This is a genomic window from Pseudomonas sp. Irchel s3h17 (assembly GCF_900187505.1).
In the GTDB taxonomy this organism is placed as follows: domain Bacteria; phylum Pseudomonadota; class Gammaproteobacteria; order Pseudomonadales; family Pseudomonadaceae; genus Aquipseudomonas.
On the sequence record NZ_FYDL01000001.1, the window covers coordinates 287,575 to 345,245 of the forward strand.

General features: G+C 59.5%; 44 protein-coding genes and 5 pseudogenes. 32 read left to right on the forward strand and 17 right to left on the reverse strand.

Annotated features, from left to right (window positions below; translation table 11 throughout):
- Nucleotides 1-29: 29 nt before the first annotated feature.
- The 3 genes from CKW25_RS01275 (at nucleotide 30) to CKW25_RS01285 (ending at nucleotide 3,318) form a co-directional block, all read left to right on the forward strand.
- Nucleotides 30-902, forward strand: coding sequence for a TauD/TfdA family dioxygenase (locus tag CKW25_RS01275; RefSeq protein ID WP_218192545.1), 873 nt, complete (start codon nucleotides 30-32; stop codon nucleotides 900-902).
- Between the two features lie 105 nt (nucleotides 903-1,007).
- Nucleotides 1,008-1,487, forward strand: coding sequence for a 2,4'-dihydroxyacetophenone dioxygenase family protein (locus CKW25_RS01280; protein WP_095077213.1), 480 nt, complete (start codon nucleotides 1,008-1,010; stop codon nucleotides 1,485-1,487).
- Between the two features lie 181 nt (nucleotides 1,488-1,668).
- Entirely contained in the window at nucleotides 1,669-3,318 is a 1,650-nt protein-coding gene (locus CKW25_RS01285; protein WP_095077214.1) for a 3-(methylthio)propionyl-CoA ligase, read from the forward strand.
- 96 nt (nucleotides 3,319-3,414) lie between these two features.
- Here CKW25_RS01285 and CKW25_RS01290 read toward each other — a convergent pair whose 3' ends face one another.
- Nucleotides 3,415-4,512, reverse strand: coding sequence for an alpha/beta fold hydrolase (locus tag CKW25_RS01290; protein WP_256577897.1), 1,098 nt, complete (start codon nucleotides 4,510-4,512; stop codon nucleotides 3,415-3,417).
- 110 nt (nucleotides 4,513-4,622) lie between these two features.
- Here CKW25_RS01290 and CKW25_RS01295 point away from each other — a divergent pair, with 110 nt between their 5' ends.
- Both CKW25_RS01295 and CKW25_RS01300 read left to right on the forward strand, forming a co-directional pair.
- Nucleotides 4,623-5,660, forward strand: a complete 1,038-nt coding sequence (locus CKW25_RS01295) for an AraC family transcriptional regulator (RefSeq protein ID WP_095077215.1) — start codon at nucleotides 4,623-4,625, stop codon at nucleotides 5,658-5,660.
- A gap of 464 nt (nucleotides 5,661-6,124) precedes the next feature.
- Nucleotides 6,125-7,231 carry an AraC family transcriptional regulator gene (locus tag CKW25_RS01300; RefSeq protein ID WP_095077216.1) on the forward strand — a complete coding sequence of 369 codons (1,107 nt, stop codon included), beginning with the start codon at nucleotides 6,125-6,127 and terminating at the stop codon, nucleotides 7,229-7,231.
- 76 nt (nucleotides 7,232-7,307) lie between these two features.
- On the opposite strand, the gene CKW25_RS01305 is transcribed toward CKW25_RS01300, so the two are convergent.
- From CKW25_RS01305 to CKW25_RS01325, 5 genes and pseudogenes are all read right to left on the reverse strand, one after another.
- On the reverse strand, nucleotides 7,308-8,318 hold the full coding sequence (locus CKW25_RS01305) for a YeiH family protein (protein ID WP_095077217.1): 1,011 nt from the start codon (nucleotides 8,316-8,318) through the stop codon (nucleotides 7,308-7,310).
- A pseudogene (locus tag CKW25_RS01310) lies at nucleotides 8,315-8,422 on the reverse strand ((2Fe-2S)-binding protein); the annotation flags it as partial. The pseudogene CKW25_RS01310 and the gene CKW25_RS01305, both read right to left, overlap by 4 nt.
- Nucleotides 8,409-8,669: pseudogene (locus tag CKW25_RS26915) on the reverse strand (DsbA family oxidoreductase); the annotation flags it as partial. The pseudogenes CKW25_RS01310 and CKW25_RS26915, both read right to left, overlap by 14 nt.
- A gap of 8 nt (nucleotides 8,670-8,677) precedes the next feature.
- A complete protein-coding gene (locus CKW25_RS01320; protein ID WP_095077218.1) occupies nucleotides 8,678-10,009 on the reverse strand; it encodes an MFS transporter in 1,332 nt (443 codons plus the stop codon).
- 96 nt (nucleotides 10,010-10,105) lie between these two features.
- A pseudogene (locus CKW25_RS01325) lies at nucleotides 10,106-10,240 on the reverse strand (3-keto-5-aminohexanoate cleavage protein); the annotation flags it as partial.
- A gap of 752 nt (nucleotides 10,241-10,992) precedes the next feature.
- On the opposite strand from CKW25_RS01325, the gene CKW25_RS01335 reads away from it, so the two are divergent.
- Nucleotides 10,993-11,850, forward strand: a complete 858-nt coding sequence (locus tag CKW25_RS01335; protein ID WP_095077219.1) for a TauD/TfdA family dioxygenase — start codon at nucleotides 10,993-10,995, stop codon at nucleotides 11,848-11,850.
- Between the two features lie 58 nt (nucleotides 11,851-11,908).
- On the opposite strand, the gene rimI is transcribed toward CKW25_RS01335, so the two are convergent.
- Nucleotides 11,909-13,033, reverse strand: coding sequence for a ribosomal protein S18-alanine N-acetyltransferase (rimI, locus tag CKW25_RS01340; protein ID WP_095077220.1), 1,125 nt, complete (start codon nucleotides 13,031-13,033; stop codon nucleotides 11,909-11,911).
- A gap of 92 nt (nucleotides 13,034-13,125) precedes the next feature.
- Here rimI and CKW25_RS01345 point away from each other — a divergent pair, with 92 nt between their 5' ends.
- A complete protein-coding gene (locus tag CKW25_RS01345; RefSeq protein WP_095077221.1) occupies nucleotides 13,126-14,712 on the forward strand; it encodes a RimK family protein in 1,587 nt (528 codons plus the stop codon).
- A 7-nt stretch (nucleotides 14,713-14,719) separates the two neighbouring features.
- Here CKW25_RS01345 and CKW25_RS01350 read toward each other — a convergent pair whose 3' ends face one another.
- Nucleotides 14,720-16,621, reverse strand: a complete 1,902-nt coding sequence (locus tag CKW25_RS01350) for a potassium transporter Kup (RefSeq protein ID WP_095077368.1) — start codon at nucleotides 16,619-16,621, stop codon at nucleotides 14,720-14,722.
- Between the two features lie 643 nt (nucleotides 16,622-17,264).
- Here CKW25_RS01350 and CKW25_RS01355 point away from each other — a divergent pair.
- The 8 genes from CKW25_RS01355 to CKW25_RS01390 all read left to right on the forward strand — a co-directional run bounded on the left by CKW25_RS01355 (nucleotide 17,265) and on the right by CKW25_RS01390 (nucleotide 28,748).
- Nucleotides 17,265-18,602 carry an efflux RND transporter periplasmic adaptor subunit gene (locus CKW25_RS01355; protein WP_095077222.1) on the forward strand — a complete coding sequence of 446 codons (1,338 nt, stop codon included), beginning with the start codon at nucleotides 17,265-17,267 and terminating at the stop codon, nucleotides 18,600-18,602.
- Nucleotides 18,599-21,808 carry an efflux RND transporter permease subunit gene (locus CKW25_RS01360; RefSeq protein ID WP_095077223.1) on the forward strand — a complete coding sequence of 1,070 codons (3,210 nt, stop codon included), beginning with the start codon at nucleotides 18,599-18,601 and terminating at the stop codon, nucleotides 21,806-21,808. The genes CKW25_RS01355 and CKW25_RS01360 overlap by 4 nt, the downstream gene beginning before the upstream one ends.
- Before the next feature lies 1 nt (nucleotide 21,809).
- Nucleotides 21,810-23,243, forward strand: coding sequence for an efflux transporter outer membrane subunit (locus tag CKW25_RS01365; RefSeq protein WP_095077224.1), 1,434 nt, complete (start codon nucleotides 21,810-21,812; stop codon nucleotides 23,241-23,243).
- Between the two features lie 93 nt (nucleotides 23,244-23,336).
- The gene (gene ppk2, locus CKW25_RS01370) at nucleotides 23,337-24,182 is read left to right on the forward strand and encodes a polyphosphate kinase 2 (RefSeq protein WP_095077225.1); all 846 of its coding nucleotides are present in this window, start codon (nucleotides 23,337-23,339) and stop codon (nucleotides 24,180-24,182) included.
- 276 nt (nucleotides 24,183-24,458) lie between these two features.
- Nucleotides 24,459-25,793 (forward strand): sulfatase-like hydrolase/transferase, encoded by a 1,335-nt coding sequence (locus CKW25_RS01375; protein WP_095077226.1) that lies wholly within the window; start codon nucleotides 24,459-24,461, stop codon nucleotides 25,791-25,793.
- A gap of 71 nt (nucleotides 25,794-25,864) precedes the next feature.
- On the forward strand, nucleotides 25,865-27,142 hold the full coding sequence (locus CKW25_RS01380; protein ID WP_095077227.1) for an OmpP1/FadL family transporter: 1,278 nt from the start codon (nucleotides 25,865-25,867) through the stop codon (nucleotides 27,140-27,142).
- Between the two features lie 47 nt (nucleotides 27,143-27,189).
- A complete protein-coding gene (locus tag CKW25_RS01385) occupies nucleotides 27,190-27,864 on the forward strand; it encodes a DUF3313 domain-containing protein (RefSeq protein WP_095077228.1) in 675 nt (224 codons plus the stop codon).
- A gap of 122 nt (nucleotides 27,865-27,986) precedes the next feature.
- Nucleotides 27,987-28,748 (forward strand): DUF4239 domain-containing protein, encoded by a 762-nt coding sequence (locus CKW25_RS01390; protein WP_095077229.1) that lies wholly within the window; start codon nucleotides 27,987-27,989, stop codon nucleotides 28,746-28,748.
- Between the two features lie 45 nt (nucleotides 28,749-28,793).
- Here the strand turns inward: CKW25_RS01390 and CKW25_RS01395 are convergent, their stop codons facing one another.
- Complete coding sequence (locus CKW25_RS01395) at nucleotides 28,794-29,213, reverse strand: DUF1801 domain-containing protein (protein ID WP_095077230.1); 420 nt, start codon at nucleotides 29,211-29,213, stop codon at nucleotides 28,794-28,796.
- A 221-nt stretch (nucleotides 29,214-29,434) separates the two neighbouring features.
- Between CKW25_RS01395 and CKW25_RS01400 the strand changes: the two genes are divergently transcribed.
- The 4 genes from CKW25_RS01400 (at nucleotide 29,435) to CKW25_RS01415 (ending at nucleotide 31,315) form a co-directional block, all read left to right on the forward strand.
- Nucleotides 29,435-29,770 carry a hypothetical protein gene (locus CKW25_RS01400; protein WP_095077231.1) on the forward strand — a complete coding sequence of 112 codons (336 nt, stop codon included), beginning with the start codon at nucleotides 29,435-29,437 and terminating at the stop codon, nucleotides 29,768-29,770.
- Nucleotides 29,771-29,818: 48 nt separating this feature from the next.
- Nucleotides 29,819-30,436, forward strand: a complete 618-nt coding sequence (locus CKW25_RS01405) for a dihydrofolate reductase family protein (protein ID WP_095077232.1) — start codon at nucleotides 29,819-29,821, stop codon at nucleotides 30,434-30,436.
- A 190-nt stretch (nucleotides 30,437-30,626) separates the two neighbouring features.
- Nucleotides 30,627-30,842, forward strand: coding sequence for a hypothetical protein (locus tag CKW25_RS01410; protein WP_095077233.1), 216 nt, complete (start codon nucleotides 30,627-30,629; stop codon nucleotides 30,840-30,842).
- A 311-nt stretch (nucleotides 30,843-31,153) separates the two neighbouring features.
- On the forward strand, nucleotides 31,154-31,315 hold the full coding sequence (locus CKW25_RS01415; protein ID WP_095077234.1) for a DUF2986 domain-containing protein: 162 nt from the start codon (nucleotides 31,154-31,156) through the stop codon (nucleotides 31,313-31,315).
- A gap of 117 nt (nucleotides 31,316-31,432) precedes the next feature.
- Here CKW25_RS01415 and CKW25_RS01420 read toward each other — a convergent pair.
- A pseudogene (locus tag CKW25_RS01420) lies at nucleotides 31,433-32,066 on the reverse strand (tetratricopeptide repeat protein).
- 237 nt (nucleotides 32,067-32,303) lie between these two features.
- Here CKW25_RS01420 and CKW25_RS01425 point away from each other — a divergent pair.
- The gene (locus CKW25_RS01425) at nucleotides 32,304-32,975 is read left to right on the forward strand and encodes a DUF4157 domain-containing protein (RefSeq protein ID WP_256577898.1); all 672 of its coding nucleotides are present in this window, start codon (nucleotides 32,304-32,306) and stop codon (nucleotides 32,973-32,975) included.
- A gap of 109 nt (nucleotides 32,976-33,084) precedes the next feature.
- Here the strand turns inward: CKW25_RS01425 and CKW25_RS01430 are convergent, their stop codons facing one another.
- Nucleotides 33,085-35,922 (reverse strand): AMP-binding protein, encoded by a 2,838-nt coding sequence (locus CKW25_RS01430; protein WP_172736379.1) that lies wholly within the window; start codon nucleotides 35,920-35,922, stop codon nucleotides 33,085-33,087.
- A 626-nt stretch (nucleotides 35,923-36,548) separates the two neighbouring features.
- On the opposite strand from CKW25_RS01430, the gene CKW25_RS01435 reads away from it, so the two are divergent.
- The gene (locus CKW25_RS01435; protein ID WP_095077235.1) at nucleotides 36,549-37,853 is read left to right on the forward strand and encodes an MFS transporter; all 1,305 of its coding nucleotides are present in this window, start codon (nucleotides 36,549-36,551) and stop codon (nucleotides 37,851-37,853) included.
- Nucleotides 37,854-37,996: 143 nt separating this feature from the next.
- Here the strand turns inward: CKW25_RS01435 and CKW25_RS01440 are convergent, their stop codons facing one another.
- Complete coding sequence (locus CKW25_RS01440; RefSeq protein WP_095077236.1) at nucleotides 37,997-38,899, reverse strand: LysR substrate-binding domain-containing protein; 903 nt, start codon at nucleotides 38,897-38,899, stop codon at nucleotides 37,997-37,999.
- Between the two features lie 124 nt (nucleotides 38,900-39,023).
- Here CKW25_RS01440 and CKW25_RS01445 point away from each other — a divergent pair, with 124 nt between their 5' ends.
- The 6 genes from CKW25_RS01445 to CKW25_RS01470 all read left to right on the forward strand — a co-directional run bounded on the left by CKW25_RS01445 (nucleotide 39,024) and on the right by CKW25_RS01470 (nucleotide 45,535).
- Nucleotides 39,024-40,313 carry a polyamine ABC transporter substrate-binding protein gene (locus tag CKW25_RS01445; protein WP_256577899.1) on the forward strand — a complete coding sequence of 430 codons (1,290 nt, stop codon included), beginning with the start codon at nucleotides 39,024-39,026 and terminating at the stop codon, nucleotides 40,311-40,313.
- A gap of 118 nt (nucleotides 40,314-40,431) precedes the next feature.
- A complete protein-coding gene (locus CKW25_RS01450; RefSeq protein ID WP_095077237.1) occupies nucleotides 40,432-42,141 on the forward strand; it encodes an amidase in 1,710 nt (569 codons plus the stop codon).
- A gap of 146 nt (nucleotides 42,142-42,287) precedes the next feature.
- A complete protein-coding gene (gene speB / locus CKW25_RS01455) occupies nucleotides 42,288-43,244 on the forward strand; it encodes an agmatinase (RefSeq protein ID WP_095077238.1) in 957 nt (318 codons plus the stop codon).
- A 307-nt stretch (nucleotides 43,245-43,551) separates the two neighbouring features.
- Nucleotides 43,552-43,851 carry a hypothetical protein gene (locus tag CKW25_RS26920; RefSeq protein WP_095077239.1) on the forward strand — a complete coding sequence of 100 codons (300 nt, stop codon included), beginning with the start codon at nucleotides 43,552-43,554 and terminating at the stop codon, nucleotides 43,849-43,851.
- 161 nt (nucleotides 43,852-44,012) lie between these two features.
- A complete protein-coding gene (locus CKW25_RS01465; RefSeq protein ID WP_095077240.1) occupies nucleotides 44,013-44,684 on the forward strand; it encodes a bifunctional 2-polyprenyl-6-hydroxyphenol methylase/3-demethylubiquinol 3-O-methyltransferase UbiG in 672 nt (223 codons plus the stop codon).
- A 149-nt stretch (nucleotides 44,685-44,833) separates the two neighbouring features.
- Nucleotides 44,834-45,535: a DUF3053 domain-containing protein gene (locus CKW25_RS01470; RefSeq protein WP_095077241.1), complete on the forward strand. Its 702-nt coding sequence runs from the start codon at nucleotides 44,834-44,836 to the stop codon at nucleotides 45,533-45,535.
- 34 nt (nucleotides 45,536-45,569) lie between these two features.
- Here CKW25_RS01470 and CKW25_RS01475 read toward each other — a convergent pair whose 3' ends face one another.
- The gene (locus CKW25_RS01475) at nucleotides 45,570-46,424 is read right to left on the reverse strand and encodes a LysR substrate-binding domain-containing protein (protein ID WP_095077242.1); all 855 of its coding nucleotides are present in this window, start codon (nucleotides 46,422-46,424) and stop codon (nucleotides 45,570-45,572) included.
- Nucleotides 46,425-46,530: 106 nt separating this feature from the next.
- Between CKW25_RS01475 and CKW25_RS01480 the strand changes: the two genes are divergently transcribed.
- Together CKW25_RS01480 and CKW25_RS01485 are read left to right on the forward strand one after the other, a co-directional pair.
- Nucleotides 46,531-47,172 carry an FMN-dependent NADH-azoreductase gene (locus tag CKW25_RS01480; RefSeq protein WP_095077243.1) on the forward strand — a complete coding sequence of 214 codons (642 nt, stop codon included), beginning with the start codon at nucleotides 46,531-46,533 and terminating at the stop codon, nucleotides 47,170-47,172.
- Between the two features lie 243 nt (nucleotides 47,173-47,415).
- Complete coding sequence (locus tag CKW25_RS01485; protein WP_095077244.1) at nucleotides 47,416-48,693, forward strand: flavohemoglobin expression-modulating QEGLA motif protein; 1,278 nt, start codon at nucleotides 47,416-47,418, stop codon at nucleotides 48,691-48,693.
- Nucleotides 48,694-48,848: 155 nt separating this feature from the next.
- On the opposite strand, the gene CKW25_RS01490 is transcribed toward CKW25_RS01485, so the two are convergent.
- The 4 genes and pseudogenes from CKW25_RS01490 to CKW25_RS01510 all read right to left on the reverse strand — a co-directional run bounded on the left by CKW25_RS01490 (nucleotide 48,849) and on the right by CKW25_RS01510 (nucleotide 52,936).
- Nucleotides 48,849-49,505, reverse strand: coding sequence for a DUF2459 domain-containing protein (locus CKW25_RS01490; RefSeq protein WP_172736381.1), 657 nt, complete (start codon nucleotides 49,503-49,505; stop codon nucleotides 48,849-48,851).
- A gap of 300 nt (nucleotides 49,506-49,805) precedes the next feature.
- Nucleotides 49,806-51,236: an IS1182 family transposase gene (locus CKW25_RS01495; RefSeq protein ID WP_095077246.1), complete on the reverse strand. Its 1,431-nt coding sequence runs from the start codon at nucleotides 51,234-51,236 to the stop codon at nucleotides 49,806-49,808.
- 194 nt (nucleotides 51,237-51,430) lie between these two features.
- Nucleotides 51,431-51,811 (reverse strand): annotated as a pseudogene (gene istB / locus CKW25_RS01505) (IS21-like element ISPre4 family helper ATPase IstB); the annotation flags it as partial.
- Nucleotides 51,812-51,904: 93 nt separating this feature from the next.
- On the reverse strand, nucleotides 51,905-52,936 hold the full coding sequence (locus tag CKW25_RS01510; protein WP_095077247.1) for a LacI family DNA-binding transcriptional regulator: 1,032 nt from the start codon (nucleotides 52,934-52,936) through the stop codon (nucleotides 51,905-51,907).
- Between the two features lie 304 nt (nucleotides 52,937-53,240).
- On the opposite strand from CKW25_RS01510, the gene CKW25_RS01515 reads away from it, so the two are divergent.
- The 3 genes from CKW25_RS01515 (at nucleotide 53,241) to CKW25_RS01525 (ending at nucleotide 56,827) form a co-directional block, all read left to right on the forward strand.
- Nucleotides 53,241-54,128 carry a nitrilase family protein gene (locus CKW25_RS01515; protein ID WP_095077248.1) on the forward strand — a complete coding sequence of 296 codons (888 nt, stop codon included), beginning with the start codon at nucleotides 53,241-53,243 and terminating at the stop codon, nucleotides 54,126-54,128.
- 12 nt (nucleotides 54,129-54,140) lie between these two features.
- Nucleotides 54,141-55,355 (forward strand): hypothetical protein, encoded by a 1,215-nt coding sequence (locus CKW25_RS01520; RefSeq protein ID WP_095077249.1) that lies wholly within the window; start codon nucleotides 54,141-54,143, stop codon nucleotides 55,353-55,355.
- A 110-nt stretch (nucleotides 55,356-55,465) separates the two neighbouring features.
- Nucleotides 55,466-56,827 carry an amidase gene (locus CKW25_RS01525; protein ID WP_095077250.1) on the forward strand — a complete coding sequence of 454 codons (1,362 nt, stop codon included), beginning with the start codon at nucleotides 55,466-55,468 and terminating at the stop codon, nucleotides 56,825-56,827.
- Nucleotides 56,828-57,671 lie beyond the last annotated feature (844 nt).

The window sequence follows — 57,671 nt, forward strand, 5'->3', positions numbered from 1 at the left end:
CTATCCGGTCGTCGGTACGCCAGCATTCAATCAAGGTGGAGCTTTGCTCCCCCGCCATCGGTGCCGAACTCAGCAACATCAACCTGGCAGATGCTGCCCAGGACCCCGAACTGATTGCTGAAATCAGGGCGCTGTGGTTGAAGCACAAAGTGCTGTTCTTTCGCGACCAGGACATCACCCCCATGGAGCAACAGCACTTCGCCGCGCAATTCGCTGAACTGGAAGCACATCCCCTGGCGCCGAGCCATCCGGAGGCGGACAAGCTGCTGATGCTGTACCGCAATCTCGATCCGAGCAAGCCCAAGAGCTATGTTGAAAAGGCCAGCCGCGAAAACCTCTGGCATGCCGATGTCACCTACAAGAAGGCGCCGCCCCGCGGAGCGGTATTGCGCTGCGAAATGGGTCCGGAGACCGGCGGCGACACCCTGTTTTCCAACATGGTGTTGGCTTACGAGAACCTGCCCGACACCATCAAGCAACGGATCGACGGCCTGTACGCAAAACACGGTGCCGAGCAGACCTTTGGTGCCCAGTTGCCACGCGAAGAGCGTCATGCGATGGCCGCGAAGAACCCTGCCGCTGAACACCCGGTGGTGCTTACCCATCCAGAGACTGGCGAAAAGGTCTTGTTCGTCAACTCGGCATTCACCACCCACTTCTCGAATTTCTTCAACTTCGAGGATATCCGCTACGGCCAGGACTTCATGCCGGAGGCTCATCACCTGATGAACTATCTGATGTCTCAGGCTGCGATTCCGGAGTACCAGGTACGTCTGAAATGGCGAACCAACACGGTTGCCATGTGGGACAACCTGCAGGTTCAGCACTACGCGGTGGCTGACTACGGCAATGCGCCAAGAAAGATGCTGCGCGCCACCCTGGCGGGCACCCCGCTCACCTGATCCTGACAGTCCCCAGAGAATCCAGGACATCCGACCATCAGAGATGGGCGGGCGGCCTTGGTTGCCAGCAAATACTCGATCTGAACCGCATCAATGGAGAAAGACATGTTCTACGAACACATCGACACCGCAGTCATCGATGGCGAATCGCTGCCATGGATTCCGTTTACGCCCTATGCGGAAAACGTCTTGCTGAAGTACTTCAAGCTTGATCCGATCCGCGGTGAATGGATCGTCATGATGAAGGCGCCGCTCGACATGCAACTGCCCAAGCACCACCACACGGGGACGGTCATGGTCTACACGATCGAAGGCCAGTGGAAATACAAGGAGCATGACTGGATCGCCGGCCCTGGCAGCATTGTGTACGAGACGGCTGCATCGACTCACACACCTGAAGTCGTCAGCACGGGAAGCGCAGACGGGTATTCGCTCATGCTGGTTCAAGTGACTGGCGATCTCGCGTTCCTGGACGAGAACGACAACATCGTCGCGCTCGAAAACTGGAAGTCCGGGTTGCAGCGCTATCTTGCCTATTGCGAGCAGCATGACATCGCACCGAAAGACCTGACGGCATTCAACTGATCTGGATTTCATGAGGAAACCCGGCTTCCCCGGTTTCAAGGGGTAGCCGGGCAGTTGCCAGATCGCAAAGATCCAGGGGAGCGAAACAGGCTGTCTCGGTTCGCGGTGTTGACGCGGAATCTGACAAGGGCCTGGCTACCTGCCCGCTCCCCGATCACAGACTTACGAACGGAGCGATGCCATGAATGGTTTGATGATGCAAAAGCAGCTATTGATTTCCTCGCTCATTGAGCACGCCGATCGCCATCATGGCGATACGCAGATCGTGTCCCGGAGGGTGGAGGGCGATATCCATCGCTACACGTTCCGTGACTGCCACCGTCGCGCGCGCCAGATGGCCAGCGCACTGACCAGCCTGGGCGTCCAGCCCGCCGACCGGATCGGCACGCTGGCCTGGAATGGCTATCGTCACCTGGAGTTGTACTACGGCGTTTCCGGTATGGGTGCCATTGTGCATACCATCAACCCTCGCCTGCATGAAGACCAGGTCGCCTACATCGCCAATCACGCCGAAGACCAGTACATCTTCTTCGACTTGACCTTCCTGCCGCTGATCAAGGCCATCGCCGGTCGCTGCAATACGGTCAAGGCGTTCATCGCCATGACCGATCACGCCCACATGCCGACAGACGCCGGAATCGACAACCTGCTGTGCTATGAAGATCTGCTTCAACGGGGATCCTCTGACTACGCCTGGCCGATTTTCGACGAGGACGCCGCCAGTACGCTCTGCTACACCTCTGGCACGACGGGCAATCCGAAAGGGGTCTTGTACAGTCATCGCTCATCGGTGCTGCACACCTATGCGGCCGCGCTGCCTGACGCCCTGAATTGTTCGGCGCACGACGTGATCCTGCCCGTTGTGCCGATGTTCCATATCAACGCCTGGGGACTTCCCTACATCGCGTGCATGGTCGGGGCCAAACTCGTACTGCCCGGCCCTGCCTTGGATGGAGAGTCGCTTTTCGAGTTGCTCGAAGCCGAGCAGGTGACACTCTGCGCGGGTGTCCCGACGGTGTGGCAAGGCCTTCTTGGCCATCTGGAAAAAACAGGCCAGCAATTCTCCAGTATGAAACGCACCATCATTGGTGGCGCGGCCTGTCCCCCGTCCATGCTGCACACGTTTCAGGAAACCTACGGCGTAGCGGTATTGCACGTCTGGGGGATGACTGAATTAAGCCCTATCGGAACCGTCGGCACCCTGAAGGCCAGGCACGTTGAAATGTCCTCGGCAGAGCGTTATGCCGTGCAATCCAAGCAAGGCCGAGCGGTGTTTGGCATCGACATGAAGATCGTCGGCGCTGACGGCATGGAATTGCCTTGGGACGGCGCAACTTCAGGTGACCTGTTGGTGCGTGGGCCATGGGTGGTGCGCGATTATTTCGGGAACGAAGGAAACAGTTCGCTGCTGCTCGAGCACGCAGGCCAAGGATGGTTCCCAACCGGCGATGTGGCGACCATCGATGTCGATGGCTTCATGCAGATCACCGATCGCAGCAAGGATGTGATCAAGTCGGGTGGCGAATGGATAGGTTCCATCGAATTGGAAACCATTGCGATGGCCCATCCGGCAGTTTTCCAGGCGGCCTGCATTGCCGCGAAACACGCGAAGTGGGACGAACGCCCCTTGCTGATCGTCGTCAGGAAACCGCAAGCAACACTGACCCGGGAAGAACTGCTGGCCTTTTATGAAAGCAAGATCGCGAAATGGTGGACGCCGGATGATGTGATCTTTGTCGACACGATTCCGTTGGGCGCTACGGGCAAGGTCCAGAAGAACCGCCTTCGGGAGCAGTTCGGTGATCATCTGATGGTCAAGGCTGTCGGCTGAGCGCTGTAAGGTTCAATCCAGTCCTGCCTGTGCGCAATGGCAGGGCCAACGGTGGCAGATGCCGATACCGTTCGCCCTGCCATTGCACCGACGCTATCAAGTGGCTAAACGTACCCCTTGCTCAAGCGTCATTTCGCTGGACGCTAGCACCTGGCGTTCCAACTGCTGAAGAAACTCCAAGAGCAATTCATTGACTTGATCGACGCTCTCTTCCGCAGCGCTATGGCCCACGCCGGGTAGCAGTACCTTCTTCTGCAGTCCGGGTAGATAGGTGTCGAGCTGCTCGTAGAGACCGCGGATTTCGACCGGTTCGAGCGAAGGGTCGGCAGCACCACCGATAAACATGCTCGGTTGGCGCACTACCGCACCGTCGAGAAACGCCGTGATTTCCCAGTTCCGGTCGCGACAGCGGTAGTAGTTCAGGGCACCGGTAAACCCTGTGCGCGTGTATTCAGCCACGTAGTAGTCGAGCGACCGTGCGCTCAACCAAGACGGGAACGCCTCCTTTGGCTCAGTGAAGGCATTGAGAATGGGCTCACCAGGCTCGACGAACAGGCGCCAGCGTTCAGCCCCGACAGCGTTGCCGGAGATCGAGTAGAAGACGCTGCGCAAGGTCTTGCGCGGATCGCTGGCCAACTCGCGATCCGGCTTATCGATCTGCTGGAAGTACAGGTGGTGATACACCCTGCCCTTCGCCATTGCCTGCAACGCTACGGTCGGCTTGACCTTGCCGCGCGGCGGTACCGGCGTATTGAGCATCACCAGGCCATGGAACAGATCCGGCCGCAACATGGCCGCTGACTGGGCCACCCAGGCACCCAAGTCGTGTCCAACGATCACCGCGGACGTTTCGCCCAGGGAAGCCATCAAGCCAACCATGTCGCCGACTGCCTGGCTCATGTCATAGGCTTCAATGGAATCGGGTCGATCGGTTTGCCCGAATCCCCGTTGATCGGGGACAACGACTCGAAAGCCGGCCTCGGCCAACGCCACGATCTGGCGCCGCCACATGTACCAAAGGTAGGGAAAACCGTGCAGCAGTATGACGAGCGGGCCCTGTCCTTCATCGATGTAATGCATGCGAATGCCGTTGAGTTCGGCAAAGCAGTGGTTGAATGCATCAGGGTCGTCGGCATCCACCTGCTCCATTGCAGCGAGCGGCTGACCGATGCGCATTGCGGCGCGTGCGTCCATCATCTACCTCCATCTTTTTTTAGTTGTCGGCCTGAAGGTAGCCCTGACAGGGTGTCCTGCACTAAGCTCCCCAGGACACAATCTGGTGAAATTGGGACATGAGGGAAAGCATGTATACCTTGACGCGAAGCGCCAGCCTTACCAACTATGAGCAGATTGCCCGTTCAGTGGGACTGGACCCTTTTCGTATGCTGCGGCTGGCCAAGCTGCCGGCCAGTGCACTCGACGATCCGAATATCATGATCAGTAGCGATTCGGTTGGCTGGCTGCTGGAGGAGTCAGCCCATCTGTCTGGCCAAGAGGCCTTCGGACTGCTGCTCGCGGAGAAGAGACACCTTTCCAACTTTGGCATGCTGGCGCTGCTTATCCGCGAAGAACCAACACTTCGCGCAGCCTTGCAATCTTGCGCTCGCTATATGCGGCTGCATAACGCTGGCGTGGAATTGCGACTTGAGGATGTAGGCGACCTGGTCCTGCTGCATTTAGGTGTGAATATGCAGGGCCATCACGGCGTCTGGCGCCAGGCTATCGAACAGTCGGCTGGCATCGGCCTGCGGACGTTGAGCATGCTGACGGGCAATACGTTACGCCCGGTAAGAGTCAGTTTTACTCACGAGCGCCCTGTCAGCCTTGAAGTGCACCACCGCGTGCTGGGAACAGCTATCGAGTTTTCACAGGAGTCCAATGCCATCGTTTGCCGAAGGCGAGATCTGGACATGCCGATCCCTGCTGCAAACCCGGCACTGCATCGCGAGATAAAGCGATCGCTGGACATGCAGTTGGCTAACCTGCGTGACGAGCCAGCGCAGCGGGCGCGCCAGATCGTCAAGATGCTGCTGCCAAACGGACTGTGTTCCGTCGATGGCGTTGCCCAGCATCTTGGCGTGCATCGACGCACCCTTAACCGCCACCTGGCAACCGAGGGTGAGAGTGTCACAACGATCATCAATGCTGTACGTGCTGAACTCGCCGAGGAGTATCTGGCAAACAGAAAACGCCGATTATATGAGGTCGCCGAACTTCTCGGCTTTTCCTCTGCCGGTGACTTTTCGCGTTGGTTCCGCAGCCAGTTTGGCAAGACACCCTCGGCTTGGGCCGCCTCCTATCGAGAGAGCAAGACGGCATCCGAGCCCATATCGCCTGAATAAATAGAAAGACAGGTTCGTGGGCGACTCTCAAGCCTCCTGGACAGCCACATTGGCTGAACCTGTCGAAGCCTCGACGTTTCTGACGCCGCCACTCAACCATGGCCCGTTGGCAGCGTCCCAATACGCGAAGAAACTGTCCCGAATAGCCCATAGCCTCGCTCTCGTGCAACCTACTATGGGTCAGCGGCCCCTGCTCTGCTGATAGGGCACCGCAACATCTGGCGGATACACGTATCCCGCCCGCGATTGGATTTTTGATTGCGCCATCGGCTTCCGAATTCGAGTCCACCAGACAATTCGATGGTGATGCAAAAAACACGATCTTGAATCTGATCGCGCTACTTGCACTCCGTCACCCGGATCACCGAAAGAGTATTGCCAGGGTCATCAGAACGCCGTCTTCGCACTCAACACATCTTCGACGAGAAATGGACCGCCGCCATCGGCCCAGGGAAGTACTACGCATGCCTATGCTTGTTCGCGCCGCCGTCTTGACCAAATACCTGGACGTCACCCAGAACCTGGGATTCAACCCGCACGACGTCATGGCAGTCGTCGGCCTAAGCAAGGCTCAGTTGCAAGCCCCCGAATACCGCATTCCCATCGATGCCGCCGTGCGCCTGCTGGAAGATTCGGCCGCCGCCAGCGGTTGCCAGACCGTCGGCCTGAGCATGGCCGAGTCGCGCCAGCTATCGGACTTCGGCGTGGTCAGCCTGCTGCTCAGCCATCAGCGCACCCTGCGCGAAGCGTTGCAGGTGATGGTGCGCTACCGTCATCTGATGAACGATTCGCTGGCGATCTTCGTTGAAGACGCCGGCAAGATGGCGATCATTCGTACAGAGATGGTCACCGAATCGCCGATGCCCAGTCGCCAGGCTACGGAGTTGGCCATCGGCGTGATATTCCGTCTGTGCTCGACCCTGCTCGGCTCGCACTGGCACCCTTACAGCGTCAACTTCATGCACCAGCCACCGGACAACCTGCACCTGCATCGGCGCCTGTTCGGCTGCAACCTGGAGTTCGGCAGCGAGTTCAACGGCATCGTTTGCTCCGACGCCAGTCTCGATATGATCAACCCCAATGCCGACCCGGCCATGGCCCGTTATGCCCAGAGCTACCTTGACTCGCTGCAAAGCCCCGAAGGCACCTCAATGCTGTTCGAAGTGCGCAAGGCAATCTACCTGCTGTTGCCCATGGGCCGCGCCACCATCGAGCAGATCGCCCAGTCCCAGGGCATGAACGTGCGCACCCTGCAGCGTCGCCTCAAGGAAGACGGCTGTGCCTTCAACGACCTGATCAATGATGTGCGCCGCGCCTTGGTGCTGCGTTATCTGGAAAACCCCAACAACTCGCTGAGCCACATTGCCGACATGTTCGGCTTTTCCATGGCGAGTTCCTTTACCCGCTGGTTCATCAACCAGTTCGGCATGCCGCCGGCAGTGTGGCGTAGCGCGCAGCAATCGACCGACTCCTCCCTCAACGGACGCTGCCGCCCCCAAGCCTTCCTGAGCACACGGCAAAAAAAAACGGCGACTGCTGGTACAGTCGCCGCGGAAAACCGGTGTTTGTGACACCGGTCGAGAGCCTCACTGTAACGAGGAGCCAACCCAGTGAAGCCCTGCCATAAAACCTATGGGAGGCCTGTATTCAAAGGCCCCAGCGCAGCAACAACAGCACCAGCACAACGAGGAACACCGTCTCGCCCACCATCAGCAGGATCGGCTTGATCCCGACCGCCACCAACTCCTTGAGCCGTGTTTTCATGCCCAGGGCGCTGATGGAAATCACCAGGCACCAGCGCGACAGTTCGTTGACCGATCCTTGCACCGCAGGCGTCACCCAGCCGGTGCTGTTGATACACGCCAGAGCCAGAAAACCAACGGCAAACCACGGCAACAACGGCGGCCGTTTACCCGTCGGATCGGCGCCCTGCATGCGGGTGATCATCGCGGCGGTGACGATCACCGGCAACAGCATGGCGACCCGCATCAGCTTGACCACCGTGGCCGTGTCGCCGGTCTCGGTCGACATGCTGTAGCCAGCGCCGACCACCTGGGCCACATCGTGAATGGTCGCGCCGAGGAACACCCCGGCCACCTGCGGCGACAACGCCAGCCAGTTGGCGATCATCGGGTACACGATCATCGCCAGGGTGGAGAGCGCCGAAACACCGATGACGGTGAACAACGTCGCGCGTTCTTTCTGCGGATGGTTGGGCAGCGCCGCCGCCAGCGCCAATGCCGCCGAGGCGCCACAGATTGCCGTCGCCCCGCCGGTGAGCATGCCGAACAAGCGCTGAAAGCCCAGGGCCTTGGCCGCGACTACGGACACGCCGATGGTCACTACCACCAGAATCACCACCAGCGCAATTGGCCTCCAGCCCAGCGCCGCCATTTGCTCGAGGGTGATGCGCATCCCCAGCAGCGCCACGCCGATGCGCAACACCGTGCGCGCAGTGAACTCGATGCCGGCTTTGCAGGCGCCGTCATCGGCCAGGAAATTCAGGGCCATGCCCAATAGCAAGGCGAACAACATGACCGGCGCACCGTAGTGCTCGGACAGAAACGACGCAGCGGCCGCCACGATCAGACTGACGATAAAACCCGGGGCCAACTCGCGCGTGCGACTATGGATGCGGGTGAAAGCAATGGCGCTCATGGCGCGGACTCCTCGGAAACGATGACGATGAACGCCTGGCCGTCAATGATCTCGACCAGGTAGTGGGTGACTTTGACTTGGGTGGAATTGAGCAGGTAGCCGCTCGCGATCACTTTCACGCAGTGCTTCGCATATGGCTCCCGGCAGCCTTTAGGCAAGCTGCGCGCCGCCCTTCAGGCAATCGGCCACGACCTACGCGTCGAAGCCGCAGCACCGGGCGATTGCCGACAACGTCTCGCGGCGACCCAAATCCTCGCCATTCTGGAAGTACGCCGCGAACAGCCGCTCAAGCAAGGTCTCACGCTGGGCAGCACTACCCCGCGCGCCGGCACACTCCAGCAGACGATGGGCGCGCAGATTCACAACTTCACCGCTAACCCAGCTTCGTTGACTGGCTCGGAAACGCTGTGACTCTGGAGGCGGGCGATATCTCTGTGGTAATGACACTTGGCATAAAAGAACACTGCCGCCGCCGCGAGGCTAACCAGTGGCACCAATTGAAACGCGGCATGCAGGCCAATGAGATCGGACACTCGGCCCGTTATGAACGGCCCCGGCGCCAGCCCCAGCAGGTTGTTGGCCAGGGTCAGCGTGGCGAACGCCGAGCCGTGGACCGAGTAATGGGTCAGGTTGGCAACCATCGCGCCGCTAGGGCCGGTAGTACCCGTGGCAATCAGCATGCCCAGACAGATCAGCAGCAGTTGCACCGGCCCCGCCTGCAAGGCAAAAGCCGCCGACAGCAAAAGGCAACTGCCCAGGCAAAACGCGATGGCCAGGCTGACCTTGCGCTCCGGCGAGTGGCGACACAGCCGATCGCTGAGCATGCCGCACAGAATCATCCCCACACCGCTGCACAGCACGATGCTCGCCGCCATACCGCCGGCCTTGTCCGTGGGCATCTCGTAATAGCGGTTGAGGTAGCTGGGAATCCACACCATCACCGTGCCGCCGACGAACAACTGCAAGCCGCTGGCGACATAGGTCGCCACCACCGAACGGCTGGACCACAGCGTGCGTAGCGGACGCTTGACCGCAGCCGTTGCCTTGTTCGCCACTTGCGCGCGACGTTGCGGAGCAATGCGTGCTTCCTTGACGATGAGTGGATACAACGCCGCCAGCACCAGGCCAAACAAAGCCATGCCGGCGAACGACCAGCGCCAGCCCAACTTGGCGGCGATGGCACCGCCCAGAGCCATCCCCAGGACAGCGCCGAACAAGCCGCCGGCCATGAAGGCACTGGTCAGGGTAGCGCGCATGTGTTTGGGGAACACCGAAATCACCACGGCGATGCCCACGCTGCCGTAGGCCGCCTCACCGACGCCGACCATGAAGCGTGCGATGAACATCTGTTGATAATCCTGCGCCAAGGCGCAGCCGAGGGTGGCCACACTCCAGAGCAGCGCCATCAACGCCAGGCTTTTGACCCGGCCGAAGCGGTCGGCCATCAACGACAACGGGAACGTCAGCAGGCCCACCATCAGGGCCACAATGCCGCTGAGCAGACCGAGCTGACCGTCACTCAGCGCCCACTCACTCTTGAGCAGCGGAAACACCGCGTTCAATACCTGACGGGACATGTAATCGGAAATCAACAGGCCGAACGTCAGTGCAAAGACGATCCAGGCATATTGGCGCGCAACGCCGACTCCACCGGAGTCGTCATCGTCGGCGGCGGTTGGGTGAAAGGCCATGCAGCCTCCTCAATGTCTTGGTTTTATTGTTGTTATCAAGCGTGCAGCCGTACGGCGAGCGATAGTGTCTTCAATGCCCGTACGCGGGTGCATCTACATGGCCAGGGCCATGGTGTCGAACGGCAGAACGTTCTTGAGCAGGGATTCGGCGGTCAGGGTGCAACTGTCCTGCACGCGGTGGATGAAGTTGAACCGATTCGGGCTATCGAAACAGCCATCGATGCCGCTCCAGGCGTGGGGTTGAATGCATCAGGGTCATCGGCATCGACGTGCCGCGTTGCGGCGAGCGGTTGACCAATGCGCATTGCCGTGTGTGTCTCCATTATCTACCTCCATCTATTCTCGGTTGACGGCCTGAAGGTAGCCCTGACAGGGTGCCCCGCACTAAGCTTTTCAGGACACAATCTTGCGAAACTGGGACATGATGAAAAGCATGTCTACCTGACGCGAAGTGTCGGCCTTACCCACTATGCGCAGGTGGCCCGTTCAGTGGGCTCGATCCATTTCGTATGCTGCGGCTGGCCAAGCTGCCGGCCAGTGTCTTCGCCGATCCGAATGCGATTCGGATGGTTGGCTGCTGGAGGAGTCCTATCGCCTGTCCGGCCGAGAGGCCTTCGGACTGTTGCTCGCGGAATCGAGACATGTTTCCGACGTTGGCATGCTAGCGCTGCTCATCCGCCAAGAACCAACCACTCCGCGCAGCCTTGCACTCTTGCGCTGGCGATATGCGGTCGCGTAACCGGCGTCCCAACACGCGAAGAAATTGTCCCGCAATGCCCATGGCGTCGCTCGAGTGCAATCTATTATGGGCCCGCGCCCCCCCTGCTCTGCTGATACAGGCCAGAAAATCCGCCGGATACACCTATCCCGCCCTGCCGCACCAGCACAGATTGGATTAACAATAACAAGCGCCGCCGTGAATCAAGGCACGACTTCACCTGCCACGCCCACGGCCCGGCCATTACCATCGGAATGGAGACGGAATGCGAGTCGAACAACTGACCTGTGCCATAGGCGCGGAGCTGCTCAACGTGAATCTTGGCGACGCCGTGCGCGATGACGGCCTGTTCAATGAAATTTACGCGGCACTATTGAAATACAAGGTGCTGTTCCTGCGTGACCAGGATCTGGCCAAGCTCTCACGTCGCGACCACGAAGCCTTTGCCCTGCGCCTCGGCCAGCTTGAAACCCATCCGATGCTCCCCAGCCACCCGGACGCTCCCGGTCTCGTGCAGATTTACAAGACCCCAGAACATCCGGCGGATCGCTACGAGAATGCATGGCACTGCGATGCCACCTGGCGCGAGTCGCCTCCGATGGGCGCCGTACTGCGTTGTATCGAATGCCCTCCGACCGGTGGCGACACCATGTGGGCCAACATGGTGCTGGCTTATGACAACCTGCCAATCGACGTGAAGCAGGAAATCGACAGCCTGATCGCCAACCACAGTTTCAATTCTTCTTTTGCCGCCGCCATGCCAAAGGAAAAGCGCTTGGCGATGAAGGCTCAATATCCGGATGCCGAGCACCCGGTAGTGCGTACCCATCCCGAAACCGGCGAGAAGGTACTATTCGTCAATGCCTACGCAACGCATTTCGTGAATTACCACAGCCAGGGACGTGTCCGTGTCGGCCAGGACTACAACCAAACAGGCGTCGACCTGCTGAAGTACCTGATTAGCCAGGCCTACAACCCCGAGTACCAGGTCCGTTGGCGCTGGAAGAACAACAGCGTGGCGATATGGGATAACCGCTGCACCCAGCACTATGCAGTGATGGACTACCCGCCCTGCCATCGCAAGATGGAGCGCGCGGCCATCATCGGCGACAAACCCTACTGACCAGTAAGTCGGCCCAGAGCCAGAGACGCTTTCGAGCGTCTCCTTTAGGTCGACGGATCTACGAACCCAGAGGCGATTCACTGCACGACTCATGTGCGAAAAGCGTCACGGAAGCACGCAGCTTGTTGCCGCCGAAAACACACATCTTTTCGAACGCCTCGTGGCTGACGGGAAGATGCTGGCAGTCGAGTGCCTGACGGTGCTGACTGTGATCGACATCCGGATCATGCAGGTAGACGAATTCTTCATCGTAGTCGGTGACGATGACCCAGTGCGGGGCTTTCGAGCGAGTCAGGCGGTAACTGCTGATCAGTACCAAGGGTTGGCCGCCGGCCTCCAGCGCCAGTGGCAGGTCCAGTTGGTTGCTACTGACCTGCTCCACATCACTGTGCTGGAGTTCACTGCAGAACGCTTCATGTACCAGGCGCATCACCTCCTTCTTGTGTTCGTTACGCACGCCGTCGAGAAACAGCGGACCTGCAACGCTGACTTGCAGGCGCACTCGAAATCCTCGGCGCCAGGCCGCCAGTGCCAGGCCTTGTGGGCTGCAACCGCCGTGGCCCGACGTCATGAACACCGTCGTGGCTTCACGCCAGATCTGCAGCTCGTCCCTGCGCCGTATCACACGTTCAGGCTGTAACGCGCTCATGGCCATCAACAGGCAGGCCGGTCCGCAGGTAAATTCAGTGGTCTGTGGGTAATAGGGAACCTGGAATTCGCGGTTGTCCCGACGCTGCACAATACGTTTCTCCAACCGCAGCGCCGGCACATGGTCTTCGTAGTAATCGTTGACCACGGCGAAACGCCGGTACCCATGGCGCTCGTAAAGACCGATGGCGACCGGATTGTCCGGACGGACTTCCAGTCGCAGGTAGGCGCAGTCGTGTGCGCGGGCACAGTCTTGCGCCTGGTCCAGCAACTGCTTTCCCAGGCCCAGGCCACGACTGTGGGTGGCGATAGCGATGGAATACAGGCGCGCCAGGGAGGTGCCGCGATGGAACAGGACCAGGCAGTAGCCCATCAGTTGGCTGCCCACTTGCGCAACGATCAGGCTGGCATGGGCCCGGCTGATCATCCACTGAAAGCTGCGCGGCGTCAGTCGATCAGAGGTAAAGCACTGGTTCTCCAGTTCCAGCAGAGACTTCAGGTCATCCTGTGTGGCTTTACGAAATAACAGGGTCATAGGGCCGCCGTAAAAGTTGCGTAACGAAACGAGACTTTTTAAAAGCATCGTGCTTAATAGATAAGGACTTGTTCTCCAACGGACCTTTTCATATGTCAGCGGTACAGGGCGGCTTGCGTGAAGTATCAGAGCAAAATCGGTTAGCGGCAATATCAAACCTGACTTATTTAGCGGGCGCATCAAGAAGGTCCAGCCAGGTGATTATTATTGTTGAGCGAAAAGAAGACTGGGCCTCTTACTTCCCCTCGGAGGACGTGATGAGTGCACAGGAGTACCTGGAGCAACCCCTTGAGATCGACGCTGGCAAGCGCGTTCAAGTGATTAATCTGTGTCGAAGCTATAAGTACTTGGGGCACGGTTACTACTGCTCACTGCTGGCCGAGGCACGCGACCATAACGTTATTCCGTCCGTGCGCACTATCAGCGAACTGACCAAAAAGTCGCTGTATAGCCTGGCACTGGATGATCTTGGTAAAACGCTGGACAAAGCACTGAACAAGCACATTTACAGTAATACCGATGGATTTACCCTGACGTTGTACTTCGGTAAAACCAATCTCGAACCGTTACAGGAACTGGCACGACAAATTTTCGAAATCTTCCCGTGCCCTATCCTCTTGGTAGAGTTCCGCAAAAGTCATAGTTGGCGCATCGACGGAATAAAGTCCGGGGTCTTGCAAAAGTTACGCGAAGATCAGGAAGACTCATTTGCCAATTCGCTGGACAGTTTCAGTCGCAAGGTCTGGCGAGTACCGCGCTCCCCCCGCGTGGCCCGTTATGACCTGGCCATCTTGCACGACCCGCAAGAGGCATTGCCGCCTTCCAATGCCAAGGCACTGGACAGCTTTATCCGGGTTGGCAAAGGGTTGGGCATTGATGTCGATCTGATCGAAAAGAAAGACTATTCACGAATCGCCGAGTACGACGCCCTGCTGATTCGCGAAACCACCAGCGTGGATAACCATACTTACCGCTTCGCCAAGAAAGCGGAAAGCGAAGGCCTGGTGGTAATGGATGACCCCGCTTCCATCCTGCGCTGTACCAACAAGGTGTACCTGACCGACCTGCTCAAAAGCCATCAACTGGGTATGCCGGCGACCGAGATTCTCTACAAGGAACGACCGGAAGACTTCGAGCGCGTCGGTGAACGCCTGGGCTTTCCATTGGTACTGAAGATTCCCGACGGCTGTTTCTCCCGGGGCGTGATCAAGGTCGAAAGCCAGCAAGCCCTGCTGGAGGCCACCTCAGAACTGTTCGAACACTCGGTGTTGTTGCTCGCGCAGGAGTTCTTTTACACCGAGTACGACTGGCGCATCGGCGTGCTCAACCGCAAACCGATTTTCGCCTGCCAGTACTTCATGTCCAAGGGTCACTGGCAGATCTACAACCACAAGGCCAAGGGCCAGGACATTAACGGCGAATGCCGCACCCTGGCGGTCCATGAGGCGCCCCGCGCGGTCGTCGAGTTGGCGGTCAAGACCGCCAACCTGATTGGCGACGGCTTGTACGGCGTCGACCTGAAGCAATCGGGCGACAAGGTGGTGGTGATCGAAGTGAACGACAACCCCAACCTCGATGCAGGTATCGAAGACGCGTACCTGCAGGACGACCTCTACGCACTGGTGCTGGAAGAGTTCGTTCGCCGCCTTGAGTTGAAGCGGCGCGGCCAGGCCTGGTGAGCGGTTTTTACATCTCGACCTGTGTGCCCAGTTCTATCACCCGATTCAACGGCAATTTGAAGTACTTCAGGTTGCTGTTGGCGTTCTTCAGCAAAAAGGCAAACAGGCTCTCTCGCCAACGGGCCATACCGATGCGCTTGGTCGGGATGACCGTCTCACGACTGAGAAAGTACGTCGTGCGCATCGGACTGAAATCCAGTTCATTCAGGTGACACAGACTCAAGGCCAGGGGCACGTCCGGTTCCTCGATGAAACCAAAGTGCAGGCTGACCCGGAAGAACCCCTCACCATACGCCTCGACTTCGAATCGCCGGTCCGCCGAAACGCGAGGGCTGTCTTCGGAGACCACGGTGAGCAACACCACTTGATCGTGCAGCACCTGGTTATGCAGCAGGTTGTGCAGCAGCGCATGAGGAACCGCATCGGCCCTGGCGGTCAGGAACACCGCCGTACCCTGCACGCGATGGGGAGGTTGCGAGCGGATGCTGCTGATAAACAGCGGCAGGGGCAACGTGCTTTCGTCCAGCCGCTCGACAATGATCTTGCGGCCCCGCTTCCAGGTGGTCATCAAAATGAACAGGCCAATGCCCGCGATCACCGGGAACGCACCGCCCTGGAAGATCTTCGGCGCATTGGCCGCAAAGTACAGGCTGTCGACCAGTAGAAACCCGAGGAGCATCGGGATGGCCAGCCAGCGTGGCGTTTTCCATAGCAGCAGGACGACCGCCGAGGACAGGATGGTGGTGATCAACATGGTCCCCGTCACCGCGACCCCATAGGCGGCGGCCAAGGCACTGGACGATTCGAAACCGATCACCAGCAGCACCACACCGACCATCAACGCCCAGTTGACCGTGCCGATGTAAATCTGGCCCTGCTCCTGGCTCGAGGTGTGCTGGATAAACATGCGAGGCACGTACCCGAGCTGGATCGCCTGGTGAGTCAGGGAGAACGCGCCGGAGATGACCGCTTGGGAAGCGATGATAGTGGCCAGCGTGGAAAGCGCGATCATCGGCAGCAGTGCCCAGCCCGGCGCCAGCAGGTAGAACGGGTTGCGCACCGCCTCCGGATTCTCCAGGATCAGCGCGCCCTGGCCAAAGTAATTGAGTACCAGCCCTGGCAGTACCAGGATGAACCACGCGCGAGCAATCGGCTTGCGACCAAAATGGCCCATGTCGGCGTACAAGGCCTCGGCGCCGGTCAGTGCCAGTACCACCGCCCCCAGGATGGCCACGCCGATCCCCGGGTGAACCACAAAAAAGCGTACCGCCCACGCCGGGCTAAGTGCCTGGAGCACTTCCGGGCGCTGCAAAATGCCATAGATGCCGAGCACGCCCAGCACCACGAACCACAACACCATGACCGGGCCGAACAGAATACCGATGCGGGCCGTGCCGTGTTTCTGGATCAAGAACAGCGCCACCAGGATGATCACGGACAAGGGGACGACCCAGTGCCCGATCCCGTCAAACGCCAACTGCAGCCCTTCAACCGCGGAAAGCACCGAAATGGCCGGGGTGATCATGCTATCCCCGTAAAACAGCGCCGCGCCGAACAGACCCAGCAGAACCAGCACCCGGCTCATGTTCGGGTAGGGCGCTGCCGCCCGGCGAGCCAATGCCGTCAATGCCATGATGCCGCCTTCGCCCTGGTTGTTGGCGCGCAGGATGAACAGCACGTATTTGATCGTGACCACCCAGATCAGTGACCAGAAGATCAACGACAAAATGCCCAGCACGCCATCGTGGTTGGCCTGGACCCCGTAGTGTCCGGCAAACACCTCTTTGAGGGTGTAAAGAGGGCTGGTGCCAATATCGCCATAGACCACGCCCACGGCAGCGACGAGCAAGCCCGCCCCTGATGTCTTGGCGTGGCCGTTATCATTTGCGCGGGTCGCTGTGTCGGTCACGTGCGGCATCTCGAAAATTGAGGGGGGAAGCGCATACCATCCCTGGACCAGGCGGCTTCCTGGCCGTTGGTGAGGCACTTGCGTGGATCGACCAACGGATTCGAACGATTAATAAAGACTGTAGCCCTTGTGATGCCCAACCACTGGATTGTGCAACCGGGCAGTTCCTGAAACGCCCCGGAGCCAACGGGTTACAAGCCCCGTGGACGATCGAAAAATCGGCCGACAGTATCCTTGCGAGCAAAAAAGCCTTCCGTAAAGAAAGCGTAATTTTTTTACCCCAAGCGAGCAGCCGGTAACGGGCACGCAATGATCGCCCGAGCCTTGATGTGCAATGACAGATTTCACGCCAACAAATTTGCAGATCCCTCTATCCCCTACCACACTGCAATGATCGTCCGTCCAGACCGTCAGGCGCGCCGTATTGCCTTCACGGTCGGAAACCGGACTTCGCTCCAAGGGCCTGCAATACCGGGGGGATTGCCAGCGCCATCTGTACGGAGTTTCTCAACTGGCTGTTACAGGACGTGCGTGCCCAGTTCGCAGACATCTGTGCGGCACGTCGCAATCACTGATTAAAGTCAGCAAATGCCCCCTATGAGCGGTGCTACGCTGTTCGGTGACTTTTATTATGGAGGGGTTCATGGGTGTAACCACGATCGATGTCGGACAGTTCCAAGGGAAAGACCAGTACCAAGGCACCGCTCAGGTGCAGACTACGGCCATCAGTACCTCACACTGTCCAGCACCTGGAACGCATCCGCAGGGAAGCATTTTTTCCAGCCGTATTGGTTTGTCGATTGCCGTTCTGGCCGGGATAGTCGGCCTTCTTGCCGGTTGCGGCAAGGAACCCGTGACCACGGCCCGCCATGCCCCTAATGTGACCGTAATGACCGTCACCGCCCAGGACACCCCCGTCACCTTTGAATTCGTCGCCCAGACCGAGAGCTCCCGCGAGGTAGAGATTCGCGCCCGTGTGGCTGGTTTCCTGGAAAAACGGCAGTACGTCGAGGGCGACCTGGTCAAGGCCGGGCAAACGCTGTTCCAGATGGACCGCAAGCCATTCGAGGCCGCCCTGCTCTCGGCCAAGGGACAACTGGCGCAGCAACAGGCGCGCTGGGAAGTGGCCAAGGCCACGCTGGCCCGCGTTCGCCCGTTGGCGGAGCAGAATGCCGTCAGTAAGATGGACCTGGACAATGCCGTCGGCGAAGAGCGTCAGACCCGTGCTGCCGTGCTGGCCGCAGAAGGTACCGTGCGTACCGAGCAACTGAATCTCAGCTACACCACCATCAGCTCTCCCCTCACCGGCCTGTCCAGCTTTGCCAAGAAGCAGGAAGGCAGTTACATCACGCCGGGCGAGTCAGGGTTGCTGACCACGGTGTCGCAGATGGACCCGATCTACGTCAACTTCAGTCTTTCGGAAAACGAAACCCTCAAATACCGCGACGACATTGCCGCCGGCAACCTGACGTTCCCGCCACGCAGCGAGTTTGTCGTCGAAGTGGTGCTGGCGGACGGTTCCGTGGTCCCTGATCGCGGCACCCTCAATTTCACCGCCCCTTCCTATAGCCAGGAGACCGGTACCTTCTTGGTTCGCGCCGTGGTGGCCAACCCGAAAGGGCTGCTGCGTCCCGGACAGTTTGTACGGGCCCGGGCCGTAGGAGCCTCCCGGCCGAATGCCATTCTGGTGCCGCAAAAAGCCGTGCTCGAGGGCGCCAAGAGCCATTTCGTCTGGGTCCTCAATGCCGAGGGCAAGCCCGAGCAACGGGTGGTCGACGTGGGTAGCTGGCAAGGCGATGGCTGGTTCATCAACCAGGGTCTGCACGCCGGTGAACGCATCGTGGTCGATGGTGCGATCAGGGTCACTCCCGGTGGCCCGCTGAACATTGTCGAGCCGAAGGCGTCCGCCCCGGCTGGCAAGGCCGCCGCGCCAACGCCGGCCGCCGGTGAGCCGAACAAAGACAGTGAGAAACGCCCATGAGTCTTTCTCACTACTGTATCGACCGACCGATCTTCGCCGCCGTCATCTCGATCATCATCACCCTGGCCGGTACCGTGGCGATGCTCCAGCTGCCTGTCGCCCAATACCCGGACATCACGCCACCGCAAATCACGGTGTCGGCGACATACCCCGGGGCGGATGCACAGGTGGTGGCCAACAACGTGGCCGCCCCTATCGAGCAGCAGGTCAACGGCTCGGACAACATGATCTACATGAACTCGTCGAGCTCCGCGACGGGCAACATGACCCTCAACGTGTTCTTCGAGATCGGCACCGACCCGTCCCTGGCCCAGGTGGATGTGCAGAACCGGGTCAACCTGGCCCTGCCCCAACTGCCTTCCGCCGTGCAGAACCAGGGCATCCAGGTACAGAAAAAATCATCGGCGTTCATGATGGTCCTCGCGGTGTATTCCAAGGGTGACCGCTACGACAGCACGTACGTCGCCAACTACGCCAACCTGTACCTGCTCGATGCGATCAAGCGCATCCCCGGGGCCAACCAGGCCGCCATCTTCGGCACGCCGGACTATGCGATGCGGATCTGGCTCAAGCCTGACCGCATGGCACAACTGGGGATCACCGCCGCCGATGTGCAAAAAGCGGTGTCCAACCAGAACCAGCAATTTGCCGTGGGCCGTGTCGGCCAGTCCCCGACGGGCGAACCCGTGGAGCAGTCCTTTGCGGTGACCACCAAGGGGCGCCTGACCGAGCCCGCCGAGTTCGACAACATTATCCTGCGCGCCAGCAACGACGGCGCCGCCATCGTGCGCCTCAAGGACGTCGGACGCGCAGAACTGGGGCAGAAAGACTACTCGCTGCGCAGTACCTACCAGGGCCGTCCCGCCACGCTGATCGCGGTGTATCAACAACCCGGCGCCAACGCCCTCGACGTGTCGAAGGCCGTCACCGAGACCCTGGCGCAGATGAAGGAGACCTTCCCCGAAGGCATCGAATACAAGATCGTGATGGACACCACCGCGTTTACCCGCGCATCGATTTCCGAGGTGATATACACCTTCTTCGAAGCCCTGGTGCTGGTGGTGATCGTGGTGTTCCTGTTCCTGCAGAGCCTGCGCGCCACGCTGATTCCGGTGCTGGCCGTGCCGGTATCGATTATCGGGACCTTCATCGGCATGGCCGCCATGGGCTTTTCGGTGAACATGCTGACCCTGTTCGGCATGGTGCTGGCCATCGGTATCGTGGTGGACGATGCCATCGTGGTGATCGAGAACGTCGAACGCAACATGCATGTCCACAAGATGAACGCCAAGGACGCCGCCAAGCGAGCCATGGATGAAGTGGCAGGCCCGGTGGTAGCCATCGTGCTGGTGCTGTGTGCGGTGTTCATCCCGGTGGCCTTCATGGGCGGGATCACGGGCCAGCTGTATAAACAGTTCGCGATCACCATCGCCATTTCCGTGGTGATCTCCGGCCTGGTCGCCCTGACCCTGTCGCCGGCCCTGGCCGCGCTGCTGCTCAAGCCCCAGCACGGAGAGAAGAACGCCTTCTTCCGCTGGTTCGAACGCAGCTTCGAGCGCATGACCGACGGCTACTCGCGCTCGGTGGCCTTCATGATCAAGCGCTCGGCACTGGCCCTCATGCTGTTTGCCGGGATGATCGTGCTGTCCGTGGTGATGGCGCAGCGTATCCCCAGTGCGTTCCTGCCGCCCGAGGACCAGGGCTACTTGCTCGGCGCCGTGATCATGCCCGATGCCGCCAGCCTGGATCGCACCGGAGAGGTGGGCAAGGTGGCCAGCGACTTCTTCATGAATGATCCGTCCGTCGAAGGGGTGGCCATCGTCAACGGCTACAGCCTGCTGGACGGCCAGAACAAGAACAACGCCGGGGCCTTCTTCGTTGGCTTCAAGGACTTCGAGGAGCGCTACAAGGACTCCGAGACCATCGCGGAGCAAAGCGCTCCCGCCGTCATACAGAAGGCTACCCGCGCATTTTCCACCATACAGGACGGTATCATCCTGCCGGTCAACCCACCCTCCATTCCAGGCCTTGGTACCACCGGGGGCATGGAGGTATGGGTGCAAAGCAAGGGCGATGGCAGCGTCGAGCAATTGGCCGAAATGGTCACCACCCTTGTCGCGAAGGCCAAGGAACGCCCCGAACTCGGCGTCGTCACCTCCACCTTCAATGCCCACTCCCGGCAACTGATGGTGGATGTCGACAGGGAAAAGGCCGAAGCACTGGGGGTGCCGGTCGAAGACGTCTACAGCACCATGCAGACGATGTTCGGTTCCCTGTACGTCTCGCAGTTCAACAAGTACAGCCGGCTGTGGCAGGTCATCCTGCAGGCTGAGCCGGTCTATCGCCTCAAGGCCGAGGACCTGCAAGAGATCTATGTACGTAACAAGAACCTCGAAATGGTGCCGCTCAAGGCGCTGTTGAATACCCGTTACGTCACCGGTCCCGACCTGCTGACCCGCTTCAACAACTTCCCGGCGGTCAAGCTCACGGCCAACGCAGCCCCTGGCTACAGTTCCGGCCAGGCGCTCAAGGCCCTGGAGGAAATCAGCGCCGAGATCATGACCAACGACTATGCACTCGCCTTGAGCGGTGAAGCGTTCGAGGAGAAGAAAAGCGGTGGTGCCTCCTCCAAGGTCTTCATCTTCGGCCTGGTCATGGTGTTCCTGATCCTGGCGGCCCAGTACGAGAAGTGGTCGCTGCCCATTGGCGTACTGCTGGCGGTGCCGTTCGCCTTGTTCGGCGCCCTGCTCGCGGTCATGCTCCGGGGCTTGAGCAATGACGTCTACTTCCAGATCGGCCTGACCATGCTGGTGGCCCTGGCCGCGAAGAACGCGATCCTGATTTTCGAGTTCGCGGTACTGAACCGGGAAGCCGGCATGTCCGCCTACGACGCCGCGATGACTGCCGCCAAGGAGCGTCTGCGGCCGATCGTGATGACGTCCCTGGCGTTCATCCTCGGTTGCGTGCCGTTGGCGATTGCCGTCGGCGCCTCGGAAAACAGTCGCCATTCCATCGGTACAGGGGTAATCGGCGGGATGCTGGCGGCGACCGTCATCGCCGTCTTCTTCATCCCGTTGTTCTATTACCTGGTGGAACGGATCACCGAGAAAAAGGGCTCGGCCCAACAGACCGCCCAGCCTCCTGCGGCAACGCCACCCGGGGATACTCCCGGCAGTGCTGCCCAGCCACGCCATGAGGGGGAATGAGATGCGTACCTTCCCTATTCCCCTGGTGCTGTGCCTGAGCCTGAGCAGTTGCATGATCGGCCCGGATTACCAGCGCCCGGCCACGGACGCTCCCGCGGCCTATCGCTACGCCGACCATGAGGTCAGCGCGCTGTCCAACAGCCTGTGGTGGGAGCAGTTCAAGGACCCGATCCTCGATGAGCTGATTCGCAGTGCACTGGTCGAGAACAAAGACATCAAGATCGCCGCTGCGCGGATCGAGCAGTTCCAGGGCCGTTACGGCCAGGTTCGCTCGCAGATGTATCCGCAAGTCGGCGTCGGCGCACAGGGCGACCGCAACCGGGCGCCCCGGGACAACAGCCCGGTGCCCCTGGACTCTGGCATTGACCCGATCTACAACAGCTACGAGGCCGCTCTCAGTGTTAGCTGGGAGCTGGACATCTGGGGCCGCCTGCGGCGCCTCAACGAGTCCGCCCGGGCTGACCTGCTGGCCTCGGAAGAAGGTCGGCGCACGGTGATCCTGAGCCTGGTGTCGTCGGTGGCATCGAGCTACATCACCCTGCGCGATCTTGATCGGGAACTGGAAATTGCCCGTACCACCGCCAAGGCCCGCGGCGAATCCTACGGAATATTCAAGCTGCGCTTTGCTGCCGGCACCATTTCCGAAATGGAACTGGCACAGAATCTCTCCGAGTTCCAGCGCACCCAGGCCTCGATCTCGCAATTCGAGTCCCAGGTGGCACAACAGGAAAACAACCTGGCCGTGCTGCTGGGACGCAACCCCGGCGCCATCATCCGCGGGCGCAGCCTGGCGCAACTGACACTGCCGTCGGTCCCCGCCGGATTGCCTTCTGACTTGCTGCAACGGCGCCCCGACCTGCGTCAGGCGGAGCTCAACCTGATTTCCGCCAACGCCCAGATCGGTGCCGCCAAGGCCCTGTACTACCCGTCCATTTCCCTGACCGGGCTGGTAGGCTCGGCGAGTACTGAACTCTCCAACCTGTTCACCGGCCCGGCCGCCACCTGGAACTATGGGGTCGGAGTGAGCATGCCGATCTTCACCGCTGGCGGGATCGCCGGACAGGTGAAACAGGCCGAAGCGATCCAGCAACAAGCGCTGTTGACCTACCAGCAGTCGATCCAGTCGGCTTTCAGGGATGTTGAAAACGCGCTGGTCGCGGCGAGCAAGAGCCGTGAGCAGATGCAGTCCCAGGCCAATCAGGTCGAGGCCCTGCGCACTTACACCAAGTTTGCCCGACTGCGCTATGACAATGGCTACACCAGCTACATCGAAGTGCTGGATGCCGAACGCAGCCTGTTCGACGCCGAGCTGAACTACACCCAGACCCGCGGCCTGGTATTCAGCGCCATGGTCGATGTCTACAAGGCGACGGGCGGGGGTTGGGTGACCCAGGCTGATAAGCTGACGGCGAGCGCCAACGAAAAACCACAATGAACAGGAGGCCGGCAGCTCGCCGGCTTGACCGATGTATCGGTGCAAGCGCGAGCCTGCCAAAGGCCCTATTCGACAGCAACTGGAGGCTAATGAATGGCTAAGAAAAAACATGTTCCTGCACAGCCCGAACCGGTGGTAGAACCCATCACCCGGCTCAGCCGCAAGGATTACGAAGCGCAGTTGAAAACCCTGCACGTCGAACTGGTCAAGTTGCAGCAGTGGGTCGTCGCTACCGGCGCCAAGGTGGTGGTGGTCTTCGAAGGCCGTGACGGCGCCGGCAAGGGCGGCACCATCAAGGCCTTGACCGAGCGTGTCAGCCCGCGAATCTTTCGCGTAGTGGCATTGCCGGCACCGTCGGAGCGGGAAAAATCCCAGATGTACCTGCAACGATACATGCCGCACTTCCCAGCGGCCGGTGAGGTCGTGATCTTTGACCGCAGCTGGTACAACCGTGCGGGCGTTGAGCGGGTCATGGGCTTTTGCACCGAAGAGCAGGTACAGAACTTCCTCGAACTGACGCCCGGTTTCGAGCGCCTGTTGGTCAACTCCGGTGTCCTGCTGTTGAAGTACTGGCTGGAAGTCAGCCCGCAAGAGCAGGCCCGACGCCTCACGCAGCGCATCACCGACGGACGCAAGACCTGGAAACTGTCGCCCATGGACATCAAGTCCTATAACCGTTGGGACGACTACACCCGCGCCCGTGACGATATGTTCGAGGCCACCGACGTCGAATGGGCGCCCTGGCATGTCGCCCGCTCCGAGAACAAGAAGGCCGTACGGCTGAACCTGATCACCCACCTGCTGGAACAGATCCCGTACGAGACCGTCAAGCAACCCAAGATCACGTTGCCCAAGCGCAAGGTCGGTGACTACAAGACCATCAATTACCCTTTCAAATACATCGCTGAACCCTTCCAGGCCTCAGTGTCGGACGAGTAGTCCCGACGGGGTGCCGCCAGGTCGTTTTCAACCTGGCGGCAGTGGTTCGAGTGTCAATAATCGCCTGAACCACCCGGCAGTGGCCAAATCCCAGGAAACACTGGGATTTGGCGGCTCATAAATTACTGGATTAATCAGTAATCCTACCTACGCTCTTTCCGGGGGGAGATGCATTTAACGGCGACCGGGGGTTCGTCCCAGAGTACCAACACTCAAGCATGGGAACTCGTCATGAACCGTACATGACAACCCACGGCCCTGGCCGCGGCGATATTGATGTCCACGCTAGCCCTCCCCTTCACTCTCCATGCCGCCGATAACCCGCCACCCAACATTGTCGTGATCATGGGCGACGATATCGGCTGGTCGAACATCGGCGTCTACAACCAGGGCATGATGGCCGGCCGAACGCCCAACCTCGATACCCTCGCGGCCGAAGGCATGCGTTTCACCGACTACTACGCCGAAGCCAGTTGCACCGCCGGGCGCGCCAACTTCATCACCGGCGAACTGCCGATCCGTACCGGCATGACCACGGTCGGCCAGGCCGGCTCGCCCATCGGCATTCCCGCCGAAGCCGTCACCATCGCCACCGCGTTCAAGGCCATGGGCTATGCCACCGGCCAGCTCGGCAAGAACCACCTGGGCGACCTCAACGAGTTCCTGCCCACGGTGCATGGCTTCGATGAGTTCTTTGGCTACCTCTATCACCTGGACGCCATGGAAGACCCGGCGCACCCCAACTATCCGCAGGCACTCCTGGCCACCGTCGGCCCCCGCAACATGGTCCACAGTTGGGCGAGCAATACGGATGACCCGACGGTGATGCCACGCTGGGGCAAGGTCGGCAAACAGAAGATCGAAGACGCCGGAACGCTCTACCCGCAACGAATGAAAACCGTCGACGAAGAGATCCGTGACAAGGCGTTCAGCTTCATCGACAAATCCAGGCAGGACAACAAACCGTTTTTCCTGTGGCTCAACCCGACCCGCATGCACATCGTCACCCACCTGTCCGACAAGTACCAAGGCATGCGCAATGCAGACAATGGCTGGTCGGAACAGGAAGCCGGCATGGCGCAGCTGGATGACATCGTCGGCGACGTCATGGCCAAATTGAAGAAAGATGGCATGGACGACAACACCATCGTGGTCTTCACTACGGACAATGGTGCGGAAAATTTCACGTGGCCAGATGGCGGTCAGACACCGATGCTCACCGGCAAAGGTCCGTCCAGTCGCCATGAGATTTTCTATTTTGGGGAGAGTTCGCTCGGAGCGGTACGCATCGATGACTACAAATACCGCTTCATTGACCAGCCTGGCGGCTGGTTGGGGGCCAAGCTGACCGTCGACGTGCCGATCCTGACCAACCTGCGGCTGGATCCGTTTGAACGTGCCGGCTGGCCGGAAAACCAGGCTGCCAACGGTTCGCAGCAATACTTCGACTGGTTCAAGTTCCAGTTCTGGCGCTTTGTATTTGTGCAACAGCAGGTCGCCAAACTGGCTGAAACAGCGGTAGAGTTCCCGCCCATGCAGAAAGGCGCGAGCTTCAACCTGGATTCGGTCAAGGCCAAGATCGAGGCGGCAAGGGCTGCGATGGCCAAGTAGATGAACGAATGACGGTGGGCAGGATTGCCCGCCGTCATTGACTCAAAAAATAATAAATAAAGGGTGCTTTCATGCGGTCCAGACTCCCCGGCAAGTACGCATTGAGCCTGACACTGCTGTCGGTGTACTACGCGCAGCAAGCGAGTGCCGGCGGTCTCATGCTCTACGAAATCGGCACCGACAATGCCGGCCTGGCCAATGCCGGCGCCGCGGCTCGTGCGCAGGGCCCCTCCACCATCGCCAGCAACCCGGCGGGCATGAGCTACCTCAAGGGAACCCAGATCACCGGTGGCCTGCAAGTGCTCTACGGCGACCTGACCTTCGACCGCGACAACGCTAGCAGCGTGTCCGGCAGCGGCAGTGGCAATGGCCTGGACCCGATCCCCGGTGGCAGTTTCTTCATCAGCCATGAACTGGACGACTACTGGAGCGTCGGCTTTGGTACCTACGGTGACTTCGGGCTGGCGTACGATTATGACAACGACTGGTCCGGACGCTACTTTGTGCAGAACGCCAGCATCGCCGGTTTGTCGCTGGTGCCCAGCGTGGCGTATCGCTTCAACGACCAGTGGTCGGTCGGCGTCGGCGTGAAAGCCATGTACGGCATGCTGCAAGCCCAGACTGCGATTGACCGCTCGCCCTTTGGCTTCACCGACCGCGGCGACGGCCAGCTCAAATACGAGGACACCGTTTGGGGCTACGGCGCCAATGTGGGGGTGATCTATGCCCCCGGGGCCGGCACGCGCATTGGCCTGGCCTACACCAGCCAGGTCGACCTGGATTTCGAAGACCGGCTCAACGTCAAGGGCAACGGCCCGGCGCTGGAGCGCCTCAATGGCCTGAAAACCGACCTGTCGACGCAAGTCCCCCAGACCCTCACCCTCAGCCTGTACCAGCCACTCGACCAGCAATGGGCGTTGCTGGCCTCGGTCAACTGGCAGGACTGGTCGGAGTTCGGCGAAATCGAGGTGCAGGTCGACACCTCGATCGCTGGTGCCCAATCGACTACGATCGATACCCAGTACAAGGACACCTGGCAACTCGCACTGGGTGCGCAGTACCAGGCCACGACGCAACTGTTGTGGAACGTCGGGCTGGCCTATGATTCCAGCGCCGTCTCCGACAGCGACCGGACAGTGACCATACCCATGGCCGAATCCTGGCGCATTGCCACTGGCGCGACCTATGCTCTGGACAAGGACACCGACGTGAATGTCAGCTGGGCCATGATCTGGTTGGGCGACATGACGGTGGACCAGAGCAAATCCATTTCAGGCAATCGACTATCGGGACAATTCGACAACGCCTGGATTCAAGCCGTGACTGGCAATATGACGTGGCGCTTCTGACGCCCTGAAACCCGAGCAGACCTTTTCAATCCATGGAGTCAAACCCTATGAGCCTGTCGCGTAAACTGATCTTTGGCGCCGCATTGGCCAGCCTGCTGTTGGGTGGTTGTACCTCGAAAGTCACCGAGCGGGAGCAGTACTCCGGTTTCATGTACAACTACAACAACCTGGAAGAAGTCACCACCACCAGCGGCGAGAAAGCGATGCGCTGGATCAGCCCGTCATGGAACCCCAACGCCTACGACACCGTGGCCTTCAACAAACTGGAACTGTACCCGGCGCCCAAGCCTGATGAGCGGGTGAACCGCCAGACCCTGGACGAACTGCAGCGCTACATGAGCACCGGTGCGAAAAACGTGCTCGGGCAGAAGTACCGTATCGTCTCCACCCCGCAAGCCGCACCGGCCGGCTCAAGGCTCCTGGTAATGCGCGCGGCGATCACCGGGGTCAGTGCGTCCAACGAAGGCATGAAATGGTATGAAGTGGTGCCCATCGCCGCCGTCGTCGGCGGGGTCTCCGCCGTTACCGGCCACCGCGACCAGGACACCGAACTGTTCGTCGAGGCCGAACTGATCGATGCGAGAAGCCAACAGACCGTGGTCAAGGTGGTACGCAAACTCTTCGGCGAAACCCTGGAAAACTCCAGCCAGCCGATCACCACCAAAGATTTCAAGGCGGCGATCGCCAAGCTGAACGCCGACATGCAGTCGTTCCTTCGTTAACCACCTGCCATCACCCGTGCCGCTTCCGGGCGGCGCGGTCCTCACCTGGGTTCGCCCCGTCCTGTCGTCCAGGCGTCTGATGACCACCCCTGGCCTGAAGACAGCCGCACAGGAGGTACTGCGTGAATCATCTACTGGTCGCCTTCATCGTTTTCCTCTGCCTGTTCGGCAGCGCGTTGCTGGGCGCCTATGTGCGCGCACGCCTGCCCTCCCACCACCTGAGCGAAGACTCCATCAGTGTCGTCAAGCTGGCCACCGGCCTGATCGCGACCATGTCGGCCCTGGTGCTGGGACTGCTGGTCTCCACCGCCAAAGGCACCTTCGACACCGCTAACAACGAACTGGTCAGTACCGCGGCCAAGGTGGTCGAATTCGACCGGTTGCTGTCACGCTACGGCACGCAAACCGACCCCATCCGCCAGCAGGTCAAACAGCGCTACGCCGAAGTCGTGGCGCTGCTCGCCTCGCGCAATGCCACACTGCTGGAACAACTCGACAGCCCCCAGACCATCCGCCACTCCGAAGCGCTGCAACGCGAAATCGAAGCCCTGGCACCGGCCAATGACGACCAGCGAGCCCTCAAGGCCCAGGCCCTGGCACTGATCGACGAGGTGTTTGCTACCCGCTGGCTGGTGCTGCTTCAGGCCCATGCCTCGATCCCGCTGACGATGCTGGTGATCCTGGTGGCCTGGCTGTCCATCATCTTCGGCTCGTTCGGCCTGTTTGCGCCACGCAACGGCACCGTCCTGGCGGTGTTGATGATGTGCGCGCTCTCAGCCTCGGCCTCGATCCTGCTGGTCGAAGAACTCGACCGCCCGCTCGATGGCCTGATCAGCCTGTCGCTGTCACCGATGCGTGAGTCGCTGAGCCGACTGGGACAGTGAGCAGCACCAACGGGTACAGAGCGGGCACTGTCACCACCCGATGGATCAGTTGGATTTTTCCCCCTTCGAGGCATTGAGCGCGACGGCAGCGCCAATCAGCGCCTTGAAAGCGCGCTCATCAACCCGGTCGCCCTCATGCAGATCAATGGCACGCCGGGTATTGCCTTCGAGGCTGGCGTTGAACAGCCCCGCTGGATCCTCCAGTGCGGCGCCCTTGGCGAAAGTCAGCTTCACCACCTGCTTGTAGGTCTCGCCGGTGCAGAGAATGCCAGCATGGGACCACACTGGAACGCCCCGCCACTTCCACTCTTCAACCACCTCGGGGGCCGCCTGCCTGATCAGCGCCCGGACCCTGGCCAGCGTCTCGCCCCGCCAGTCGCCGAGTTCCCTGATTCGCCCGTCTATCCGCTCAGAGGCAGAGCCTGCCTCTTGCTCTTCGCTGACCTCGTCCTGCACCGTTTTCATGGTCGTCACCGCCCCCTTTGATGATGGTTGTCACCCACTTCAGGGTAGAGGCTGCTCGTGCCCCACTGGAGTCTTACTGACTGACGGCCGCCCCACGGGGCATCAACCAACCTGGCGCCCACAAGAAAACGAACCCTGCCCAGGGGCAGCGGTCAGAAAAGTGATGGTATCGAGAAGTGACAGCGCTACAGACTCCCGCAGTCCACAACGGAGGTTTCGTCATGAGTGCCCTGACAATTGAAGGTTGGTGCAAAGCCGGCGACGACCAGAAGTCTGTCCCGGTGGGGGAAATCCATTTCTACGTCGATGGCCCCCTCCATGTACGCCTGGAACAAGCCGAAGAACGCCTGCAGGAAACCCATGAGCCGGAAGCCATGGTCGATGTCGACATGGACACCATGGACCTGGTCATCCCCGAAGGCTACGGCCCCTTGACCGACTGCCAGATGCGCGTCTACCTGCACCGCGAGCGCGGTCAGTTCCATCTGGTCGGCCACCGGGCCAGCGATGGCAGCCTGATTTACAGCAACGCGGTACTGATTGATCAGTTGCTTTAACGACCACGCCTGGGGGGCGTCAGCACCAGGACGAACCGGGAGAAACGTATGCGCAAGCTCGCCGTTGCCGCTTTCACAAGCCTGGATAACGTTATTCAAGCGCCCGGCGGGCCTGAAGAAGATACCGGCGGCGGATTCCGCTGGGGTGGCTGGATAGTGCCCTACGCCGACAACGCCATCGGCCAGGCGATACAGGAACTGTTCTCGCAGCCGTTCGAATTGCTGCTGGGGCGCCACACCTACGACATATTCGCCGCGTACTGGCCGCACGTACAGGCTCACTCAAACAGCCGGACCATCGCCGACCTGTTCAACAGCGTACCCAAGCACGTGGCCACGCATCGCAGCGATACGCTGACTTGGCAGAACAGTCATGCGCTGGAGGGAAACCTTGTCGACGCGATACGCGCGCTCAAGCACCAGGACGGTGCCGATCTATTGACGCAGGGCAGTGGCGATCTGGTGCGCCAACTGCTTGCAGCCGGGTTGGTGGATGAACTTCGGCTGATGATTTATCCCATCGTACTTGGGCGCGGCAAGCGCCTGTTCGGCGACAACGCACTACCGTCAGCCTTCACCTTGGCCCACGCTACTTTCACGCCGGGCGGTGTGCTGATCACCCGCTACGTGCGCAGCGGCGAAGTGCGCACGGGAACGTTCGAATAAGTGGGACAGGCCATGGCGTCCCGGTCGCCAACCGAACCTCGAAGCCTGCCGATACCTGGGCCAGGAAGATCGCCATCAATCAGCGCCACCGCGGGTCTGGTGCATGCCCACTTAACGGAATCGGCGGATAATGCTCCTTGGGCATTGGATCATGGACGAGGTGCCCACCACCTGTAGTGGGAGACTTGCCATGAAACGTACAACCCTGATCGTCGCTGGCCTGATGACATTCGGCTCGGCAGCTGCATTTGCCGAAGGAGGTGCCGAACGGATGAGGTACTACTACGCCAACTTCCCGGTCGGCCAACAAGAGGCACAGAGCAAGGCCAACGCGAGCAACAACGGTGAAATCTGGGTACCGGATGATCAAACCGCACAAGTCACTGAGTCCTACAGACCGAAATGACCGATAGACTGCCGACAGCTGTGTGACAGAGTCGCAGATGCCCCCTCCTCGATCCAGGCGTCCGCCCCTATGCCGGATTGAATCGCCCACAGGCTCATGGGTCTATCTGAACGACTGCTTCTGGCTGTTTGTTTCAAAAGCTGTCCTTCGCGAAAGGCGGCACTCGGCGGTGGATTCAACCGGAGGCTTCCAGGAACCCAGGGGCGATTCACCGCCTATTTCCAACCTTATGCACTCAATGCGCACCAAAGGGAGCTGGCCCAATTTTCTAAGCTGATATCATTCAAGAACCTACAAATCGAGTAGCCCATATGAATCGTCAAAAAAAAATAAAGCAGTTACTAAAGGCTCACGCCAAAAAGGCGAGTGCCAAATTGGCACCGCAAAGCAAGTCGAAATACATTTGTAAAGCTGACCGATTGAAGCTAGCGGCTGAGTCCAGTCACGACTCAATCATTTCTTCCGAGAGCTGATCTCTGCCGCTTAAGCACCCGCGGAATTTACCCAATTGATTGGGCTATTCATTCCGATGGCACGTACCGCGGCATGGGTGACGGCAGCTGTCGGCCAGATAGTGGACACTCGGAAACTCAACCATGCACCCAGTAGGCCCCTGACGGAACCCGATATCGCAGCGCCTTGCAGCGGCCGGGTGCGGGCTGATGCCCCGGCGGGCGATCAGGAAACCAGATTCGGCATTTACCCGGAGGCGGCAAATGACCGCGGGGAATCTCAACCTCATCGTACGCGGGCTCTGGCTCGACGGAAGTCATTGGCAATTCTCCTTCGGGCCTCCTATTCCAACCCCTTCTGTACTGCGACCAGGTCCTCTTTGGCGTTGGGTGGGGTACTCGAAGACTGCGCCCGCTGCGCCGCCTGGATCAATTGGACGTTGCGGTTGCGTAACTCGACGTTGCGACCAACCCGCATGTTTGAGCGCACCGCCAACGTTTCAGCCTGCTGGTACTGCCCCTGCTGAAGACGCAAGACACCGAGGTAATGCAGCGTCGCGGGATTGTTCGGCTGGATATGCAGGGCACGCTCCAGCGTGGCAGCGGCTTGGTCCAACTGGCCACTTTCATACTGCCGCGAGGCGGTTTCGATCAGGGTGGTTGATGCGCTGTTACTTTGCGAGGGCGCTCTGCGCTCGGCAGCAACCGAACAAAGCGACGCGACGGCGCAGAACGCCAGGATGAGACCCGGTAGAAAACTCTTGGTTGGCATCAGGGGGCGGACTCGACTGATCTCGAACGGCACTGTCGTAAAACATGCCACAGCGCTGCTCGGCATCGCCGATACAGGGCTCCAATTGACCTGGCCAGTAGCCTGAAGTTCCCACCGCAACCCACACGCTACGACGAACCAAGGCATCACTGGTTTATCGCCTGAAGAAATTGTGGAACCCGGGGAATCGAACGATAGTCACAGCGGTCCAACACGTGGCAGGACAACGGGCGCGAGATGCCCAAAGTATCGCCTGCCGACCGCCATTGCCTTAGGGAGAACCCATTGTTAACGGTCTTTTTGCGTCACGTTTGCCGGTTAGCGACACTGCTTTCTTCCATTGGCATATCGTCCTCTGTTTTCGCCTGCCCGGCAGGGCAGTACCAAGTCTGTGTGGTCGCGTGTTTTTGTGCTCCTGGCTCCGAAGAGGACGCGGGGGAAATCTTCAAAAACATGAACCAAATGGCGGCCTCTGGATTACAGACCTGGATTGTGCAATCGCGCAACACCGCGGCAACTGGCGATATTCGGCCAATCCCGCTGAATATCCGTGCCCAACTCGAACCCTACTATGACATTCAAGTGCTCGATTCGGCTCGCTACAAGGTCGGGGACGATGTGGAGCTGAACGCCGCACACACCATGCTGCAGAATCCCGATGTAAATGCAATTACCCTGATAGACATCATCGTCTTTCGCAGCCCCAATGATGCACTCAACAATGTCGCATTGTGGGCGCATGAATTGAAGCATGTGCAGCAGTACCTGCAATGGGGGGTTCGCGAGTTTTCGACGCGCTATACCCGTGACTACACAACCGTCGAGGCTCCTGCTTACGAGATTCAAACCCAGGTAGCCAGAGCGCTAAGGGCCAGCGTGGCCCAGCCAGAGCCTCCTCGAAACCCTTGAGCTCAAAGGGTTAAACCGGGTCGGCTAATGACGGGTGGGTGACTGGGCCATTACCCAGCGTGCCCACTCTTTACCTGCTCATGAAAGAGAACGGCAGCGAAGCAATCGCCTAACCTGCGCGCTGGGCCCGTTCCGATTCATCCAGGTGCTCCAGCAGCACCGCTATCGTTGCATCCCGCAGCTTGATGGCCTCTGTCCAGCCCGTCCCTTCCGCCAACTGCGCAGGGCAGACGTTGACGTGGATGGCACCGTGGCGCGGGAACCACTGACCGTCGCGCAGTACCCGGCGCGTGCCGCGGATTGCGACCGGCAGCAGTGGCACGCCGACACGCGCGGCGAGCACGAAGGCGCCCATGTGGAAGGTGCGCAAACCTGGCTCGCGGGTGAAGGTCCCCTCAGGGAAGAACACCAGGGGCTGGCCAGCCTGTAGCGCCTCGGCCAGGGGCTCGGTGTCCGCGGCGCCGCGCTGCAGGTCGAAGCGTTCGACGAAGCGGGCGCCGAGCTTGCGCAGGAACAGGCCGGCGATCCACTGGTCAGCCAGTTCGCGCTTGGCAACGAAACTGAACTGCGGCGGCAGCGCCGCGCAAAGAATGATGCCGTCGAGGTAGCTGGCATGGTTGGCGGCCAGCACGCTCACCGAGGATGAAGGCAGGCGCTCCAGCCCCGTGACACTGAACGGCACCCCCGCCAAACGTACGAACAGCCGTGCGGCCGCGCGGGTGAAGCTGCGGCACCAACGCTGGCGCGGCAGGATTGCGACGCCCAACCAGGTCAGCGGTGTGACCAGCCAGAACAGCAGCCAGATGTAAGCCGCATACAGCGCGGCGCGGCAGGTCCGCCAGCTGCGACCGAACTGCCCGCGAACAGCCTGCAGCACCAGGCGCAGTAGCTGGCGCCACACGGCGAGGTGCGGCCGATCCACTTCGCCGCGTTCATACAGTTCGCGGCTGGCGGCACGGCGAATCTTGCCGCTGGAGGTCTTCAGTACGCTATGCGGTGGCGCCAGAACGATATCGTCGGGCGGCACACCGGTGAGGTCGACCACGATGCGGTTGACCTCCTGCTGCAGGCGTTGCCGCGCGGCAGCTTCCTTCTCGTAGCTTTCCGCCAATACCACCAGGCGCTCGGTGCCGGTGGCCGGGTCAGGACTGCCGAACACTGCGATGCAGCCTTTGCGCAGGCCGGGCAAATTGCCGACGGCTGCCTCGACATCGTAGGGGTAGATGTTGCGCCCGGCACGGATGATCAGGTCCTTGGCGCGGCCGGTCAGGTAGACCTCGCCGCCGGCCATGTAGGCGAAGTCGAGCGAGTCAATCCAGCCATCGCGCAGCACCCGGCGAGTCTCTTCGGGGTTACGGTAGTAGCCACCGGTGGTGGACGGTCCGCTGAACTGCAGGTGACCTTCGCTGCGCTCGGGGAGTTCGACCCCGTTGCCATCGACGATGCGAATCTGATGGCCCGGTAGAGGCCGGCCGCTGGAGACGAAGCATAGCGTCGCACTGGCACCCGCCTCGGCGGGCAGTGCATGGCCGCGGGCCTGGAATGCATCGCGTTGCACCCGATCGATCAGCGGCCCTCGGCCCAAGGGCGGGAAGGCTACACCCAACGTGGCCTCGGCCAATCCATAAACCGGCGCCAGCGCGGTGGGCGCAAAGCCGTAGCGAACGAAGCGTTCGGCGAAGCGTTGCAAGGTATCCGGGCTGACCGGCTCGGCACCGTTGAAGGCCATGCGCCAACTGCTCAGGTCCAGGCCCTCGAGGTCGGCGTCAGCAAGTTTGCTCAGGCACAGCTCGTAGGCGAAGTTGGGCGCCGCCGACAACGTGCCGTGGAAGCGGTCGATGGTCCATAGCCAACGCGCCGGCCGCGCGAGGAAAGCCAGCGGCGACATCAGCACCAGGCTGTAGCCGTAATACAGGCTGCCCAGCCAGGCACCGATCAGGCCCATGTCGTGGTACATGGGCAACCAGCTGACGAACACGTCCTGCGGCCCCACGTTCAGAGCCCTGCCCATGGCGCGCAGATTGGCCAGCAGATTGGCGTGGCTGACCATCACGCCCTTGGGCTGGCCAGTACTGCCCGAGGTGTACTGCAGGAAGGCGATGTCATCCGGTTGCCGCGCGGGTGTGATGCACTCGCCCCCCTCACCGGTCAACTCGGCCACGGTGGCAATGCGAGTCAGACTCGGAACCTGCGGCTGGAGCAGTCGGGCGAGCAGCTTCGCTTGCGGCACAGTAATCAGCACTTTGACTTCGGCGTTGCGCAGGATGCCGGCCTGTCGGCGCAGATGATCCTCTATCTGCGACAGGCGCAGCGGTGGGTAGATGGGCACCGGCACACCGCCGGCCAACAGCGTTCCGAAAAAGCCATGGAGAAAGTCGCGCCCGGTGGGCAGCATCAGGGCCACGGTCTGGCCCGCCTGCAAGCCACTGTGTTGCAGTCCTGCGGCAACGGCCAGAGCGTCCTGGTGCAAGGCGCCATAGCTGATGTCCTCCGGCTGCTCACTTTCATCCAGCAGGCGCACATGGGGACGTTGCGGCTGATGGCGCACATGCCATTCCAGCACCTCGATCAAGGTCCGCGCGGAGTCAGGAGCCTGCCCCGTTGCTGTCAATGCCTCGCTGGAGTCGCTGGAGGGCAACTGGCGTACCGTCTCGACCTCATTTCCACGGTGCAGCACGCGCAGCACATCGCCGGGGGTGTCCGCCGAGGCGAACAGTGTTTCGGGTAAGCGCACACCGAATTCGTGCTCGATACGTGACCACAATTCGACCCGGGCCAGACTGTCTACGCCCAGGTCCCGGTCCAACACACTGTGCAAGGTGACGTGCAAACCTTCTGCCACCTGCGGGCGCAACTCGACCACGGTGCGCTGGACAATTTCGAGCAATTTCTCCGCGTCCCCATCGGAACGGGGAACGGCACGGGTTTCTGGAGGCGGACGAGACATCGGCGGCCCCTCATGACAGGCACTCGGTGTAGATCCTTGCCAATTGCCATTATGCGCCTATGGCGGCGACTGGGAATGCCATCTTCGCTCGCAGGATGGCTGAGCCAGTTAAGGACTTTGAGACGAACATTGCACCTGTGGCGAGGGAGCTTGCTCCCGCTGGAGCGCGAAGCGGTCCGAAATCAGGCGACTCAATCTTGCAGTTAGTACCGAGTCGCCTGATTTTACGACTGCTTCGCAGCCGAACGGGAGCAAGCTCCCTCGCCACAAATCGGCGGCCCCTCATGACAGGCACTCGGTGTAGATCCTTGCCAATTGCCATTATGCGCCTATGACGGTAACTGGGAATGCCCTCTTCGCTCGCAGGATGGCTGAGCCAGTTAAGGACTTTGAGACGAACATTGCACCTGTGGCGAGGGAGCTTGCTCCCGCTGGAGCGCGAAGCGGTCCGAAATCAGGCGACTCAATCTTGCAGTTAGTACCGAGTCGCCTGATTTTACGACTGCTTCGCAGCCGAACGGGAGCAAGCTCCCTCGCCACAATTGCTCACCAAGCTGTAGATTTTTGTTAACTGACTGGCATTGGGGCTAGGCTCTTAAGGATGCCGCGCCTGCAGAGAGATCGCCATGCCAGCCAGCCTTGCCCCCGGAGTGACACGCCGAGAAATCTGGGCCTGGGCGATGTTCGATTTCGCCAACTCCGGCTACACGACGGTGGTGATCACCGCCGTGTTCAATGCCTACTTCGTCGCGGTGGTCGCCGAGGGCGAAGCCTGGGGTACGCTGGCCTGGACCAGCGCCACCACCCTCTCCTATGTCCTGATCATCCTGACCGCGCCGCTGATCGGCGCCTACGCCGACGCCTTCGCCTGCAAGAAGCGCCTGCTGCTGTTCAGCACGGTCGGTTGCGTCGCCTTCACCTCTGGACTCGCGCTGGCCGGACCGGGGGAGCTCGGTGTCGCGATCCTGTTCATCGTGCTATCCAACTTCTGCTTCGGCAGCGGCGAGAACCTGATCGCCGCCTTCCTGCCCCAACTCGCCCGTGCCGATGCCTTGGGCAAGGTGTCCGGTTGGGGCTGGGGGTTCGGCTATATCGGCGGAATGGTCAGCCTGGGCGCCTGCCTGGCCTTCGTCAGTTGGGCCCAGGCGCAGGGCCAGACTGCGGCGCAGTTCGTGCCGGTGTGCATGCTGATCACCGCGGCCCTGTTCGCCGTAGCCAGCGTACCGACCTTCCTGTTCCTGCGCGAACGTAGCCAGCCGCAGCCCGGGCGCGGCGACACGCCTATTGCACAAGCGGCGCTAGCGCGCTTCGCGCAGACGCTGCGTGAAGCCGACCGCTATCGTGACCTGCTGCGCTTCCTTGCCTGCACCGTCTGCTACCAGGCCGGTATCTCGGCGGTGATCACCCTGGCTGCCATCTATGCCAATCAGGTCATGGGCTTCAATACCCAGGACACGCTGCTACTGATCTTCGTGGTGAATATCACGGCCTCCATCGGCGCCGTGCTGTTCGGTTGGCTGCAGGATCGCCTCGGCCATCGCGCCACGCTGGCACTGACCCTGCTGGGCTGGCTCGGCATGGTCGGCCTGGTCTGGGTCGCACGCGACCCCGGGCTGTTCTGGCTGGCGGCCAATCTCGCCGGCCTGTGTATGGGCGCCAGCCAATCGGCCGGCCGCGCGATAGTCGGTCTGCTGGCGCCGCCGACCCGCCTGGCGGAGTTCTTTGGCCTCTGGGGGCTGGCAGTCAAACTGTCGGCAATCCTCGGCCCCATGACTTACGGCCTGACCAGTTGGCTGTCCGGTGGCGATCACCGCCTGGCGATGCTGATCACCGGCGGCTATTTCGTTGTCGGCCTGCTGATCCTGGCCGGCGTCGACCTCAAGCGCGGACGGCAGGCAGCTTTCAGCCATACCGAGAATCTCGGAAAGTGAGAGGGACGGTCCAGATCGAGTCAGTTTTCGCCTGTCGCGACTGCCTCAATTCGGCCAAAAGCAGCCGTTCAAGACGCCTGAAAATCCAGAGATCATTCAGCTTTGTGCTGAGCCACGTGAACGTTAAACCGCCCCAACAGCGCTTACGGGTAGGCCGGGACTATCTTTGCCTGCTCGATCAGCCAATCGATGAGCAAAGCTATCTCAGGGATATCGCGACTCTCCTCGTTGCAGATGCAGAAATAGTCCATCCCTGTCGGTACCTTCAGTGCAAAGGGCTGCACTAGGCGTCCCTCATCCAAATCGCGCAACGAGTTGATCTCGTCGCTGAGTGCAACACCATAGCCATCTCGCGCCGCCTGCAGGGCAATGCCGAAGTCTTCCAGATGGACATCGGCATCACCTGGGTAAGGCAAGCGCGCTTCAAGCAGCCAGCGCCGCCATTGAGCGCCGTCATCCTCATGCAAGAGGCGGTGGTGAATAAGGTCGGACGGCAGCTTGAGCGCGCGCGGGCCGCGCAGCAATTGCGGGCAACAGACGGGAAACATATGCAGGCTTTGCAGTGGCCGCCACCAGAAACCCTCCCACGTCGGAGCGTCGTAGAGCACGGCGATATCGGCCCTGCGCCAGTCCACCTCGCTGATGTCGTCGGCAGTAATGACGCGCAGGTGAATGTGCGGATGTTCTGCACGAAAGGCGAACAACTTCGGCATCAGCCAGGCCGCGCCAAAAATCGGTTCAGTGGAAATGGTCAGGACTTTCGTCGCCGGCTCCTGGAAGTACGCCTCGGAAATCTGTCGCACCCCTTCGGTGATCTCACCGATGCCGCGGGCTACCGAGCGTTGTAGCGCCAGGCCTCGTTCGGTCAGCACCAAGTGGCGGCCCTGCTTGTAGAAAAGATCGATGCCGAGTGAGCTCTGTAACGCTCTTATCTGCTGGCTGACAGCCCCGGCGGTGACATGCAGCTCAGCGGCGGCCGCACCGACATGGCCCAGCCTTGCAACACATTCAAATACGCGAAACGCATGGAGCGGAGGTAAGGGCATTCGGGTCTACCGTTTAGTTTTTCTGCCTGTTTTTTTGACAATTTATATAGATTGATTGTGGTTAGAGCAACCGCAACAATTCATTTGGAGCTAGGCCAAAGACAATAATTCAAAAGGTGGTCCTATGAAGTACAAGCAGCAACAGCCGTGGCTAAAAATCGATATGGGAGCTGACTCTGTGTCTTGGTACACCGCCCGCGTTGGAGTCGGCAGCCTGCGTGCCGTCCTGCTGAAAGCGCTGACGAAGCTTGCTGGCCCGGCGCTGGCAGCCGAACGAGTGGGCACCATCACCCAAGGCTGTGAGAAATTGATCAAGCACCAACTCCCCCGTACGCTCCTCGCTACGATCTGCAGCCTGGGCCTGCTGACCGCTAACGCTAATGCGCAAGAACGCACCCTGCGTGTCTACAACTGGTTCGACTATGTCGCCCCGCAGACCCTGGACAACTTCAAGAAGGAGAATGGCGCAAAGCTGGTCTACGACATCTTCGACAGCAACGAAACCCTGGAGGCCAAACTGCTCACCGGCAACTCCGGCTATGACGTGGTGGTGCCGTCCGATAGTTTTCTCGCCAAGCAGATTCAGGCCGGCGCTTTCCAACCACTTGACCGCAGCAAGCTACCCAACTGGAAGCATCTGGACCCGCAACTGATGAAACTGATCGAGGCCAACGATCCGGGTAACCGCTTCGCCGTGCCTTATATGTATGGAACCGTGCTGATCGGTTTCAACCCGGCCAAGGTCAAGGCTGCGCTCGGCGAAAACGCGCCGGTGGACAGCTGGGATCTGATCTTCAAGGAAGAGAACATTGCCAAGCTCAAGCAGTGCGGCGTGGCCCTTCTCGATTCGCCGACGGATATGATCCCCATCGCCCTCCACTACCTGGGCCTACCGCCCAACAGCACTCAGGCCAAGGACTATGAGAAGGCCGAAGAACTGCTGAAAAAGATCCGCCCCAACGTCGCCTACTTCCACTCCTCAAAATACATGACCGATATCGCCAATGGTGACATCTGCGTGGCCGTGGGTTATTCCGGCAGTTTCTCCCAGGCGGCCAATCGCGCCAAGGAGGCCAACAACGGCGTGGTAGTGGACATGCGCTTGCCCAAGGAAGGCGCACCGGTCTGGTTCGACGTGCTGGCCATCCCCAAGGATGCGAAGAACCCGGATGATGCCCATGCCTTTATCAACTACCTGCTGCAGCCGCAGGTGATTGCCCCGATCAGCGACTTCGTCGGGTATCCCAACCCGAACAAGGACGCCACTGCCCTGGTCAGCCCGGAAATCCGCAACAACCCCAATCTCTACCCCGCCGCCGACATCCAGGCCACTCTCTTCGCGCTGGTGCCACTGCCGTCCAGTGCAGAACGCGCTCGCACCCGTGCATGGACCAAGCTCAAGTCGGGAACCTGAAAGTAAATTGCGCTGCGCCAGTGAAACTCAACGGGACCAGGCACATGGCCGATGCGGTTTCGCTGGCACGCTGCGCCAATCAAGCCACCTTGTAGACCCAGTAGCCAGTGGTAACAGCATGATTGAAGTAACCGAAGTTTCCATTGCCGAGCTGCGCGCAGCCCTCGAAGCTGGCCGAACCACGGCAGTTGAGCTGGTCCAGGCCTATCTCTCACGGATCGATGCCTACGACGGCCCCAACACGCCCACCGCCCTCAACGCGGTGGTGGTGCGCAACCCGAATGCGCTTAAAGAAGCGCAGGCCTCCGACACCCGTCGTGCCCGTGGCGAGACCCTCGGCCCGCTCGATGGTATTCCCTATACAGCCAAAGACAGCTACCTGATCGAAGGCCTGACCGCAGCGTCCGGCAGCCCAGCCTTCAAGGACCTGGTTGCCTATCGCGATGCGTTCACCATCGAGCGCCTGCGCGGCGCCGGCGCTATCTGCCTGGGCAAGACCAATATGCCGCCCATGGCCAATGGCGGCATGCAGCGCGGCGTGTATGGCCGTGCCGAGAGCCCGTACAACGCGGACTACCTCACTGCTCCCTTCGCGTCGGGTTCCTCCAACGGCGCAGGCACGGCCACCGCCGCCAGTTTCGCCGCCTTCGGCCTTGCTGAGGAAACCTGGTCGAGCGGCCGCGGGCCGGCCTCAAACAATGGTCTGTGCGCCTATACACCGTCGCGCGGGGTGATCTCGGTGCGCGGCAACTGGCCACTGACGCCCACCATGGATGTGGTCGTGCCCTATGCCAGGACCATGGCCGACCTGCTCGAAGTGCTTGACGTGGTGGTGGCCGAAGACGCCGACAAACGTGGCGACTTGTGGCGCTTGCAACCTTGGGTGCCGATCCCCGGCGTCGCTTCGGTGCGTCCCGCCTCCTACCTGGAACTGGCTGCCAGGCCCGCCGCACTCGCCGGCAAGCGCTTGGGCGTACCGCGCATGTACATCAACGCCGACCCCGACGCAGGCACCAGCGAAGCGCCGGGGATCGGGTGGGCGACAGGACAGCGGATCAACACCCGTCCCTCGGTGATCGCCCTCTGGGAAAACGCGCGAAAGACTCTGGACGCGGCCGGCGCCGAAGTGGTCGAGACGGACTTTCCGCTGGTCTCCAATTGCGAGGGCGATCGCCCTGGGGCGCCGACGGTGTTAACCCGCGGCCTGGTGTCCAGCGAGTTCCTCCATCACGAACTGTGGGACCTGTCAGCCTGGGCATTCGATGACTTCCTGCAGGCCAACGACGATCCCGGACTGAACCGTCTGGCTGACGTCGACGGCACGCAGATTTTCCCGCACGACCCAGGCGCTCTGCCTGATCGCGAAGATGGCCCGGCCATTGGCATGGACGAATACGTGCGCATAGCGGAGCGTGGCATCACCCCCTGGGACCAGATCGCCACACTGCCTGATGGCCTGCGCGGGCTGGAGCAGACCCGGCGTATCGATCTTGAGGAGTGGATGGATCGGCTGGGGCTCGACGCGGTGATTTTCCCGGCGGTCGCCGACGTGGGCCCGGCGAATGCCGATGTCGATCCGCAATCGGCGGATATCGCCTGGAGCAACGGCGTCTGGGTCGCCAACGGCAACCTCGCCATCCGTCACCTCGGCGTGCCAACGGTCACCGTGCCGATGGGCGTGATGCCGGACATCGGCATGCCCGTCGGCCTGACGTTTGCCGGTCGCGCCTACGACGACTCAGCGCTGCTGCGCCTGGCGTCGGCATTTGAGGCCACCGGATCGAAGCGCTTGATCCCGGTGCGAACCCCACCCTTGCCAGGCGGCTGAAAACCGCAATGGGATTGGCGCGATAAAGCGCCAATTCTGCCCAGTCACTGCAAGCCCGAGTAACAGAAATCAACCTTTGCCCCAGCGAGCACTGCGTGAGCGTACGCATGCCTGGGTCAGCTTTAGTAATCCGCATTGAGAATCCCATGCAAAATGACAATTCGATAATCGATCAGGCGATGACGCGCGACAGCCTGTATGGCACCGAGGGTGAACCGACCTACGGTGGTATCACCAGCTTTATGCGGCGTCGCTACACCCGCGATTTGCGTGGCGTGGATATCGCCATCAGCGGCATCCCGTTCGATACCGCGACCAGCAATCGACCGGGCAGCCGCTTCGGACCACGGGCCATCCGCGAGGCATCGGTACAGTCGGCCTGGGCGCGTCACTGGCCTTGGGAATTTGATCCGTTCGATCTGCTGGCTTGTGTCGATTATGGCGATTGCTATTTCGATTACGGCACCCCGGAGCAGACCCCGGCGGCGATCAGGGCCCATGCCGAGCGGATCCTGGCGGCGGGTACTGCGATGCTGACCCTGGGCGGCGATCACTTCATCAGCTATCCGCTGCTGCAAGCTCACGCGGCCAAGTATGGTCCGCTGTCATTGATCCATTTCGATGCGCACCATGACCTGGAGTCCGACGGCGAGGACAAGCGCATCGACCACGGCTCGATGTTCTACCATGCCGTCCGCGAAGGGCTGGTTGATCCTGCACGGTCCATCCAGATTGGCCAGCGCACGACCAATGATGACGTCATGGGCTTTCAGGTGCTGAATGCCAGCGAGGTGCATGATCGCCCCACCAAGGAACTGGCAGAGATTATCCGGGCGCGCGTTGGCGACCATCCGGTCTATCTCACCTTCGATATCGACTGCCTCGACCCGGCATTTGCCCCAGGTACGGGGACGCCGGTCTGCGGTGGACTATCGAGCTATCAGGCCTTGGCGATTCTGCGAGGTCTGCGCGGTATCAACCTGATTGGCATGGACGTGGTGGAGGTGGCACCGCCCTATGACCACGCCGAGATTACTGCGCTCGCCGGGGCCGCGTTGGCGATGGAGATGATCTGCCTGTATGCCGCGCGGCATAAGCTGTAACCCAGTGGTCTGGACAGCTACAAACATTTTTCGACCAGTTGCTCTCATGACAGCAACTGGCCGAAAACAGACCTTGGTATACCACCGTAAAGGGTCGATTGCGGCCAATCATGTGTGTCCATATACGGACTGTGAATGACCTCCCTGCATTGGACAAACACGGACCTCAAAGAGCCAGCTCAGCAAATCGCCCCCCCCCAATGCGCCAAGTCCGTTAATCTGACCCAAGGGCAGGCGCAACACCGTCTAATCTAAACAGGACGCGGCCACAAACACGCCTCGAACCTCTTGATACAGGGGAAACAGGATGACTGGAAAAACAGCGCGTCAATGCGCCTCATGGGTCCTACCCGCCCTGCTCGCCATCAACCTGGTGCTGACAGCAGGATGTGCTGGCAAAACTGCCACGGCTCGCTCTTCGGCTTCAAGCACAGGCTCAAGCTGCTACGCAAAAGCGCTTCCCACTGCCGGCGAGGGCGCCCTGGCGTGGGGCTCCACCTTGAGCATGGCTCGCAAAAAATCCATGGATAATTGCATACGCTATGCCGGCCGATCCGGTGGCACGCCGCATACCTGCAAAGTGGTATTGGCGGAGTGCAAACATTAATAGAATTGCTCAAGCTAGCCTGGGTTCAGCGCCGGACCGTCCGCGTGGAGTCGGTTGCAGCCCTTCACAACCGGCAGCCATAGGCCAACAACAGCCACTGATGCCCGTACTTGAATGACTTGTCCTATGCTTGCGTCCAACCAACGACTCCGGACATCGAAATGGCCGCCTCCGAATCCACCCTCCTCCAAAGCTGGCACCACAACGCCCAATCCTGGATCGAAACCATCCGCACCGGCGCCCTGGAAAGCCGCCTCAAGGTCACCGACCAGGCCATCCTGCTGGCGGTGCAAGGCTACCAGCCCGAGCACGTACTCGACCTCGGCTGCGGCGAGGGCTGGCTGTTGCGTGCGCTGGCTGAACGAGCCATCAGGGCGGTCGGTGTGGATGGCGATGCGACACTGGTCGAGGCGGCACAGGCAGCGGGCTCTTCGCCGGTCCATGTGGCGAGCTATGAGGCGCTGGTGGAGGCAGAGGTGGACATCGGCAGCGACTACGATCTGATCTGCGCCAACTTCTCCCTGCTGCACCAGGACATCATCCCTTTGTTCGCCGCCATGAACGCCCTGCTCGTCCCTCGCGGCACGCTGGTGATCCAGACGCTGCATCCGTGGAGCGCTGCCATGGGTGACTATCAGGATGGTTGGCGGGAAGAGACCTTCGCCGGGTTCAAGGGGCAATGGCAACCCATGCCCTGGTACTTCCGCACCTTGTCCAGTTGGCTCAATGCGCTGGACATGTCCGGTTTCCGCCTGGTCAGCCTGCAGGAGCCACAGCACCCGCAAAGTCCTGTGCCGCAGTCGTTGCTGCTGGTGGCCGAGCGGCAGGATTGAGCGATCGATTGGGCCGCCCTACGAAACCTGGGGCGACTCATCATGCAGGTTATTTGGATCGTCGCAACAGAAGCGATAAGCTTGCCCACGCCCCGCAGAGGCCATCTCTGCCGCGGACATGTTCTTAATATTCCAGGAGCTCCACAGACATGAACGTCTCGTTTCGCCCTCATTGGCTACTCGCCCTCGCGCTTCCCCTTGCACTCATCGCCTGCGGCAGTGACGAACCTGAGCAGCGCACCGCATTCACGAAGTTCCTGCAAACCCGCATCGTCGACAAGCCCGGTGTCCACGTGCCTCAGTTGACGTTGGATGAGTCGAAGGCGTTTGGCGAATACACCACTCATTACGCGGTGATCACCGACTTCAATGGCGGGATGGACGCCGTTGTGAAACCCCTCGGCAACCTTGTCCAGAAGGGAGCGGTGCGCTCGTTGAGTGATGTGATTTCACGCCGTGACGACATCAAGGGGGTGCAAAGCGGCCTGAATGACATGGGGGTACAACTCCAGCAGCAACGGGCAAAAGCCGATAGCGCCCACGCCCAACTCAAGCAACCGGAAGACTTGAAAGCCGTGTACGACAAAGCCTACGACAAGACCGTCAGCGTACCCGCCAACACGTTTCTGGAGGTGCTGCCGCAAATCGACAGCACCTTGGACAGCAGCCTGAAAGTGGCCGATTACGTGACTGCCCACAAGGCGCAAATCGAAATCAATGGCCCGGTGATCAAGGTGCAGGACCCAAAAGTGCAGGCGGAGTTGAATGCGCTGCTGCACGATTTGAACGCACAGGCCAAAACCGTTCAACAGGCCCAGGCTCGCCTGCAGGCCGTGATGCTCGGCCGCTAGACACCGCTTCCCCAAGGCCTGTCGAGCCTGCCTGTCAAACCCTGCGCGTGGAGCAATACTCCACAATGAGCTGGGTGACCGCGGCCACAATCGCCTGATCCGCTTCAGGAGAGGTAAACAACCGAAATTGCGCATCCGGCAAATCCGGCAGCCCTTGCTCAGCCCCAAGAACCGCCAGTCCTTGCCTCACCTGACTGAGTGTCATGGGGGCTACCGCGAAACCAGCAAGCGCCGCCGCCCGCAACCCGGCCGTGCTGCTGCATAACATCGCCGTGCGTTGGGCGATCCCCGCCTGAGCCAGCCTCGTCAACGCTACCCCGCGATAAGGGCACGGCTCGGGGAACAGGGCCAGCGGCAACGGCGTCGGTAACCGGGTGACAGGTTGTGCCGACCAGGCCCACACCAGCGGTTCTTGCCATAGCAGCAACCCCTCTTCGCCGGTTTCGCACAGGGAACCGATGACCAACTCCAGATGGCCTTGCTTCATCAGGTTCAGCAAGGTGCCAGGAATACCCACCTGCACGTCGATCTCCATGCCCGGGTACTGCGCCGCGAAATCCTGAAAAGTGCGCAGTAACCGCGATTCGACAAAATCTTCGGACACCCCGATCCGCAACCGTCCATGAAACGGCGTGCGCGTCAGTTCTGCCCAGGCATCACGATTGAGCACAAGGATCGTGCGCGCATAAGAGACCAGGCGCTCTCCATCGGGAGTCAGTTGCTGGGAGCGGGTGGTACGCGTCAACAGGGGTTTACCAATCTGTTCTTCCAATCGCCGCACGTGGCCACTGACCGCAGACTGAGTGAGGTGCAGCTTCTGGGCTGCACGGCTGAAACCTTCTTCATCGACGACGGCGACAAATGTCTTGAGCAGCAGGGTATCGAACATATTCTTTTGCGCGATCAATTCAGTGGTTATTTACGATTTATATTTCAAATTCAAATATGTTGCAATGTTCCCACCTGCCCTATCTCCCCACCCTCCCAGGCGTGCCATGACGACTCTTCTGCATATTGAATGCTCTCCACGCAAGCAACGTTCGGCCTCCCTTGAAGTCGCCCGCAGCTTCATTGCGCGCTATCAAGAAAACACACCGGACACCGAAATCATCACGCTCGACCTTTGGAACATGGCGTTGCCGGAATTCGATGACCTGGCAATGGAGGCCAAATACGCCGGACTCAATGGCACGCCCTTGACTCCCGCACAACAAGACGCCTGGAACACGTTGAAAGACTTGGCAGGCCACCTGCACCGCTCGGATGTGCTTGTGATGTCCGTACCGCTCTGGAATTTCAGTATCCCGTACAAACTCAAGCACTTCATCGACCTGGTGTCGCAGAAAGACATCCTGTTCAGCTTTGACCCGGAGCGTGGCCTGGAAGGCATGCTGCTCAACAAAACCGCGGTGGTGATGTACGCCCGCGGATTGGATTTTTCGGCGCAGTCGATCACGCCGGCAGCGCGCTTCGACTTTCAGAAGCCCTATGTTGAAGCCTGGCTGGCGTTTGTCGGCGTGACGGATGTGCATTCGGTAATTGTGGAGAAAACCATCCTGGGGGACGACGTTGATCTCAGCGCGCGCGCGGCTGCGACTCAGCACGCCAGGCGATTGGCAGATCGTATTGGTCAGTGACTCTTCAGGGACGCCAATAGGTGTATGGCATTAGGAAAAAAGAGGCGTTGCTGCCGGGCGGCATGACCTACCGAGTGTAGGCCCGCATGGGGTCGATGGCGGTTGCATGGCTGAAAACTGAGTTCTGCCCTTGCCTGTCACCCCCCGTCGACCTGAAGCGCACCACCTTGAGCGGGTGCAACGCAATACATCGGCAGCAGCTAAACTTTTGCGAATCAACCTTGTACCCCCAAGGAGATTTCCATGAGCACCGCCACCCTGTCCGAACTCGATGCCGCCCTGCCCCGTTTGGCCTGCAAGATTCGTGTGCTGGATGCCCTGGCGTGGCCGGATGGCGTCGAGGAAGTCTTCCTGGCGCATTGGCGTGGCGGGCATGCAGCGTTGCCCAAAGTCGAGCTGCGCCCACGCCGGCACAGCGCCGAGATCGCCGCCCTGGAAGCCTTTGTTGGCCGTTGCGATGAGGGGCACCCGGCCGGGAACTACCTCGCCATGACAGCGCGTAGCTATGCCACCGCCGGACGCATGCTGAATGCGATTGGCACACCGGCCTTTACTGAATATTCGTCAGCACTGTATCGGCGCCCGGACTTCTATTACACACGCCTGAAACTGAGCATGCTGGACGCGGCCCATTTCTTCCTCAAGACCACCGACGCCCTTCTGGGCGGCGTCCAGATTCCACCGAGCCTGGCCGAGATTCCGGCTGAGGCCTTTGCCGCCTGGATGCAACCGGAACTGGACCGCTTCTTCGGCGCGGGCCGGATCACGGTCATGCTCGATCCGACCCTGGCCGCCAAGGCCATCGCCGGGGCGAGCCGCATCCGCCTGCGTGCCAGCGCCCTGTTCTCGGAGCTGGACAAGAACCAGTTATTGCAGCACGAGGCTTTTGTGCATGTCGCCACGGCACAAAACGGCGCGCGCCAACCCAATCTCAAAAGCCTGGGCCTGGGGGCGCCACGCACGACCCAAACTCAGGAGGGGATTGCCACCCTGGCCGAGCTGTTCACCGGCAGCATGGACATCAACCGCCTGCGTCGCCTCGCCCTGCGCGTGCTAGCGGTCCAGCAAGCGCTGGATGGCGCCGACTTCATCCAGGTATTCGAAGGTTTCCTTGCCGCCGGTCAGTCGCAAGAGGAGTCCTTCCGCTCGACCCAACGGGTGTTTCGCGGCGCGGACCTGCATGGCGGCTCGGCGTTCACCAAGGATGCCGCTTACCTGACCGGCTTGATCGGCGTCCATACCTTGCTGCGCATCGCAATCCGCGACAACCGCCCGGAACTGGTAGGCCACTTGTTTGCCGGACGCCTCAGCCTGGGCGATACCGTACGCCTGGCGCCACTTTTCGAGTCCGGCTGGCTCCAGGGCCCGGTCTATCTTCCAGCCTGGGCCTCGGACCTGCGCCTGCTCGCCGCCAACCTGGCCTTCTCTGCCTTTATCGCCCGGATCAAACTCGACGTGCTCGACCTGGAGGTGCTCATGGCATTCGCAGACGAGCACGAAGCCGATGCCAGCGCCCGGTGATCAGGGTGTATTAGGGTCTGGGATGCATCTCAGCGACTGCTTCTGGCTATTTTCTGCCCTGCACGACTGGCTGCCATGGGTCGAGTGCTGCCCCTTCAGACGCGGTCATTTCGCGTTAGTATCATTCGACACAAGGTGGGAATACACCCCCATCGTCAGCGCGGGTAAGCGGGTAAGCGGGTAACCAGGCAGGATGCACCGACCGCTGTCGCCCGGCGTAACTGCGACATGACGTTCCCCGCCGTAATTACCGCTGTAGGCGACATTGGGCAGCCGCTCGCGGCCAGCGCCTCTGCGACCCAAGTATTGCAGGTATAAAACAGCGAATAGCTACCCTCGGCCTGGTAGAACCGGCTCTCTCCATACAGGCCAGGCCCGAGCACCACCAAGGTGCCCGTCGCTGAGTGGGTGAAGGTCCCGGCCACGAACGCGAGCAGTCGCCGGTAGCCGTCCTCCGTCACCCGCACCTCGATGACCTCGCTTGCGGCGAAACGCCGCCTGGGGTCCCCGTCAATCTTGACCGCATGTAGCACGGTTGCCGTCGACCCGAACAAGGCTCGCAGGGCGAGGTTCAAGGTGGCCTGTGGGGCTCGGTAAAAGTCCTCGTCACCCCAGCCGAACTCAACGAAGTCGCCGTCACCGAACTCTTCGGCTAGTGCGGGAAGCACCTGAAGTAGATCGGGGCGCGCAATTGCCAACCCGGTATGCAGGCCATGATTCACTACATAGAAGGACCGCCAATCGCCACCCTCGCCCCTCGGCGGGTCCGACGCTGTAGCGCAGCCGAACAGCGTCAGGATCAGGGCCAGCACTACAATGCGCATACACAAGGGTTTGGAGGCTCGCTAACGAACGTGAAAAACCCCGGCAGGGGTGGGTGCTGTATACAAGCATAGAAGCTCGCTCGCACCATCAAGCAGGCATCCATGGGCAATCGCGACAGGCAGAAATCGGCCCAGAGTGTGTAAAAACGCTAGCTACCGTTTCGATCTTCAAGGCTGAGTGGCTGTCCGGCTTCGTAGCCTGATCAAGGCAAGATGTCCCTTCCTGATGAGCTAAACCGCCCCAGCGACGCGCCAGATCATCGGGACACGTAAAAACAGGCCGGTTTTTTAGACCGTTAGCGCCTTCATCAAGTGATGGGTGCCGATGATTTTCATGACCCGTTTCAAGTTGTAGGCGAGCACATTCAAGCTCATCTCCGCACTCACCCCGGCCAGCTTTCGGGTCAGGAAGTGAGTCGCACCCATCCATTGTTTGAGCGTCCCGAAGGGATGCTCAACCGTCCGTTTTCGGACTCGCATCATCTCCGGGGCTTTGCTCAGCCGAAGCCGCATTTCCTCCAATACGGTTTCATGCTCCCAGCGCCGAATTCGTCGTTCCGTGCTCGGTGTGCATTGCGACTTCAACGCGCAGCCCTGGCATTTCGAACTCCAGTAACGATGCAACTTCAGGCCTTTTTCAACGTAGGAGTAGTGCCAGATCAGCGCCTCGCCAGCCGGGCAAATGTATTCGTTTTTTGCCGCGTCATAGATGAAGGCATCGTTATTGAAACGCCCGTCAGCCTTGGCTCCAGAGGTCATCGGCTTGGGCACATAGGCGGTGATACCTGCTTCGTGACAAGCGAGGATTTGTTCGCTTTTGAAGTAACCTCGGTCAGCCACTACCGACAACGTATCTGACGTCATCGCCTCACGGGCTTGCTTGGCCATCGAGCTGAGTTGATCACGGTCGGAACCGACGTTGGTCACCTCGTGTGCAACGATCAAATGGTGCTGGGTATCGACCGCTGTTTGCACGTTGTAGCCGACGATTCCGGTGCCACGCGTCATCATGGAACGGGCGTCTGGATCGGTCAGTGAGACCTGTTTATCCGGTGATTCATTGAGCTGGATTTCGATCGCTTGAAGCTCCTTCATTTGAGTTTTGAGCTTGGCGATTTTCTCTTCCAACCGCACGGTGCTGGGCTCGGAAGCTATTGGTTCTTGCCGATCGGCAGCATCGAGTGCCGCCAGGTAACGGTTGATACTCGATTCAATTTCTTCCATTCGCCGCTTCAGTTTGGCGCTGGTGAAATTGCGGTCGCGGTTGTTGACTGCTTTGAATTTACTGCCATCGATGGCGACCAGATTCTCTCCAAACAGCCCCAACTGCTGACACAGCACAACGAACTGGCGACAGACGCCTCGGATGGCCTTGCTGTTGTCTTTTCGGAAGTTGGCGATGGTCTTGAAGTCCGGCATCAAACGCCCGGTCAACCACATCAGCTCGACGTTGCGTTGAGCTTCTCGCTCCAGCCGTCGGCTCGACTGGATGCGGTTGAGATAGCCGTAGATGTAGATCTTCAGCAAGATCGCGGGGTGGTAAGCCGGCCGGCCAGTATCGGCTGGAATGGCACCTTCAAAACCTAGATTGACCAAGTCGAGTTCGTCAACGAAGACATCGACTACGCGCACCGGATTGGTATCGCTGACGTAGTCATCGAGGCTCTCGGGGAGCAAGGTGCTTTGACCTCGATGTTCACCTTGAATAAAGCGCTTCATGGGCGATCCCTGCGATGAAATCCTCAGAAATCATAGCAAGGGTTCGCGAAGGCGTTTTTACACACTCTGGGCCAGAAGCAGCCACTCAGATGCGCATTCCACGCCATCTGGCCACCCAGTCCACCAACATCCGGCCACCCGTTCCACGCTCATCCGGCCAGGCAGTCGGAGCGCAGCGACGCAGGTTTGCATTGTTAGTCTGAAGTCCCTAGTGCCGTCAATTTCGTTGCGCGCCTGCGCATCGATTCGCCCTTGAGTTCGATGCGGTAAGCGTTGTGCACCAGACGGTCGAGGATCGCATCGCCCAAGGTTGGATCGCCGATCAGCGCATGCCATTTGTCCACCGGCATCTGGCTGGTGACCAGCGTCGAGCGGTTCCCGTAACGGTCGTCCAGCAGTTCCAGCATGTCGCGCCGTTGCGCAGCGGTAAATGGCGCCAGGCCCCAGTCGTCCAGGATCAGCAGGTCGGTCTTGGCGTAGCCGGCCATTAGTTTCGCGAAGCGGCCATCGCCGTGGGCCAGGCCAAGCTCTTCCATCAAGCGCGGCAGGCGCAGGTAGCGCACGCTGTAAGGGTCGAATGAATTGCTGCTCCAACGATATTCAGATCACCACAGAAATTCTTTATCGTTCAATCTTTTGATTGGACGTTTTAGACGAAGGCTCATCAATTAATTAAGTTGCAGAAGCGAACTGTCTCTGGCGAAAAGTTCGGGTTCGAGACGGATTGAGCTAACCGTTCTTCCTTTTATTTTTTGAAGTAGCAGTTCCATTGCTCGATATCCCATTTCATGCATCGGTGATCGAATGCTGCTGAGTGGAATCGGAAGCTGGGCAGCCAGAGGAGTATCGTTGAAGCCGACAATAGCTATGTCACGTCCTGGTGTAAGACCGAGTGCACGCGCCGCCCCCATGACGCCAATCGCGATGAAGTCATTTACGGCGAATACGGCAGTAGGGCGTATTGATCTCGAGAGAAGCTTCATCCCAGCTTCATAACCTGCGGCGGTATCAAAATGGCTTGGGACAATCCAGTCAGATGAGATATCGATGCCAACAGTTCGACAATAACCCACAAAGCCCGCTGCACGCTCTACGCCGGTACTCGCAAAGGACTCCCCTGCAATCACTGCGAGTTGCGTATGCCCTTGAGAAATGAAGTGCTCAGCTGCTAGAGCCCCGCCCCGGTAGTCGTCGCAGGTGACAGAACAGTAATCGCCAGCGCGACGGCTAACCAGTACAAACGGTATGCCTCGTCTTGCGATGTCCTCTAGGAACTCATTGGCCGAGTCTACATGGGCATCACCAATGATGAGTCCATCAACTCGGCGTGCCAGCGCCATTTCACCCAGCTCTCGCTGGATGGCTGGTGAGTCCTGGGTATTGGAAACGAAAGTGAAGACCCGATTCTTATAGGCAGCTTCGTCAATGCCCTCGTAGATCGTTGCCAGTACAAGGTCGGACAGCCTCGGCACGAGTACGCCGACTGCCTGACTACGTTGTGTTTTCAGGCTGGTCGCGTGTGGGTTTGGGCGATATTGCAGCTCGGCAGCCAGTTTCCTAATTCGCAGCACTGTCTCAGGGGATGCCGCCAAAGCGGCGTCATCTTGCGAGCCATTCAAGACGCGGGAAACGGTAGAGACAGAAACGCCGAGCTGCTGCGAGAGTGCTCTCAGTGTGATCGGTTTTCCTAGTGTGCTCATACTTTCCTTCTCACCAATGCGATTATTTCAGCCAATCGGGTGCGAAAGCCCGAGATTGTCAAACATCTGAGTGTGCGGGCTTCGCAACAAATTTTGAATACATCTGACGAGTTTCGGCGCTTTTTCCAGAAAAAATCGTCTTTTAGGCTCCATTCTGCGCCGACGAATGGCCAATCCTACCATATTGACTTTCCTGATATTGAGAGCATAGTTTGCCTACCCAAACGTTTGGGTAGCGATCCGCCGCCAAACCCAAACGTTTGGGTTAAAACAATAAGACGAGGTTTCAGCTATGAACGAAAGCATGAAAGAGAGAGTGAGTCCGGTTCGAGTGGCTGTGGTGCAGTTCGATCCTCAGGTCGGCATGGAAAACCGTGAGCGCAACTTGAGGCATGGCCTGAGCATGGCGCTACAGGCAGTCGAAGGTGGTGCGAACCTCATTGTGTTGCCGGAGCTTGCAAACACGGGCTACCTCTTTACCAGTCGGCAGGAAGCTTTCGAGCATGCGGAAAGTGTGCCGAATGGCCCTAGCGTCCAGGTCTGGATGGACTTCGCGAAGAAACACGACGTTTATCTAGTCGCTGGTGTTGCCGAGCGAGATGGAATGCAATTGTTCGACACGGCAGTTCTGCTGGGGCCTGATGGTTTTATTGGCAAGTATCGCAAGGCCCACTTGTGGAATTTGGAGAAGCTCTGGTTTACCCCTGGAAACTTGGGTTTCCCAGTGTTTGACACCCCTATCGGAAGAATTGGTCTGCTAATTTGCTGGGATATCTGGTTCCCAGAGGTGCCCCGGATTTTGGCTCAGCAGGGCGCCGACATCATCTGCAGCGTTAACAATTGGGTATGGACTCCACCGCCCCTGTTCGACGAGACCGGCAAATGCATGGCCTCGTACCTGACGATGACTGCCGCCCATGTGAACAACGTTTTCATTGCTGCGGCCAACAGAGTGGGGACTGATCGTGGTGAGCGGTTCCTAGGCTGCTCGCTAATTGCCGGAACCAACGGATGGCCGATTGGCGAGGTCGCGCCGTCAGAGGGTGAGACCATCGTGTGTGCTGACATCGATTTAGTCTCCGCTCGCAGCGCACCGATCTGGAACAGTCTCAATGATCTGCCGCGTGACCGTCGGACTGACCTCTACGATTCCATGCTGGGTTATACCGGCCACAGCGCTTTTCCACGTTGAGGGCCTGCCAACATGGAGAACTCAACTGCGGCTAGCAAACTCAAGTCTTCTGAAGTTTCCATCGTATTGAATGCAATCGCTGCTGCTGCACTAGTGCTTATAGTGGCTGGAGTTGGTCATCTGGCCACATTAATAGGCGCTTCGACTTTGTCGCAATGGCCGGGATTTGTTGAGCTCATGAAAAGTCTGCCGGAGCCGCTCGCGTGGTTGCGGTGGTTCTTGGGTGATATGAGTGAGGCGACGTTCTATAAGCACGAGTTCGCCTCGGTCGGTATGCTGCTCGGCGCTCTGCTAGCACACTGGGCGTACAAACGCGGGAAGCGTTGGCAAGGTTTCGCTGTTTCCTATGGAACCGGACTATTGCCCTGGATATTGTTTAGCTCGTCTCTGGGCTTGATTCTGAGCAATCTCCTTTGGAGCTGGACAATCGTGCAAAGCAACGCCTGGCAGCCCACTTTTGTGACCTTCGTATCGTTACCAGCTGCCATGGTACTGATGTTCGGGAGGGGATGGAAAGTCGCGATAGTGGGTGCCGTGATGGGAGCACTTCTGGTGACTCCAATAGCGCTGGTTCTGGTGAATTACGCTTGCAACCCTCTAAAGCTGCCAAGCATCATCGGCAACGTCAGTGCAATGGCGATAGGCAGCGCGGTGGCATTCGTAATTTGTCGCCTCGTTCCAGCATTGGTACGAAATGAACTGACGCCGGTGGAGGCGCCCAGCCCTGGAGCCACCACTCCCCTTGTGTACGGCCCGAGCTGGACGATCAGGCGAATTCTTGCTGATTTCACTGAGTCACCATTCGTGGGCAACGAACTGGCCAGTATCGGCTTGATCTTAGGTCTGCTGTTTGCCATCAGCTTGAACCCGCTGAGTCCAGTGTATGGCACTGGTCTTGCTGCACAGGTATTGGTGGGGCAAGTACTGGCCTCCGCTATTGGTGTACTGCTGTGGCGCAGACAATGGATGGTAAGAGGTTGGTATCCGACCTATATACCGGTGGTCTCTGTGACACCTGCCGCAATACTGACCTATGGTGGTACGCCAGTAGTGATTGCCATCAGTGCGTTGTTCGGCGCGCTGATTGGGCCACCGCTAGCCGCTGCCATCTCTGACCGTCTGCCAAAGAGCTTTCATCCATACCTTGGCAACGTGATATCAATGGCGATTTGCACATTGGTGATTTTGCCAGTTATCGGCAGATTGCCTGGTGTGGCCACATATTAGACCAGTCCTACTCATTAATTATATCGAGGTGCGAATCAGTCGCTGTTGAGATACACATCGATGTGTGCGGCTGGTTCGTGATTAATGGTTCTCGTTTGGTCGGAAGTAAAATGAAAATGAATCCTCCTTTGTTAGGTTTTTATTTTGGCGTCTCTCTGCAAGAGCTGGGGAGGCGCCTGCGAATAGGTGAGTTCACTTCAGTGGAGTTGGTGCGCAAAAGCCTCGAAGCATGTGAGTTAATTAATCCTCTCGTTAATGCTTTTACCTTTGTGGCCGCCGATATGGCTTATGAAGCAGCCTCAATGGCAGATAGAGAGCTGGCAGAGGGTATTGATCGAGGGCCACTCCATGGGATACCCGTCGCAGTTAAGGACAACATCTTTACTGCACAGATTCCAACAACAATGGGGTCGGCACATTACAAAGGGTATGTTCCAGATCATGATGCAAAGTGTGTGGAACGCCTGAAATCTGCCGGGGCGGTCATCCTGGGTAAAACAACCACGCATGAGTTTGCCTTTGGCCCAACCGGAGATTGCGCAATTCAAGGCCCCACGCTCAATCCATGGGATACCTCTCGAATGGCAGGTGGATCGAGCTGTGGCAGTGCCGTTGCAGTCGCATGCGGAATTGTGCCAATTGCTATTGGGACTGACACGGGCGGTTCAGTACGGATACCAGCGGCGCTCACTGGAGTGATCGGTTTCAAACCGAGTATTGGTAGAATTTCGACAGAAGGCGTCTTCCCACTTTCGGAGACCCTGGATCATGTAGGGATCTTGGCGAATAGCGCAGAAGATATTGCCCTGGTGCTGAGAGAGATTTCGCCCGAGGCCAAACCCTTAGATTCGGATATCTGTGTAGTACCAGAAAAATTCAAGCTCGGGTGGGTATCTCCGGAAAATTTCAATCAGACTGATCCTTTAGTTTTAGACAGTGTGTTCCAGAGCGCAGTTGCACTATCTGGTGGGAATATCTCCATCGTCAGTGATATTTCTCAACTGGCTGGAAAATTTCGCCAAGCATTTGGATTGATCCAGAAGAGCGAGGCATTTGAAATTCACTCAGAGCGAGTACTGTATCACCCAGAACTGTACCAGGAAGAAGTTCTAGAACGCCTGTTAGCTGCTCAAAGCGTGAAAGGCTGGGAGTATGTTCAAGCGATGCATATTCGGCAAGAGCTCCAGCAGTCGATATTAAATATATTCAAGGAATTTGAACTACTGGTCATGCCGACCGTTCCTATTCGTGCTCCAAAACTATATCAGCGATCACTTGATGTTGGTGGTAGCAACGTTCACGTTCGAGATGCGCTTCTTAGTTTAACCAGCCCGTGGAATCTTTTAGGACTTCCTGCGATCAGTATCCCTTGCGGGCTGGTAGACGGACTACCAACAGGACTCCAATTGGTCGCCGCACCCGGGAAAGATGAATTTTTGATAGCGGTGGCAGCTAAATTAGTGACCCGTTAGATCATCCATGTTTGGCGTCCACATGGGCGCTATTTTTTTGCGACATCTAAGATATTGGGAGTGCACATTTCTGAGTGAGCCCTGCAGTGTCTCCAGGTAGAGCATTTTTCACCTTTATAAAAATAGCATTGTCTTTCAGAGCCGAACTTCTAAAGCGCTCCCCTTCTCACGACGATCTCATTTGATGTCCTGTAGTTAAAAACCGGAACTTTTTCCAGCTTTAGAATAAGGCCATCCAGCTTCTCCGAATCATCCTCTATAATTTCCCGATCATCAGCTGTCCATGGAACTGTCAGTCGAATCATCACCCTTCGCAAAGAAGGCCGTGAGAGGGTTAGTCAAGGTTTCCAAAGCGCACCATTAGCCATATCGGTCGACGATATTTGGAAGCCAAGCACCGCGACCTGGATAAGCACTTTTGTGATCGTAGGTAATCACAAACGTAAAATTCTGACCTTTGTTTTGGCTTTTGGTTGGGGAGACATCAGCGACAACGGCTCGGTCTGTCGATGGAGTTCGGCACTCAGCGATAGGCGCTTTTGTATCCTCTCGTATGGTTGTTTCTTGAAAGGCAGTGCAGCCCTTGTTCTGTAAGGCTTGCAGAGGATTACCGGAATCTCCGGATCTAACACCGGTCAACTTGAGCCATGACCGAATTGAACCCGTATCTAACGGTACCCGGAGATACCTTCGGGTTACCTTGGCACCTCAGGGTGCGAAGCGGTCATCATCCAACGTCCGTTATTGGCCGATAGCGGCCTATCGCGAAGGGCTCCACAACCCAAAGCGGACGTTCGCACTGCGGGCACGCATGCGCCATCACCAGCTCCGCCGGACTGTAGAG

Bases quoted from the DNA above. Each gene is read 5' to 3' on its own strand.
- CKW25_RS01280 (WP_095077213.1), top strand. From the start codon at position 1,008: ATGTTCTACGAACACATCGACACCGCAGTCATCGATGGCGAATCGCTG.
- CKW25_RS01285 (WP_095077214.1), top strand. From the start codon at position 1,669: ATGAATGGTTTGATGATGCAAAAGCAGCTATTGATTTCCTCGCTCATT.
- CKW25_RS01290 (WP_256577897.1), bottom strand. From the start codon at position 4,512: ATGGACGCACGCGCCGCAATGCGCATCGGTCAGCCGCTCGCTGCAATG.
- CKW25_RS01295 (WP_095077215.1), top strand. From the start codon at position 4,623: ATGTATACCTTGACGCGAAGCGCCAGCCTTACCAACTATGAGCAGATT.
- CKW25_RS01300 (WP_095077216.1), top strand. From the start codon at position 6,125: ATGCCTATGCTTGTTCGCGCCGCCGTCTTGACCAAATACCTGGACGTC.
- CKW25_RS01305 (WP_095077217.1), bottom strand. From the start codon at position 8,318: ATGAGCGCCATTGCTTTCACCCGCATCCATAGTCGCACGCGCGAGTTG.
- CKW25_RS01320 (WP_095077218.1), bottom strand. From the start codon at position 10,009: ATGGCCTTTCACCCAACCGCCGCCGACGATGACGACTCCGGTGGAGTC.
- CKW25_RS01335 (WP_095077219.1), top strand. From the start codon at position 10,993: ATGCGAGTCGAACAACTGACCTGTGCCATAGGCGCGGAGCTGCTCAAC.
- rimI (WP_095077220.1), bottom strand. From the start codon at position 13,033: ATGACCCTGTTATTTCGTAAAGCCACACAGGATGACCTGAAGTCTCTG.
- CKW25_RS01345 (WP_095077221.1), top strand. From the start codon at position 13,126: ATGTCAGCGGTACAGGGCGGCTTGCGTGAAGTATCAGAGCAAAATCGG.
- CKW25_RS01355 (WP_095077222.1), top strand. From the start codon at position 17,265: ATGGGTGTAACCACGATCGATGTCGGACAGTTCCAAGGGAAAGACCAG.
- CKW25_RS01360 (WP_095077223.1), top strand. From the start codon at position 18,599: ATGAGTCTTTCTCACTACTGTATCGACCGACCGATCTTCGCCGCCGTC.
- CKW25_RS01365 (WP_095077224.1), top strand. From the start codon at position 21,810: ATGCGTACCTTCCCTATTCCCCTGGTGCTGTGCCTGAGCCTGAGCAGT.
- ppk2 (WP_095077225.1), top strand. From the start codon at position 23,337: ATGGCTAAGAAAAAACATGTTCCTGCACAGCCCGAACCGGTGGTAGAA.
- CKW25_RS01375 (WP_095077226.1), top strand. From the start codon at position 24,459: ATGTCCACGCTAGCCCTCCCCTTCACTCTCCATGCCGCCGATAACCCG.
- CKW25_RS01380 (WP_095077227.1), top strand. From the start codon at position 25,865: ATGCGGTCCAGACTCCCCGGCAAGTACGCATTGAGCCTGACACTGCTG.
- CKW25_RS01385 (WP_095077228.1), top strand. From the start codon at position 27,190: ATGAGCCTGTCGCGTAAACTGATCTTTGGCGCCGCATTGGCCAGCCTG.
- CKW25_RS01395 (WP_095077230.1), bottom strand. From the start codon at position 29,213: ATGAAAACGGTGCAGGACGAGGTCAGCGAAGAGCAAGAGGCAGGCTCT.
- CKW25_RS01400 (WP_095077231.1), top strand. From the start codon at position 29,435: ATGAGTGCCCTGACAATTGAAGGTTGGTGCAAAGCCGGCGACGACCAG.
- CKW25_RS01405 (WP_095077232.1), top strand. From the start codon at position 29,819: ATGCGCAAGCTCGCCGTTGCCGCTTTCACAAGCCTGGATAACGTTATT.
- CKW25_RS01410 (WP_095077233.1), top strand. From the start codon at position 30,627: ATGAAACGTACAACCCTGATCGTCGCTGGCCTGATGACATTCGGCTCG.
- CKW25_RS01415 (WP_095077234.1), top strand. From the start codon at position 31,154: ATGAATCGTCAAAAAAAAATAAAGCAGTTACTAAAGGCTCACGCCAAA.
- CKW25_RS01425 (WP_256577898.1), top strand. From the start codon at position 32,304: ATGCCCAAAGTATCGCCTGCCGACCGCCATTGCCTTAGGGAGAACCCA.
- CKW25_RS01430 (WP_172736379.1), bottom strand. From the start codon at position 35,922: ATGTCTCGTCCGCCTCCAGAAACCCGTGCCGTTCCCCGTTCCGATGGG.
- CKW25_RS01435 (WP_095077235.1), top strand. From the start codon at position 36,549: ATGCCAGCCAGCCTTGCCCCCGGAGTGACACGCCGAGAAATCTGGGCC.
- CKW25_RS01440 (WP_095077236.1), bottom strand. From the start codon at position 38,899: ATGCCCTTACCTCCGCTCCATGCGTTTCGCGTATTTGAATGTGTTGCA.
- CKW25_RS01445 (WP_256577899.1), top strand. From the start codon at position 39,024: ATGAAGTACAAGCAGCAACAGCCGTGGCTAAAAATCGATATGGGAGCT.
- CKW25_RS01450 (WP_095077237.1), top strand. From the start codon at position 40,432: ATGATTGAAGTAACCGAAGTTTCCATTGCCGAGCTGCGCGCAGCCCTC.
- speB (WP_095077238.1), top strand. From the start codon at position 42,288: ATGCAAAATGACAATTCGATAATCGATCAGGCGATGACGCGCGACAGC.
- CKW25_RS26920 (WP_095077239.1), top strand. From the start codon at position 43,552: ATGACTGGAAAAACAGCGCGTCAATGCGCCTCATGGGTCCTACCCGCC.
- CKW25_RS01465 (WP_095077240.1), top strand. From the start codon at position 44,013: ATGGCCGCCTCCGAATCCACCCTCCTCCAAAGCTGGCACCACAACGCC.
- CKW25_RS01470 (WP_095077241.1), top strand. From the start codon at position 44,834: ATGAACGTCTCGTTTCGCCCTCATTGGCTACTCGCCCTCGCGCTTCCC.
- CKW25_RS01475 (WP_095077242.1), bottom strand. From the start codon at position 46,424: ATGTTCGATACCCTGCTGCTCAAGACATTTGTCGCCGTCGTCGATGAA.
- CKW25_RS01480 (WP_095077243.1), top strand. From the start codon at position 46,531: ATGACGACTCTTCTGCATATTGAATGCTCTCCACGCAAGCAACGTTCG.
- CKW25_RS01485 (WP_095077244.1), top strand. From the start codon at position 47,416: ATGAGCACCGCCACCCTGTCCGAACTCGATGCCGCCCTGCCCCGTTTG.
- CKW25_RS01495 (WP_095077246.1), bottom strand. From the start codon at position 51,236: ATGAAGCGCTTTATTCAAGGTGAACATCGAGGTCAAAGCACCTTGCTC.
- CKW25_RS01510 (WP_095077247.1), bottom strand. From the start codon at position 52,936: ATGAGCACACTAGGAAAACCGATCACACTGAGAGCACTCTCGCAGCAG.
- CKW25_RS01515 (WP_095077248.1), top strand. From the start codon at position 53,241: ATGAAAGAGAGAGTGAGTCCGGTTCGAGTGGCTGTGGTGCAGTTCGAT.
- CKW25_RS01520 (WP_095077249.1), top strand. From the start codon at position 54,141: ATGGAGAACTCAACTGCGGCTAGCAAACTCAAGTCTTCTGAAGTTTCC.
- CKW25_RS01525 (WP_095077250.1), top strand. From the start codon at position 55,466: ATGAAAATGAATCCTCCTTTGTTAGGTTTTTATTTTGGCGTCTCTCTG.